Consider the following 57,671-nt stretch of genomic DNA (forward strand, 5'->3'; position numbering starts at 1 on the left):
GGACAACGTGATCTCCCGAGCCTACGTGTGCCCCGGGCCCGGCACAGGCGGAACGGCGCAGGCCGCCCCCGTTCCCGAAGGGCTTGGGCTGATTCCAAGGCTTAGGCTGCGCGGCATGCACGTCTCGTTCGTCTGCACCGGCAACATCTGCCGGTCCCCCGTGGCAGCGCTCGTGTTCCGGGAATGGCTCTCCCGCGAGGGACTGTCCGGCCACGTCCGGGTGTCCAGCGCCGGCACCGGCGGGTGGCACGCCGGCGACCCGGCCGACCCGCGCGCGTTGAAGACACTGGCGGACAACGGATATCCCGTCGACCACGTGGCCGCACAGGTCGGCGCCGACCACCTCGACGCGGACCTGCTGGTGGCGCTCGACTCCGGCCACGCCCGCGCGTTGCGCCGGATGGCCGATCCCGACCGCGTGCGGCTGCTCCGCTCGTTCGACCCGGACGCCGACTCGACCGACGTGCCGGACCCGTACTACGGCGACGCCGCCGGGTTCGACGAGGTGCTGGTCATGACGGAGGCGGCGATGCCGGGGCTGGTCGCGTGGGTGCGCGAGCGGCTCTGAGGACGAAGCACTTCTTCAGGAAGCCGTGACCTTGCGCTCGCGCGTCTCTGTGATCCGGTGAACGACACTGGACGTTTCGCTGCCACCACGCCGGGCCGCGCGTTCCAGAGGTCCCAGGCGATCACGGGCCCGGTTGCTGTTGAGCTGCTCGACGAGGTCGAGCGACCTCGTCGCGACCCGCACTCCCTCGTCGACGTCACCGCTGCGGAGGTGGCACGTCGCCAACTCGGCCAGGTCGAACGACCGTGCCAGCGCGACACCGTCACCTCGATGACGCAGGCTCCGGCGGATCGCCGCGACTGCCCTGGTCCACTCGCCCAGTTCAGCCCACGTCACGCCGACCGCGGCGAGAAGTTCCGCCTCGTCGAAGAACTCCAGCCACACGGGCAGGTCACCCTCCGCGTGGAAGTTCTCCATGGCCGATGAGAGCGCTCGCTCCGCTGACTCGCGATTGCCCATGACCGCGTAACAGCGCGCTTCTCGCACTTCCAGCAATGCGCACAGCCTTGGCGACCGCGACGCCAGCGCCACCGGGTAACCGAACTGGAACAACCGCAAGGCCGCGTCAGGTGGCCCGTGGTACTGCTCCATCCGGCCGGCGCAGTAGAACAGCATGGCTTGCAAGGGCAGGTTCTGCGCGTCCTGCGTCAACTCCAGTGCCGCGAGCAAGTGCTTGCGGGCGCGGTCGAGACGGCCCATGTCGAAAGCCGCGCTGGACGCACGCCGGTGCAGCAACGCCACTGCCTCGAACAAAGCGGGTCTGACGGCGTCACGCACCGCAACCCCGAGCAGACGCCGCGCCCACCTCAGCTGTCCCTCGACTGCGGCCAGGACCACACCTCCGCCGAACTGCGACTCCAAACCTGTCAGGTCCCCCAGGACGCGATGAAGCATCACGACATCGCTCGGCCCCACCTGTGCGGGCACCGGTGTCTCTTCAGCCGTGAGCGCCACCTCCCCGGCCTCGCCGAACACCGGTTGGCCCACAACGGCCTCGGCCGCGCGCGCCAGGAACGAAGCACGCTTCGCGGCTTCGTCCTGCGCCGGCTGCGGACTGACCACTCCGTACTCCAGCCCGACGTGGCCCCTCGGGACGCCGAGGCTGACAGCGATGCGTTCGAGCAGCTCGTAGGACATGACCCGGCGGCCTCCGATGATCTCGGAGATCTCCGACTGGTTCTGCCTCGTGACCTGCGCGATCTCCCGCTGCGAAACACCTTCCTCGACGAGCAGCCGGAAGACCGTCCCGATGTCGCGGTGAGCGAGCGCGTCGCGCATCTCGGGACGGTCCCACCAGGCCTTGAACCTCTCCATCGCTCGAAGGTAATGCCGATCACCGGCACGAGCCCGGTTCATCGGCCAAGGTGATCGGCCGGACCGATGAGGAGCGTCGCCAGACGGTCGTTGTGGCTGGTCGAGCGTGCTTGGATGAGGTCCATGGACGTCACCGGCTGGACCTGGCTCAACGAACCGCGCGAGTGGTCGCCCACCCCGCTGACCGTGCACGCCGACCCCGGCAGCGACTTCTGGCGCCTCACCGGCAACGGCGTCGTCCGCGACAACGGCCACCTCTACGGCCTGAGCGTCACCGGTGACTTCACCATCACCGCGACCTTCAGCGGCGAGTACGCGGCGCAGTACGACCACGCCGGCGTCGGGCTGCTCGTCGACGGCGAGAACTGGATCAAGGCCGGGGTCGAGGTGTTCGACGGGAAGCTGCAGGCCAGCACGGTCGTGACGCGCGGGTTCTCGGACTGGAACCTGGCGCTGGTCGGTGAGTTCGAGCGGTTCACCGTGAGCGCTGAGCGTAAGGGTGACGCGGTGTGGGTGCGGTACGGCACGGACGGCGCCGAGCCCACGAACCTGCTGCGCAAGGCGTACTTCCCGCCGGACGCGGAGGTCGTCGTCGGGATCATGGCCGCCAGTCCGGAGGGCAAGGGGTTCGTGACCCAGTTCCACGAGGTCGACCTCACCCGATAGCGCGTTGCGTTTGCTTCGAATACTGCGGATACTTCGAACAGGGAGGTGTATGCGTATGAGTGCAGCACTGCAGCCGGTACAGCCCGACAGCGGGGACATCGTCACGGCTGACGCAGCATTGCCCACGGTCAAGGCGTACCTGAACACCCCACGGGAGGATGCGGACCTGGTCCGTGTCCGCGTTGAAGACGACAGCGAAGTGCTGACGCTGCCGCGCGCCGCCGTCGAGGTTTTCACGCAGGTGCTCGCGTACATGGCCGCGGGCCACGGGGTGGTCGTGGTTCCCGTCGACGCGGAGCTGACCACCCAGCAGGCGGCGGATCTGCTGAACGTCTCCCGGCCTTACTTGATCGGGCTGCTCGAAGCCGGTGCGATCGACTACCGGAAGGTCGGCAAGCACCGTCGGATCAAGGCCGCGTCGCTGACGGAGTACCTGCGCGACGACGACCAGCGCAGGCGGCAGGCCGCGGACGAGTTGTCTGCACTCACCCAAGAGATGGGCATGGCCTGAGTGAGCTTCGTCGTCCTCTACGACGCCAACGTCCTCTACCCGAGCACTCTGCGGGATCTGCTCATCCGAATCGCGGCGGCCGGCCTCGTCCAGGCGAAGTGGACTGAGGAGATCCTGGACGAGGTGTTCAGGAACGTCCGGGAGAACCGGCCCGGCCTGGCAGACCACCTGCTCGACCGCACACGGGTCCTGATGGTGAAGGCCGTCCGGGACTGCCTGGTCAACGGGTACCAACCGCTGATCCCCACGCTGACCCCGCCGGATCCCGACGACCGTCACGTGCTCGCCGCCGCGATCAGGACCCGTGCTCAAGTGATCGTGACCGACAACCTCAAGGACTTCCCGGCGGAAGCTCTGCGTCTCTGGGACATCGAGCCCAAGTCCGCGGACGACTTCGTCAGCGACCAGATCGGGCTCGACGCCAAGGTCGTGTGGAGCTGCGTCCAGCAGATCGCGAACTCGTGGCGCAATCCTCCCGGCACGATCGGAGACGTCCTCGCCTCCCTGGAACGCTGCGGGTTGGTGCAGTCAGTGGCCGCGCTCAGGGCGCTCTGAACGGTCATCTACCGTGAGGACGTGCGGTTCAAGTTCCTCCTCAAGCCGGGCTGGCTGGCGCTGACCCTGGCCGTCTGGGTGTTCGCGGGTGCCTGCGTCTACCTGCTGTCGCCGTGGCAGTTCGGCCGCAACGACGAGCGCCAGCAGCAGAACTCCGCCATCACCAAGTCGCTGAAGAGCGAGGCCGCCCAGTTCGGCGCGAAGCACGACGAGTGGCAGAAGGTCGAGATCAAGGGCCGGTACCTGCCTGAACTGGAAGCGCTGGCACGACTCCGCACCGTCCAGGGCGAGGCGGCGTTCGAGGTCATCACGCCGTTCGAGACCACCACGGGCCACCGGATCCTGATCGACCGCGGGTACGTGCGGCCGGTCAACGGCATCAAGCCGCCCGACTTCGCGAAACCGCCCACGAACGAGGTCACGCTCGTCGGGCTCGCACGGCCCAACGAGTCGAACGACCAGCCCGCGTTCGAGCAGGACGGCCGCAAGCAGATCTACTCGATCAACAACAACGCGGTCGGTGAAAACATCGAGCCCGGTTACTACCAGCTGATCGAGGACCAGCCGGGGGCGCTCGACACGTTGCCGCTGCCGCGGCTCGAGTCGGGGCCGTTCTTCTCCTACGCGCTGCAGTGGATCGCGTTCGGCGTGATGGCGGTCGGGGGGTGGCTGTACTTCACGATCCGCGAGGCGCGGCCGGGTGGTGTGCTCTACGAGGGCAGGGCCAAGAAGAAGTCGATCGCCGAGCTACTTGCGGAAGAGGGCGATGAAGGCGCCGGCGAGGGCCGCGCCGAAGCCGACGACGCGGGACAGCTCCACGGCACGCGTCACGTGCCCTGAGTCCGGGTTGCGGCCGTGGCCGAGCACCGGGCGCTCTTCGACGCCGTGCGAGTAGACGGTGCGGCCGCCCAGCCTGATCTCCAGGGCTCCGGCGAACGCCGCTTCCACCTGGCCCGCGTTGGGCGACGGGTGTGCCGCCGCGTCACGGCGCCAGGTCTCCAGGGCCTGGGAGGCCGAGCCGCCGACGACCGGGGCGCCGCCGACCGTGAGCAGCGCGGCCAGCCTCGACGGGACCAGGTTCAGCAGGTCGTCCAGGCGGGCCGAGGCCCAGCCGAAGCGCAGGTAGCGCGGTGACTTGTGGCCGACCATGGCGTCCAGCGTGTTGGCCGCTCGGTACGCCAGCAGGCCGGGGACGCCGGAGACCGCGCCCCAGAACAGCGGTGCCACTACGGCGTCCGAGGTGTTCTCGGCCACTGATTCCACGGTCGCGCGCGCCAGGCCCGTCGTGTCGAGGCGGGAGGCGTCGCGGCCGCACAGGCTGGGCAGGCGTGAGCGGGCCGCGTCGAGGTCGCCGTCGGCGAGTTCGCGGCCCATGGACGTGCCCTCGGTGGCCAGCGAGTTGCCGCCGAGCACCACCCAGGTCGCCGCACCCGTCGCCAGCGCCTGCGCCAGCCAGTTCCCGCGCGTCAGGCGTTCCACGGCGACACCGGCCGCCACGGTCCCGCCGACGAGCGCGGCCGTGTACGCCGCACCGGCGGCCTCGGAGTCGGCGTACAGGCGCTTCTCGAGGGCCGCCGCGGTCGATCCGAATGCCGCTACCGGGTGAAATCGGCGTGGATCTCCGAACACCGCGTCCGCCGCCACGCCCAGCAACAACCCCAACGCGCGGCCCGCACCCACGGCATCCTCCCCAGTTCGTCGAAGGCACGGTAGCGCCGCGTCGCCCCGGCGCGCGCATTAGGGTGGCCGGTCGTGGAGCACAAGCGGCTGAAGCTGTACGCCTATCTGGACGCGCGCGATCACCAGCGCACGTACCTGGCGATCATGCGGCTGTTCACCTCCACGCTGCTCGCCGACCTGTCCGCGGGCGAGGTCGCCGGGGCGCTGGCGGGCCAGGAGCGCGAGGGCCGCGTCGAGCAGGGCGAGAGCCGCATCGAGAACGTCATCAACCGCCTCAAGCAGCTGGTCGAGTGGGGCAACCTCGTCCAGGGCCGGCGCGAGGTCGTCGCGGCCAGCATCGCCGAGTTCCAGCACGGCAGCGTCCGCTACCAGGTCTCCAAGCTCGCCGTCCGCGTGCAGCGGGACGTCGACGAGCTGCTGCGCGTCCCGGAGGGCGCCCGCGAGGTGTCCCGCGAGCTGCTCCCCGCGATCGAACGCGGCCTCAACGAGCTGGGCGGGTCGCTGTCCGTCGCCCTGCTCAACGAGGGCGACAAGACCAAGGAGCTGCTGGCCGAACGCGTCACCACGCTGTTCCTGCAGCACGCCGAGCTTGCGGCGACGGTCCGCGACTTCTACGCCTACCTCGGTCAGGTCGTCACGAGGAACCACCTGGCGCCCGAGGAGATCGCGGGCTTCCGCAACCTGCTGGTCGAGTACATCCAGCGGGTCGTCGAGGACGTCCTGAAGTTCACGCCCCCGATCGCGGCGGCGCTGGCAAGTCTCACGAAGGCCCGCGCCGAGCTCCTCCGCCTCCTCGGCACCGACCTCGGCCAGAACGTCGAACGCGCCCGCGGCCGCACGCCCGAGGACTGGCAGGAGCTGACGGACTGGTTCGTCGACCGCCCAGGCCGCCCGAGCCAGGTCACGGCACTCAGAGAAGCCACGGCCCGCGCGATCGGCAGCCTCCTGGCGAGCGTCAAACGAGCGACCTCCGGCGGCGGCCTGCTCCCCGGACGCCGGGCCGAGCTGCTGAAGCTCGCCGCCTGGTTCGACAACTCGACCAGGGAGCAGGCGCACGAGATCTACGCGTCCGCGTTCGGCCTCTACAGCGCCCGGCACCTCTCCCCCGCGCCCGAGCACGACTCGGACAACGAGCGCACGCCGTGGCGCGACGGCCCGGCCTGCGACGTCACCGTGAGCGTCCGGACCCGGGGTGACCGGGGTGGCCGCGGCAGGCCGTCGCGGATCCTCGACGACCCGATGACCGAGCAGTCGCTGCTGGCGGAGGCCCGGGAGGCCGACGAGATCCGCGCGCGGCACGTCGCCGAGCTGACCAAGGCCGCCGGGAATCTGGAGAACACCACGCTCACGCACGGCGCGTTGGAGGTCTTCTGCGAGCTGCTGACGCTCGCGATGGCCCAGCGGGACTCGCCGAACGACAGCGGGTCGGCCAGCGATCCCGTGCGCGGCCTCGAACTCGAGATCGCCCACGGCACGACGACGCGGATCAAGTCGGCCGCCGGCACCCTCACCCTGCACGACGCGACGGTGGCACTAAAGCGATGAACCACTTCGACAACCTTTCCGACATCGACGCCGCCAACGTGGTGCGGTGCGCGCGAACGTTGCTGCGCAGGCCCTTGCTGCGCTCCGACGGTCCCGACGGCGAGCTGCTCACCCTGGTCTTCCGGCACCGCGCGGTGCTCCAGGACCTGTTCGCGGGCCTGCTCGGCTACCGGCTCGTCGTCGAACGCCGGTTCGCGCGCCTCTACAAGTCCGGTCCCGGCAACGACGACACGCGCGGCGTGCTCAGCATGTCCCCGCGCGGCTACGCGTACCTGGCGCTGACCCTGGCCGTGCTGACCGGCATCGGCCGGCAGACCCTGCTCTCCAGGCTCGTGGCCGACATCCGTTCCGCCGCCGTGGAAGCGGGCATCGACGCACCGGACGACATCTCCGAACGGCGTGCGCTCACCGCGGCCCTGCGCCACCTCGTCTCCCTCGGCGTGCTGCACGAGACCGAAGGCTCGGTCGCGCAGGACGTGCTGCCCCAGGAGGCGCTGATCACGATCGACACCGACCTGCTGGGCCAGCTCGTGACGGGCCCGGTCGGTGAGGCCCAGAGCCCGGCCCACCTGGTCGAACTGGCCGCGCGGCCCGGTCCGCGCGGCGTCGAGCACGCGGTGCGGCGCAGGCTGGTCGAGACGCCGCTGGTGCTCTACGCGGACCTGCCGGACGAGCAGGCGGAGTGGCTGCGGCGCAACCAGCGCAAGGAGACCGCTTTGCTGGAGCAGGCTTTCGGCCTGCACACGGAGTGCCGGGTCGAGGGCGTGCTCGCCGCCGACCCCGAGGAGTTCCTGACCGACCTGTCGTTCCCCGGCGTCTCGACGGTCGCGCGCCTCACCCTGCTCGCCCTACCCGACCTGGTCGACGGTGAGGACGAGGACGCGCCCGCGCGGTACGTCGTCACCGCCGAACGCCTGCGCGAGGTCTGCGCCGGGCTCGTCGAGGACTACCCGGCGGCGTGGTCGAAGCAGTTCACCGACGACCTCGACCGGCTGGTCGCCGAAGTCACGGAACTGTTGCGCCGCATGGGTCTGGCCGTCCCGCACGAGCAGGGGTGGTCCATCAGCGCGGCCGCGCACCGCTGGCTGCCGTCCCCCGACGGCGATCCCGAACGAGAACAACTACCCGAACCCGTTGTGGTGCACGAAGTACCGAGCTGGTCCCTGTTCGACGAGGAGAACGTTTCATGAGCAGGTGGCGGCTGCACCGCGGCGGCGTGGTCAACATCTGGCAGTACACCGAGCAGACGTTCGACTTCTCCGGTGGCCGCGCGATCTTCCAGGGCACCAACGGTTCCGGCAAGTCCCGCACGCTCGAGCTGCTGCTCCCGCTGTGCCTGGACGGCGACCTGCGCCAGCTCGGTTCGAAGGGCTTCGACACGGTCAGCCTCCGGCGTCTCATGCTGGACGACTACGACGGCGGCCCGAACCGCATCGGCTACGCGTGGGTCGAGCTGATCCGCGAGGCCGCCGACCACAGCGGCAACGAGTACCTGACGTGCGGTCTGGGCGTGAAGGCGTCCAAGACCTCGCAGGCCATCACGGACTCGTGGCGCTTCGTCACGCCGATGCGCGTCGGCGCGGAACTGCAGCTCGCGGGCCCGGAGCGCGTCCCGCACGGACCGGCGCAGCTGCGCGACCTCATCGGCGCGGACTGCATGTTCGAGGAACCGGCGTTCCGCGCGAAGGTCGCCGAGACCGTCTACGGCGTGCCCGCCGCGCGTTATGGCGACCTGCTGCACCTGCAGCGGACGCTGCGCAACCCGGACGTCGGCCTGAAGGTGCTGGAGGGCCAGCTCGAACAGATCCTGAGCGACGCGCTGCCGCCGCTGGACCAGACGATGGTCGAGCAGCTCGCGACGTCGTTCGACGACCTGGAGTCGATCCGCGAGAACATCGTGCGACTGTCCTCCGCGGACAGTGCGCTGGGCACGTTCCTCAAGACCTACCGCGACTACGCGTTCGGTGGTCTCCGCAATGCTTCCGAACGGCTGGAGGGCGCCGAGAAGTCGGTGGCGAAGCTGCGGCGCGAGCAGTCGAAGCTCACGCAGGAGCTGGACCTCACGCGGATGGAGCGCTCGGCGTCCGAGCAGGCGCTGACCGACATGGAGACCGGCGAGCAGCAGGCCGAGGAGACCATCGCGGCGCTGAAGGAGCTGCCGGCGTTCCGCGACCTGCAGGACCTCAAGACGCGCGAGAACCTGGTGGCGGAGAAGCGTTCCTCCGCCGTCGCCGCCCTCGAGACGGCCCACCGCCAGCGCGCCCAGGAGGAGGCCGCCGTCGACAACGTGCTGCGGCTGCTCCAGCGCCTCGCGGAGGACCTGCAGGCCGCCGACGCGCTGAGCGACCCGTTGCGCGAGCACCTGCGCCTCGCGGGCATGGACTCGGACCTCGCGCCGCAGGTGCCGCAGGTCCCGGCCGCCGAGGCCGCGGTGACGACGGACTCCGTGCGCGCCAAGCCGGATCCCGAGGCGGGGCCGCTGCCGATCGAACGGCGCGTGCCGCCGGCCGCCGCGACCGAGGACGTGCTGACCGCGCTGACGACGGTGGTCGACCAAACGGCGGGCATCGCTTCCCTTGCCCGCCAACGCGGTGCGCTGGCGATGGCGCTGCACGAGCAGGCCCTGGCGCTCGACGCGCAGCAGCGCGAGGTGGAGTCGTTGCGGCAGAAGGCCCGCGACGCCCAGCTCGGCGCGACCGAGTCGACGTCGATGCGCAACCAGGAGATGCAGGAGCTGGCTGAGGTCGTGCAGGCCTGGCTGCGGCAGGTCGAGGTGTGGACGTCGAGCGGCCCTCTGCTCGACGAACGCCCGGCGCAGGCGCTGAAGCTGCCGCGGACCGCGGACCCGGCCGCCGCCAGGACGTTGAGCACCACCGCCCGCGAGTGGGCGGGACCGCTCGTGCAGACGGCTCGCGACGCCGCGCACGCGTTCACGCAGCAGCGGGCCGACCTGCGCGCCCGCCTGGACGCGCTGGACGAGGAGCTCATCGGCCTGCGGTCCGGCAACGAGCGCGTGCCGGTGCCCGGCCAGTACGTGTCGGCGAACCGCGACGCCTCGCAGGGCGCGCCGTTCTACCGGCTCGTGGACTTCGCCCCGTCGCTGACCGACGCCGAACGGGCGGGGCTGGAGGCCGCGTTGCAGGCCAGCGGCCTGCTCGACGCCTGGGTGACGCTGGCCGACACCGAGCTGAACGACGTGCTGGCCGTCGCGAGCTCACCGGTCGGCGGCCGCACCCTGGCCGACGTGCTGGTGCCCGCGGTCGAGGGGTCGCCGGTGCCGGAGGGGTTCGTCGTGGACCTCCTGCGCGCGGTGTCGCTGGACGACCAGGACACGCTGAGCCTCACCACGGACGGCGTGTGGCGTTCCGGCGTGCTGACCGGCCGCTTCACCAAGCCCGAGGCCGAGTTCATCGGCGCGGGCGCGCGGCAGGCCGCCCGGGGTCGCCGCATCGCCGCCCTGGAGGAGGAACTCGCCGGCCTGCGCGGTCAGCTCGGCACCGCCGAGGACGAGCTGGCGCGCGCCCACGAGCACGTCGCCACGTGGGAGGCGCACCTCGCGGCGTTCCCCGGTGACAGCGAGCTGATCGCGAAGCACAGCCGCGTCCAGGCAGCCGAGGAGTCCGCGGCACGCTCGCAGCAGCGCACGTTCGAGCTGCGGGAGGCGCTGGAGAACGCCCAGTCGCGGCTCGAGGCGGCGCGGGCGGAGCTGACCCGGCAGGCCGGGGACGCCGGGCTGCCTGCGGACACCGAGGCGCTGCGGCAGGCCCGTGCGGCCGCCGGTGAGGCCCAGCGGACCGCCGACCTGCTCGGTGACGCGGTGAAGAGGCGTTGTCAGGGCACCATTTCCGACCTCACGGACGCCTCGCACCGCTACCACGAGGCCGTCGCCGACCGGCAGACCGCGGAAGCCGACGCCGACAGCCGGTGCGTCGACCACGCCGCCCAGGCCGGGACGCTGGCCGAGCTGACGGACGCGGTCGGCGGCGAGGCCAAGGAGATCAGCGAGCAGCTCACGTCGCTGGAGAAGTCACGCAAGCGGATGCGCGAGGACCTCAAGGGCGTGCGGGAGAGCATCACGACCGCGCGCGAGCAGGCGGCGAAGCTGGAAGCGTTGCTGGAGAGCAACTCCACGCAGGTCGTCGAGTCCGAGGAGGCGCTGGCGCGGGCGTCCGCGAACTTCCAGGCGACCGTGCGCGCCCCGGGACTCCTGGCGGCGGCGTTCCCGGAGCCCCCCGAGGAGGCCCTGGTGCGCCAGGCCGTCGCGGAGACCCCGGACCGCCGCGGCGGCACCGAGGCGACCGTGATCGCGAAGCTGCAGGCCCTGCAGACCTCGCTCGCCGGCAGCCACGACATCGCCGCCGAACAGCACGCGGGCCTGCTCACCGTCACCGTGACCGGTGAGGAGGGCGCGAAGCCCGTCGCCGTCGCCGCCCGCCAGGTCACCACGAAGCTGGCCGAGCAGCGCGGGTTCCTCGACGAGCAGTACCAGGGCATCTTCGCCGACTACCTGATCCGCGACCTGGCCGAGTGGCTGCGCGGTCAGATCACCGTCGCCGAGGACCTGACCAAGCGCATGAACGAGGTGCTCGGCCAGGCCCGGTCCAGCCAGGGCGTGCACGTCAAGCTGGCGTGGAAGTCGTCGAGCGCGCTGGACGACTCGACGCGGCAAGCGCTTGCGCTGGTGCGGTTGCCGTTCGGCGAGCGCACGCCCGAGCAGGACACCACGCTGCGCCGCGTCTTCACCGAGCGGATCGAGAACGAGCGCGACACGCACTCCGGCGGCTACGCCGAGATCCTCTCGCGCGCCCTCGACTACCGCACGTGGCACCAGTTCACCGTGACCGTGGCGGACACGGGCCCGGACGGCGGCCCGCGCGAACGGCGGCTCAAGCAGCTGTCGTCCGGCGAGACCCGGCTGATCTCGTACGTGACGCTGTTCGCGGCCGCTGCGAGCTTCTACGACGCCGTCAGCGACGAGTTCGACCCGCTGCGCCTGGTGCTGCTCGACGAGGCCTTCGAACGCCTCGACGACCCGACCATCGCGCGCATGCTGGGCCTGCTGGTCGACCTCGACATGGACTGGGTGATCACCTGGCCGTCGGGCTGGGGCGTGTCGGACAAGATCCCGCGCATGCACATCTTCGACGTGCTGCGGCCCAAGAACGGCCGGGGCGTCGCGTGCACGCAGACCACGTGGGACGGCGCGGCACTGGACCGGATCGATCCCTAGAACGGCACCTCGGTGCTGAGAGGGGCGGTCCCACGCCCGGAGAGCGCGCGGCAGAACTCGACCGCGTCGAACTCCAGTTCCGGACCGCCCTCACCCCACGTGCCGCCCGCGGGCCCGGTCAGGCGCACCGCGACGGGCCTGCCGAGCCGTTCGAACCACTCGCGCACGACGTCGTCGACCAGCACGCCGTCGTGCTCGGCGGTGAGCACCATCGGGACCCCGAGGGCGCGCGCCAGGTCGGAGCGGTGCATCCACGGGTCGCGGGTCATGATCACGTCGGAGAGGAACCCGAGCGTCCACGTCTCCTCGCGGCCGTTGACGACCTGCGCGGGGCTCATCTTCTGCCGCCGCAGGAACCACGGCATGCGCCGCCGCGCCTTGGCCGCGCGCGGGGTCACCTCGGCGTAGCGGGCGAGGATCCCGGCCGGGGACATCCCGGCGCGCTCGTCCACCTGCAGCGCGGTCAGCTCGTCGATGAACACCCCCGGACGGCCCTGGGCGGCCTTCACCTGGCGCAGGCTCTCCCGCACCGAGGCGGACATCTCCGCCATGCCGAGCAGGTGCGCTGCGGTCGCCCGCACGTCCCACGCCGGGCAGTCCGTGGGAGTGGCCCAGTCCTGCGGCGCCAGGCCTTCGAGCAGCGTGACGACCCGTTCGTACTCGGTCCTCGCGAGTCTCATCGCGGTGTCGCGGTCCAATGTGGACGTTCTGGGTCTGCTGGCGAGTGCGGAAGTCATCGGGATCTCCTCAGGGACGGTCCGGGCAGGCCGACTTCGTCGGCGAACATGTCGATCACGCGCGGGAGCTGGCCCACCCAGCGGTCGCCGCCGGGCTCGTTGGCGAGCTGCCGGTCGAGCAGGCCGCCGCACAGGGCCAGGAACAGGTCGACGTCGGCGCCGTCGGTGACGCCGAGGCCCCGCAGGGTGTCCTGCAGCAGGCCGACGACCTCGACGGACGGCGCGTAGGCGGCCTCCGACGGCGTGAAGCCGGGGATGGCGTGCTGGTTGAGCAGCTGGTAGCGGGGGACGTCGGCGAGCGAGAACGCGAAGAAGTGCTCGGCGATCGCCAGCACCGCCTCCCGCGGCGCCGCCGGCAGCGGGCGCTCCCGCATCTCGGCGAGGTAGAGCGTCCAGGCCTGGCCGAACATCGCGTCGTAGATCGCGTTCTTCGAGTCGAAGTGCGAGTACAGCGACGGCGACCGCATGCCGATCATGGCCGCGACCTCGCGCAACGTGACGGCGGCCAGCCCGTCGCGGCGCGCGATCCCCCACGCGGCGTCGATGATCTCCCGGCGAGTTGCCTCACGGCGTTCGGCTTGCCTATCACGATTAGGCGCGGCGCTCATGGTTAGGTACGGTCCGCTCGCGACCGCGTTCTGTCAAGGCCTAGGTTGGAGGCGTGACCGAGTACGACCGCCCTGAACTCGAGGACTTCTGGCGCCTCGCCCGCGAGACGATGGAGGGCGGCGGCCGCTCGGCGTTCAGCTTCCGCGTCGAGGACGCTCCCACCGCCACCGCCCTGGGCGAGCTGCTGCGCAAGCCGATCGCCCACCCGGCCCGCCGTCAGATCTCGCTGGCGCGGCTGGACGAACACCTCCGCGCCCATGGCAGCACGTTGCCCGAGGTCCTGGAGTCGATGCACGGCACGCCGGTCGCGATGTCGACGTCCGCGGAGGCCTCGACGGCGGACGCGGTGCTGAAGTTCGCGTTGCGGGAGCACGGGTTGCTGCACGCGGACTGGGCCGCCGAGTGGGTCGAGCACGTCCGCAGGTACGGCAAGATCCCGCAGCCCGCGCTGCCGATGATCGCGAACCAGGCCGCGTCGATCCTCGCCCGGCTGCACGCCGAGCCACGGCGCTGGACGACCCGGTTCGCGTTGGCGGGCAACGACCTCGACGACGGCCGCCCGCTCGCCCGCATCGTCCACAAGGCACTGACCCTGGCGGGCCTCGACTGGGAACGCGCCGGAGTCCTCCCCGACGCCTACGGCAACCCCGTCCTCACCTCACAGGGTTACCTGACGCTCGACGACGCGCTGGAGGCGCAGGAGATCACCGTCGTGCGCAGCCCGCGCCTGCTCGAATCCGGTGTGCCCGGCCCGTTGATGGTGCTCCCGCACGGTCTGACACCGCAGGCGAAGCACCACCTCGACGGCAAGACCGTTCTGTGCCACAACGACTTCACGCCCGACGGCATCCGCGTGACGAACGAGGTCCTCGCCTGGACCGGCGGCACGGCGTGGCGCATGTCGGCCGCCGACTACCGCGAGGCCGTGGCCACGCTGATCGCGCGCGGTGTGGAGCTGCCGACGCTGAACAGCCGGCCGGAGGAGGCGAGCTGGGACGCGGCGCTCGCCGGGACCATGGCCACGACCGGGCTCATGGTCACCGAGGAGCACGTGCTGCCGTCACTCCTCTGAGGGCGCGTACCGCTTCACGTCCCACCGGTCGTGCCCCTCCATCAGCTTGCGCCCGATCCGCCGCAGGTCGGCGAGGTCGCGTTCGCTCAGCAACCCCGTGAACTCCTCGGCCAGCGACGCGCGGTACACCCGCGCCGTCGTCCCCACGCAGACCTCCTCGCCCTCGGGCGTCAGCACGGCGATGACCAGCCGCCGGTTGCCGGCGGGTTGCTCGCGGGCCACCCAGCCGCGCTGGACCAGCCGTTCGACCAGCCGCGTGACCCCGGACGGGCTGACGTCCAGGAGCTCGACGAGCTCGGACATCTGCAGCCGCCCACCGTTGTGGTGCAACTGGTAGAGCGCCACGTGCTCCAGCAGCGAGCACCCGGCCTCGGCCTCCATGCGCCGCCCGATCGCGGCCTTCACGGCGTCCACGCCCTGCTGCACGTACAGCCACGAGTAGATCGGCTCCGTCACCGGCTCATCCTAAAACAGGTTTGACGACGCGATGTTTTCACGCTCAAATGTTGAGCATGAAAGCTTTGACCATCACCGTCACCGGTGCCTCCGGAACCCAGGGCGGTGCCGTGGCCCGTCTGCTGACCGAACGCGGCCACACCGTCCGCCGCATGACCCGCACCCCCAGCCGGCCCGGCGACGTGCACGGCGACTTCGACGACCCGGACTCGCTGCACGCGGCGTTCGCCGATGCCGACGGCGTGTTCCTGATGACCCCGTTGAGCGGCCCGCTCGAAACGGTGCAGGGCAAGGCGGCGGTGGACGCGGCCCGGCACGTGCCGCACGTGGTCTTCTCCTCGGCCACCAACGCCGACCGCGGCACCGGCATCCCGCACTTCGACACCAAGGCGGAGGTCGAACGCCACCTGGCCGCACACCATCCACATTGGACGGTACTCGGCCCGGCCGCGTTCATGAGCGCGGAAGGTCCGGTCGTCCTGCCGATCCCACCGGGCCTCGCACTGCACGTCGTCGCACCGGAGGACATCGCCGCGACGGCAGCGCTGGCGTTCGAGCAACCCGTGCGCTTCCGCAACCGCCGCATCGACCTGGCGAGCGATCTCCTGACCGGACCGGACATGGCCGCGTTGCGCGGCACCGAGTTCACCGAGGTCCCGATGGACCGGGCGGAGCGGTACTCCACCGATCTGGCGGCGATGTTCCGCTACTTCACCGAGGTCGGCCTGGACCTGGACGTGCCCGCGCTGCACGCCGAGTTCCCCGAGATCCGCTGGCACTCGTACGCGGCCTGGCTCACCGCGCAGGCCGCGCAGACCACCTAGACCGCGCCGGACCAGCTCTGCAGCATGCGGAACGCGATCGACGCGCCACCGGCGAGCCCGAGGCCGGGAACGCTGCCCGGTTCCTCGATCGCCTTGCGGACGTCGGCCCGCGAGACCCACTTGGCCTCCGCGATCTCGCCCTCGGCGAGCACCAGCGGCTCGGAGGGATCGGCCACGGCCTCGAAGCCGATCATCAGCGAACGCGGGAACGGCCAGGGCTGCGACCCGAGATAGCGGATGTCGCGCACGGCGACCCCGACCTCCTCGCCGACCTCCCGGGCCACGCAGGCCTCGAGCGACTCCCCGGCCTCGACGAACCCGGCGAGCACGGAGAACCGGCCCTCCGGCCACTCCGGGCCGCGGGCGACGAGCACCTGGTCCGCGCCGTCGTGCACGAGGCAGATCACCGCCGCGTCGGTGCGCGGGTACTCCTCCCGCCCGCACCCGGAGCAGACCGACGTCCAGCCCGACTTCTCCAGCACGGTCCTGGCGCCGCACTTGGCGCAGTACTTGCCGAGCCGGTGCCACTGGAACAGCGCGGCGGCCGTCGTGAACAGCCCGGCCGCCCTGTCGTCCAGGGTCGCGCCCGCCTGCCGCAGGTCGAGCCACTGCGGCTCGTCCGTGAGCTCGGGCGGGCCCCAGGCACGGCTCGCCGGCACCGCCTCGCCGTCCTCGGCGGGCATCAGGACGGCGAACCAGGCCACGCCGTCCTGCTCACCCAGCAGGACGGCGTTCACGGGCGGCAGGTCGCCGAACTCGAGCGCCGGCCTGTCTGCCAGCCGCGTGCCGCGATCGGCGACCAGGGTGCGGCCGCGCGTGTCCACGACGATCATCCGGGCCTTGGGCCAGAGCGCGGCGAGCTTCTCGTCGTCGCCGCGCAACGGCTCGCTCCGGTCGATCGCCGACCGCGACAGCGCGGGCAGCCCGATCAGGTCGAAGCTCACTGGAACGAGACTCCACCCAACGCGGACAGCTTCGGCTTGAGCAGCTCGGCGTCACCGACGAGCACGCCGGTGAAGTTGCCCGGCGCGAAGAACTCCAGCGCGGTTGCGGCCACCTGCTCCGGCGTGACGGCCGCGAGGCGCTGCGGGTGCGCCACCAGCCAGTCGAGGCCGAGGCCCAGCGCGACGAGGTTCACGAGGAACGACGCCAGGCCGCCCTGCGACGACGTGCTGGTGAGCAGCGTGCCGACGGCGTAGCTGCGCGCGGTGTCCACTTCGGACTCCGACGGCGGCACGAGGCCCAGGCGCGCCAGTTCGTACCGGGTCTCCAGCAGCGCCGCGGCCGTCACGTCCGAGGCCGTGTCGGCGTCGATCAGCAACGTCGCCCCGTGCACGGTGAACTCGGGGTGCGAGCGGGCGCTGTAGGTGTAGCCCTTGTCCTCGCGGATGTTCTCGACCAGGCGCGACGAGAAGAACCCGCCGTAGACCAGGTTCGCGAGCTGCAGCGCCGGGTAGCGCTCGTCGGTGCGCGGGATCGCCTGCGCGGCAAGGCGGATCTGCGACTGCACGGCACCGGCGCGGTGCACGAGCGCCACGTCGCCACCGGACACCTTCGGCAGCGGCGGGAGCTGGACGGCCTCGCCCTCGCCCTGCCACGCGCCGAGTGCGTCGCCGATCTGGGACACGGCCTCGGCGGGCTCGACGTCACCGACGACGACCAGCACCGAACCGCGCGGCAGCAGGGCCCTGCCGTGCAACGCGGCCACGTCGTCGCGGGTGACGGCGGCGACCTCGTCGGCCTCCGGCATCTCCTTCGCGTACGGGTGGTCGCCGTACAGCAGCTTCTGCAGCGCCTCACGCGCGATGACGCTCGGCTGCGACCGGGCGAGCGAGATGCGCTCGACCAGGCGGCCGCGCTCGCGCTCGACCTCGTCGGCCGGGTAGGACGCGCCGGTCAGGACGTCGGCCAGCACCTCCAGCACGGTGCCGAGGCCGCTCGCCAGTGCGTTGCCGGTGAAGCTCAGGCGCTCCGGGTCGACCACGGCGTCGAGCTCGCCGCCGACCAGGGCCAGCTCGGTGTCGATCTCCACGCGCGAGCGCGTGGCGGTGCCCGTCAGCACGGTGTTCGCGAGGATCTCGGCGATCGCGGAGTGCTGGGAGCCGGCGCTGGTGCCCGCCGGGTCCGCGAACGGGACCCGCAGGCGCAGCTCGACCATCGGCACGGTGGCGCGGCGGACGGCGATGACGCGCAGGCCGTTCGGCAGCGTCGTGTCCACAGTGGACAGCTCGGCGGCCGCCTTCTGCGAACCCAGCTCGGGCAGCGGGCGCGGGCCGGTCTCGGTGCGCCCGATCTCCTCGGCGGTGCGGTGGGTCTTTGCCGAGGTCACTGGGCTCCTCCGGTGGGCTTGACGAGCAGAAGGGCGCGGGAGTCGGGACGCAGCGCCTTGGCCGCGGCGGACACCTCGTCGACGGTCACCGAGGCGATGCGCTCCGGCAGTTCGTAGATCAGCTCGGCGCGGCCGAACAGCAGCTCCGCGGAGCCGAGGCCCAGCGTGCGGTTCGTGAGCCGGTCGTGCTCCTTGTGCATGGTCGACGCCCAGCGGGCGGTGACCTTCGCGAGTTCCTCGGCCGAGGGCGGCTCCTGCGCGAGCTTCTGCAGTTCCTCGTCGATGGCGGCGATGACCTGGGAGGCCTCGACGTCGGCCGCGTGGATCGCGGTGATGCTGAACGTGTCCGGGTCGCGGGCCTCGAGCGGCCCGAACAGGCCGCAGCCCGCGTTCAGGTCGATCACGATGCCCTCGCGGTGCACGAGGCGCTGCTGCAGGCGCGAGCCGTCGCCGTCCGCGAGCACGCCGGCGAGCACCAGGTAGGCGAGGTAGCCGTCGATGTCGGTGGTCGGGTCCGGCACGCGGTAGCCGATCGCGATCGCGGGCAGCGGGGCCAGCGCGTCGCCGTGCTCGTGGCGCACCTCACCCTGCGGGGCGGGCTCGGCGAACGAGGGGCGCTCCGGGCGCGGCCGTGCGGGCACGTCGCCGAAGTGCTTGTCCACCAACGTCTTCGTGGTCTCGACGTCGAGGTCGCCCGCCACCGTCAGCACGGCGTTCGCCGGGCTGTAGTAGGTGTCGAAGAACTCCGCGCAGTCGTCGACCGTCGCGCTCTCCAGGTCGACGAAGTCGCCGTAGCCGTTGTGCGCGTTGGCGAACGTCTTGAACAGCACCGCGGGCAGGAGGATCCAGGGGAACCCGCCGTACGGGCGGTTCAGCACGTTGAGCCGGATCTCCTCCTTCACCACGTCGATCTGGTTGCGGAGGTTCTCCTCGGTGAGCTTCGGCGCGCGCATGCGGTCGGCCTCGAGGAACAGCGCCCGCTCCAGGGCCGCGCTCGGCAGCACCTGGTAGTAGTCGGTGTAGTCGGGGTGAGTGGACCCGTTGAACGTGCCGCCCGACGACTGCACGTGCCGGAAGTGGGCCAGCTTCTCCAGGCTCTCGCTGCCCTGGAACATCAGGTGCTCGAAGAGGTGCGCGAACCCGGTGCGCCCCTCCGGCTCGGAACGGAAGCCGACGTCGTAGTGCACGCTGACGCCAACGACCGGTGCGCTGGCGTCGGGGGCGAGCACCACCCGCAGGCCGTTGGGCAACGTGAACCTGTGCAGTTCGGGTGAGGCCATGCGGCAAGCCTACGGGTTCGGCGCCCGGAGCGATCGCAGGTGGCCCGCCTGGGCGAGCACGCCGTCGAGCGCCCCGAGGAACGCGGGGAAGCTGCGGCGGAAGTCGGATGCGTTGCCGTACCAGTAAAGGTCCTGCTGACCGAACGTGGTGAGCCAGCGCTCGGTCGCGCCGAGCACCACCGCGTAGGGCAGCGACCGGGAGAACACCAGCTCGCGGTCGGCCTCGGGAACGTCCTCGGGTGTCACCCCGTGGAGGTACCCGCGCAGGCCGCGGACGTGCTCGAGCAGCTCGCTGCCGCGCTTGGTGCGGGCGGGCATCGACCGCGCGCCGAACGCCAGCGCCACCCCGCCGACCGCGACCACGAGGCCGAACAGCGCGTTGCCGACCGTCAGCGCCAGCACGACCGTGGCGGCCACGCCGAGGACCGCGATCACGATTCCAGCCCACCAGAACAGGTTCCGCTCGGCGTCGGGGCGGCGCGCGAACCAGCGCTTCTCCACGACGTCGGCGTAGAGCCGGTCGCGGACGTGTGCCAGGTCGATCTGCCGGCCGCGCAGCTCGGACACGCTCACCGCTTCGGTCCCGTGCGGGAGCAGCGCCTCGCAGACGGCCTTCTCGTAGCCCGACAGCGAGTCGTCCACCGGGTTGCGGCGCACGATCTGCCAGTCGTGGCCGTCGGTCTCGGTGATCCACAGGTAGTTGCGCACGGCGAGGTCGATGACCGTCGCCGTCACGTCCACCACGTCCACGTGCTCGTCGACGACCGTGCCGACCTGACCGGGCAGCACCCCGTCGGGCGAGGCGAACGCGACCCTGCCGCTCGCGTCGCGGACCAGCACGGACACCGCGCCGACCTCGCTCGCGAGCGCCGCCGCGTCCCGGCCGCGCAGGTACCAGAGCAGGGCGACACCGCCGAGCAGCAGCACCAGCAGCCCGCCGAGCGCGGCACCGCTCACCGGCGTCAGCGCGAACGCGGCCGCGAGACCCGACTGCTCGACCACCACGGCGTTGGGCGGCACGACCCCGGCGGACAGTCCGATCGCGACGTCGACGCGTTCACCGGCGCCGAGCTTGATCTCCTGCGCCCGCACGCCCTTGCCGTCCGCCAGGTCCGCGCTCGTGCACGGCTGCGACGACCCGACGGGCCCGGCGAGGCAGTTGACCGACGTCGGCGAGTCCGGCGCGGAGAACGAGACGGCGACCTTGTCCAGTTCGCTGTCCCACCCGCCCGCGACCTGCCAGCGGACCTCCAGCGCGTCCCCGATCGGGGCGACCGCGCCGACGACCGTGTACGTGAGCGTGGAGTTGCCCTCGAGGGTGACGGTGAAGCTGTCGTCGCTCGTCGAGGTGCTGCCCTTGCCCTCGACCTTGGCGTCGGTGACCTGGTACTGGCGCTCCAGCTCGTTGCCGACCGCGAGTCGCAAGGGGACGGTCCGCCTGACGGTCTTGCCGTCGGGCACCTGGACGGTCTCGGTCACGGACAGCCGGGCGTCGCGCTCCAGCTTCATCCGCACCTCGGTGCTGACGGTGCCGGGAAGCGGCTGCGCGAGCGCGCCGCCGGCCGCCCCGAGAGACGTGACAGACGTCAGCGCGACGGCGACGAAGATCGCCGCACCCCAGTTCTTCAACACGGCTGCGGACAATAGCGGAGTCCTCATATGCTCCGGCGGACTTTCGAACAGACGCCATCTGGGGGATCTTCGGCGATGACGCAACCACCGCCGCCGGGTTATCGGCCGCCGCCACGCCCGGTGGGGCCGCCGCCCGTGCCCGCAGGTCCTCCGGTGGCTCCGCGTCCGCCGCAGCCGGGTCCGCCGATGCCTCCCCCTCCGGTCCAGGGACAGCCCCAGCCGGTCCAGGGACAGCCGCGTCCGCCGATGGGACCGCCGCTCGCGGGTCAGGCGCCGATGGGACCGCCCGCGAGCGCACCGCCTGCGGCCTCGCCTCCTCCGTACGGTCCGCCACCTGGCCGTGCGCCGCTCCCGCCGCCCTTGCCCATGCGCCCGCCTCCTCCTCACGGCCAGCCATCTCCCGTAGGCGCACCCCCGCCGTACGGCCCGCCACAGCCCGTAGGCGCGCCTCCTCCTTACAACGCCCCATCCGCCGTAGGCGCGCCTCCCACTTACAACGCCCCACCCGCCGTAGGCGCGCCTCCGCACTACGGCCCACCCCCAGGCCGTGCCCCGCTCCCACCACCACTCCCGGTCATGCCGCCGCCCCGCCCGGTCATGCCCCCTCCACAACCGATGTGGGGCCACGGCCACCCAGGCGCGTACGCGCCCCCGCCCTACCCGATGGCCCCGCCGCGCCGGAGCAGCAGCGGCCCGATCATCGCCCTCGTCCTGGGCGGAGTGGTGGTCCTCGGCCTGGGCGCGATCGGCGTCTTCGCGGCGACCCTGAACAACAAGGTCCGCGACACGGGCTACTCGAACTACACGACCTACAGCCCGACCTACACGTCCCCGGCGACGACAACGACCACCACCACGACCACGCGCCCCACCACCACGAAGCCGAGCACGCAGCAGACCCCGGTGGGCCCCAAGGCGGTCTACAAGCTCGCCGACCACCCGATCTTCGCGACGAACGTCGGTGCGAACGACTTCGACTCGTGCCCGTTGCCGCAGATGGAATACAGCCCGGCGGGCGAGAAGCGGTTCCTCGAGGCGGCGCTGCCGTGCATCGAGAAGGCGTGGCAGCCGGCGCTCAAGGCCGCCAACCTGCCGTACCAGCCGGCCGAACTGCAGGTGTTCACCGGCACCGTGCAGACGCCGTGCGGGTCGCGGCAGAACAACACGACGGCGATGTTCTGCCGGGGCGTCATCTACTGGCCCGGCACGTTCTACGCGAACGAGGGCGGCTCCACGGTCCGCCACCCCGGTGTCTACCTGGGACAGCTCAGCCACGAGTACGGGCACCACCTGCAGTGGCTGACGGGCATGCTGCGCGCCGCCGACCAGGCCCAGTACGACGTGGGCGGTTTTGACACCCCGAAGGGCCTGGAGCTCAACCGCAGGCTCGAACTGCAGGCCACCTGCCTCGGCGGCATGACGCTCGCGCCGTTCTCGCACAAGAACGTCGTGCCGATGGAGGTCGTGAACACCGGCCTGAGCGATTCGGGCAAGCGCGGTGACTACAACCGCAGGCCCGACCACGGCAGTGCGCCCAACAACGAGCGCTGGGTGATGCACGGCCACAAGCAGAACAAGATCAACGCGTGCAACACCTGGGCGGCGAGTGCCGGCGACGTCTCGTGAACCGATCCCCCGGCCCACGCGTCTCAAGTAGGTGGGTGGGACGCGTTAGCCCGGTCGGGGGACGCGCGATCACGGTCCGCCTATGCTCGTACCCGACCCAGGACGACCTATGGGGGGACCTCAGGCGATGACGCAACCACCGCCGCCGGGAGCTTGGCCGCCACCGCGCCCGGTCGGCCCGCCGCCGATGCCCGCACCGCTCGGCCAGCGTCCGCCCCAGGGCCCGCCCCCGCCGTACGGCCCGCCTCCGCAGGGCCCGCCGCCGGGGTACTACGGCCCGCCACCGCCTCCCGGCCAGGTCATGCCCCCGCCGCACCCTGCGTGGGGCCCGCCCGGCTACGGCCCGTACCCCGGCCCGCCGCGCCGCAGGAGCAACGGCCCGGTGATCGCCCTGATCCTGGGCGGTGTCGTGGTCCTCGGACTGGGCGCGATCGGCGTGTTCGCGGCGACGCTGAACAACAAGGTGCGCGACACGGGCTACTCGGGTTACACGACGCAGAGCCCCACGTTCACCGCGCCCACCACGACGGAGGGCCCCGCGACGACGACCAGCGGGCCGCGCACCCCGGCGTCGCGCACCCCGTCGGCCCCGGCGACGCCCGCGGGACCGAAGGCCGTCTACGCGCTGGCGGACCACCCGTTCCTCAAGCCGGGCTTCGGCGCGAACACGGTCCAGGGCTGCGCCCTGCCGGCGATGGACTACTCGCCCGCGGGCCAGGACCGCTTCCTGCGCGCCGCGCTGCCGTGCATCGAGAGCATGTGGAAGCCGGCGATGAACGCGGCGAACCTGCCGTACCAGCCCGTTGAGCTGCACATCATCACCGAGCAGTCGCAGTACCCGTGCGGCACGGTCCGCCCGGACCAGACGGCGCGGTACTGCCAGGGCGGCATCTACTGGACGGCGAACGCCTACGCCGCCGAGCGCAACCCGAACAACCCGAACCACCCCGGCAAGTACCTGGGCCAGCTCGCCCACGAGTACGGCCACCACATCCAGTGGCTCACCGGGATGCTCAAGGCCTCGGACCGCGCGCAGTACGACGCGGGGGGATGGGATACTCCGAAGGGCCTCGACCTGAACCGCCGGATGGAGCTGCAGGCGACGTGCTTCGGAGGCATGTCGCTGGCCCCGTTGTCGCACGGTGCCATCCCGATCGACGTGATCAGGGTGGCCCTGACCGACGCGGGCAACCGGGGCGACTACGACATCTATCCGACGAAGGACCACGGCACACCGCAGAACAACGCGACCTGGGTAGACCGCGGCTACAAGTCGAACAAGGCGTCCGAGTGCAACACCTGGGCCGCCGACCCAGGTTCCGTCTCCTAGGAAGGGGAGAACGTGACCCAACCAGCCAAGAACAACCCTGTCCTGCTCGCAGGGGTATTCGTGCTGGTGGTCGCGTTCGTCCTCGGAATCGGTCAACTGGGTCGCCCGAGAGTGGTCCCGGGTCACGCCATGGCGGGGTCCCGCCCTGCCTCGACGCCGTCCACGGAGCCGTCGGCGCCGATCCGCCCGCGCGCGGTGTACCGGCTGGCCGACCACCCGTTCCTGGTGAAGCCGGTGTCGCTGCCCCAGGTCACCTGCTCGCTGCCCGCGTTCGGCGTGTCGGACGCGCAGCTGGCCGCCTACTACGCGGCGGGCGTCGAGTGCCTGGACGCCGCCTGGGGCCCGTTGCTGGGCGGCGCGAACCTGCCGTTCGACAAGCCGCTGCTGGACGCCTCGCCGACGTTGAAGGACGGTCCGTGCGGCGCCGCGCCGGAGTCCGACCACGCGGTGGCCTACTACTGCGGCCGCAACCGCACGATCTACATGCCCACGTCCCGCATGCGCGACAACGGCGGCGGTGAGGCCCCGGCGACCCACCTGGCCACGCTGTCGCACGAGTACGGCCACCACGTCCAGGCCCTGACGGGTCTGCTGCGGGCGGCGGACCTGAAGATCACCGACGCGGGCGAGAGGTCGCCGGCGGGCCTCGAGATGTCCCGCCGGATCGAGCTGCAGGCGAACTGCTTCGCGGGCATGTTCCTGAACTCGGCCTCGGGGCGGGGCTCCGTGACGTCGAACCTCGCGCGTCAGGCCCAGGAGGACTTCCAGTTCGCCATCGAGGAGAAGCCGGAGGACAACGCGCACGGTTCCGCCAAGAACCAGGCGCAGTGGGCGTCCGCGGGCTTCAGGGCGAACTCGACCGACGCCTGCAACACGTTCGCGGCCCCGGCACCCGCGGTCTCCTAACGCAGGTCGGCCCGCTCGTCCACGTACCGCGTGGGCGTCCCGAGGAACACCTTCGCGTCGCCTACGGGCCCGTAGGCGAGGTTCAGGGTGACCAGCAGGTAGTTCCAGCCGCCGTCGCGCGGCCGCGCCCACCGGTGGTTGAGCTGCCAGCGCAGCCACTCCCCGCGGGCGAGCCGCACCGGCGACGGCCTGGTCTGCCTGCGCGGCGAGGCGAACATGGTGTCCTGCAGCTGCACGGCCAGCACACCGTCGTCCTCGCGCAGGACCAGGGCCATGCGGTCGACCTCGCCGCTCTCCCGCGCCCAGACCGGCGCGAAGCCCTCCCGCTCCAGCATCCGCACCTCGTGCACGGCCGGCCTCAGGTGGGGCAGCGGGAACGCCTCCGGCACGGCGTCGCGCCGGGACGCGTCGGGCTCACCCCGGGACTTCTTGGTCCACTCGGTCCGAACCCACTGCACCACGACGTCCACGCCTTGATGGAATCAAACGCCGCTCGGCTGGGCGACCGGATTAACGGCGGGCAGCACCACCCGGAACACGGCTCCCTGTGCGGACGGCTCACAGGTCAGGTCACCGCCGTGCGCGCGGATCACGCCCCGGGCGATGGCCAGCCCGAGCCCGGACCCGCCCGAACGCCGGTCGCGGGCGTCGTCGAGCCGCACCAGCCGGTCGAAGATCCGTTCTCGCTCGGTCTCGGGCACGCCCGGCCCGTTGTCGGACACGGTGAACCCGGTCAGGTCGACCCGGATCCGCACGGCTCCCGACGGACCGGTGGCCTGCCGGGCGTTGTCCACGAGGTTCGCCAGCACCTGCGCGAGCCGCTGCCCGTCACCGACGACGGCGACCGGGACGCCTTCCGCGGTGATGTCGAAGTCGGGCGCCACGAACCGGGTCCGCGACACCTCGGCCTCCGCCAGCGCGAGCAGGTCCACCGACTCGCGCTGCATCTCGTAGCCGGCGTCGAGCTGGGCCAGCGCGAGCAGGTCGTCGACGAGCCGCCCGGCCCGCCGCGCCTCCCGCACGAGCAGGAACGACATCTGGTCGCGGTCGGGCGAGTCGACGGGTGCCTGCACGAGGGCCTCGGCCACGGCCTGCACGCCGGTGATCGGAGTTCTCAGCTCGTGGGCCGCGTCGGCCACGAACCGGCGGGTGCGTTGCTCGGACCCCTCCAGCGAGTCCAGCATCCCGTCGAACGCGGCCGCGGTGCGCCCGAGTTCGGTGTCGGTGCGCGACGGGTTGAGCCGCCCGCCGCGATGCCCTGCTGCGATGGCCTGGGCCAACGAGGTCATGGCGTCCAACGGCGCCAACGCGCGTCGCACCACCACCACGATCAGCACGCCCGTGATGACGATCGCGCCGAGCCCCAGGATGAGCAGCAGCTTGCGCAACCGGTGCTGGGCCTGCGAGATCGCCTCGGTGTCGGCGTACAGGGCGACCTTGTTGCCGCCGACGTTGCGGTTCTTGCGTTCGAACTGCCCCTCGTCCGGCGCGCTGCCGACCACGGTGCCGTTCGGCAGCTCGATGGTGACGTGGACGTTCCGCTTGCTCAGCAGGCGCACGACGTCACGCGGTGGCACGCCGGCCCTCAACTGCGCCACGGCGCGTGTCTCGGTGTTGCTCAGCACCCCGTCGACGTCCCTGGAGGACTGGCCCGCGAACGTCCGGTCGACCGAGATCACCAGCGCCACGAGCACGATGAACAGCACCAGCAGCACGGACACCGCGACCCGCCGGCGCAACGAGACCGTGCGGAGGTTCATTCCTCGGCCCGCAGCACGTACCCGAGGCCGCGCACGGTGTGCACGAGCCGGGTGCCGTGCTCCTCGATCTTGCGGCGCACGGCGCTGACGTGGACCTCGACCAGGTTCGGGTCGTAGTCCTCGTAGCCCCACACGGCGGTGAGGATCTGCGTCTTGGACACCACGCGCCCGCGTTGCGCGGCCAGGTACACCAGCAGGCGCAGTTCGGTGGCGGTCAGTTCGATCGGCCGGTCCGCGCGCATGACGACACCGGCGTCGGCGTCCACGACCAGGTCGCCGACCTGCACGGTCGACGGGGTGCGGCCGAGGCGGCGCAGGACCGCGGACACCCGTGCCACGAGCTCCGCCAGCACGAACGGCTTGCCCACGTAGTCGTCGGCGCCGCCGGAGAGCCCGCGCAGCCGGTCGGGGACGCCGTCGCGCGCGGTCAGCATGACGACCCCGGCGCCGGACGAGCGGCGGATGACCTCGAGCAGCTGGAAGCCGTCGCGTCCGGGCAGCATCACGTCGAGCACGACCAGGTCGGGGCGGAAGCGGCCGAGGTCGGCCTCCAGCTGGCGCCCGTCCAGGCGGTGCTGCACCTCGTACCCGGACTCGCGCAACGCGGACGACACCGCGGCGCCGATCGCCTCGGCGTCCTCGATCACCAACACCCTGGCGGACACCTCACCATTCTGCTGATCATCGGCGGTTCGGGCGACTCGCCTTCAGCTGGCGCTCAGATTGCGCGCGCACCCTGTGGCACATGTCGAAGAAATCAGCGTGGGCCGGCGCCATCGTCGCGGCCGTCGGGCTCACCGTCGGCGGCATCGCGGTCGCGACAGCGGCCGAAGGTCCCGACGGCCCTCCGAACGCGGCGTTCGCGGAGCGCCACCCCGGTCCCGGCGGTCCCGGCAAGCCCGGTCGCGCGGACAAGGCCAAGCTCAAGGACAGCACTCTCGTCGTCGGACGCGTCAAGGCGGTCGAGTCCGGCAAGCTCACGATCACCAAGGACGACGGCAGCGAGGTGTCGTTGACCACTGACGGCTCCACGAAGCTGCGCGGCGGCGACCTCGCGGGCCTCAAGGCCGACCAGCGCGTGACCGTGCGCGTGAAGGACGGCAAGGCGCTGAACGTGGCGCTGGCCAAGGCGCAGGAGCGCGGCACGGTCAAGGACGTCAACGGGAACAACGCCACGCTCGTGCAGGTGGACGGCCTCCAGACGCCGCTCGACCTGTCGTCGGTGAGCGAGAAGCCGAAGAACGGCGACCTCGTCGCCGTGACCGGTTCCGTGTCCGACGGCAAGACCATCAAGGTCGAGAAGCTGCGCCAGCTGCCCAAGTAAAACCTGGGCTCCACGCGGGCCGCCGCGTCTGCGAACATCGCAGTGTGGCGGTTCCGCGAAGCCCGGACAGATGGGTGTTCATCCTGCTGGTCGTCGGACTGGTCGGGATCGGGGTCGCGGTCGCGCTTCTGGTGCCCGCCAGGGTTCTCGGCGACGAGGAACCCCCCAAGCCCGTGATGGCGACGGTCGTCGACAGCGGCGCGTGCGGCCAGGGCACGGACACCGTCGAGTGGGACGCGGGCGGCGAGAAGAAGCAGGCCAAGCTCGACGGCTGCGGTCACTCCAAGGGCGAGACCGTCGAGATCGTCAACACCGGCGGCGAGATGGTGTCGTCCGCCGCGTCCGTCCCGGTCGGACTCCCCGTAGGGCGGCGCCTCACCGCGCTGCTGCTGTGCATGGCGGCGCTGGCGGGCGGTTTCTACGCGTTCCTCTTCCGCTACGCGCCTCTGCGCGCGCCGGCCGTGCTGCCCGCTCCCCGCAGGCCGGAGCCGGCGGCCTGACGATTGTGGCGCTCCGGCCCGTCCCGTCATACTGTCCTCCGTGGACCTGACCTGGGGGTAGCGGGGTCCGCCGTCGAACAACGCCGCAACGCGGCCGCTCCCCCACCTTGCGACCCTGGGGGACTTCTTGAAGCGTGCGGGAAACAGATTCGCGGTCATCTTCTTCGGCGTGGTGCTCGCCCTGACCGGCGTCGCCCAGCCCGCCGGCGCGGCCACCGGCTACCGGCTGAAGAACCTGAACAGCGGCAAGTGCGCCCTGGTGCAGGGCGAGGCCGACAACACGACGGCCGCCCAGTACCAGTGCCTGGACTTCATCGACCAGAAGTGGAACTTCGTCGACAAGGGCTGGCAGCAGTTCCAGATCCGCAACGAGAACAGCGGCAAGTGCCTGCTCGTCCGCGGCAACGACAACAACTCACCGGCCGTCCAGCACACCTGCCTGGACTTCCCCGACCAGTACTTCAGGGCCGTGAGCTACCCGCACCACACCTCGGGGCTCTACCTGCAGAACGTCAACAGCAACAAGTGCCTGCTGGTCCAGGGGGACGCCGACGGCGCTCAGATCGTGCAGTACGAGTGCGCGCCCTTCCCGGACCAGGCCTGGACCCGGCCGAACTTCTGACGTGTCCCGGTGCCCGCTTCACGGCGGGCACCGGCCCGGTTCTTCCGTCCCCGAGGCGTGCGCGGGTCGTCACGGAACCAGGACCAGCTTGCCTTCGACCTCGCGGTTCTCCAGGCGGCGGTGGGCTTCGGCGGCCTGCTCCAGCGGTAGGGTGACGACCTCGGGCCTGATGGCGCCGGCTTCCAGTTGCCCGACCAGTGCGGCGATGTCGGCCCGGAACCCGGCGGGATCCTTGTCGACCGCGCGCGCCACGGTGTGCACGACCACACGGGGCCCCGGCGTGAGCTTCGCGCGCAGGAGGGCTCCGATGGTGCGCGCCATCGCGCCAGCTTTGGAGTAGCCGGCTCCGGTGGCGAAGCTGAATCCGTACGACACCACCACACCCGACGGTGCCGTGGCACGCCGGGAGCGCGCCAGCGAAGGGCCGCCCACCGGGTCGAACACGGCCGCGACGGGCACGGGCACCGCGGCCTGGTCCGCGACCCAGGTGGCGCCGCCCGCCTCGACCCGGCCGCGCCTGCCCGGACTGGAGGTGCCGTAGACCTCGACTCCCGCCGCCCTGGCGATCTGCGACAACGCGGATCCCACTCCGCCGGCCGCACCGAGCACCAGCACGGCCTCGCCGGGCGCCGGCCTGGCCACCCGGTGGAACATCTGCCAGGCCGTGAGGTAGTTGAGCATCAGCGCGTCGAGGTGCTCGGCGGGAGGTTCCGCGGGCAGCGGGGCGGTCCGCGAGGCCGGTGCCAGCACGTGCGTCGCGTACCCGCCGGCGCCGATCAGAGCGCCGACGCGCTGGCCGACGATGAACTCCGCGACTCCGGCGCCCACCCGCGCGACGCGCCCGACGACGTCGAACCCCTGGACCTCCGGGAGGGCGCCGGGGGTGAGACCACGGCGGGTCGAGATGTCGTGGAACGCCACTCCCGCGGCCTCCGTGGTGATCAGGACCTGTCCGGGGCCCGGTTCCGGCACCGGCACGGTCTCCACCCGGAGCACCTCGGGACCTCCCGTGGAGGTCAGTCGTACCCGTCTCGCGCCTGTCTCAGTGGTCATGCCACGGACTTTACATGAGAATCTCAAGGAACTGCTCAACGAGTTGTCGTCGCTACAGGTCGGTGAGCGCCTTGGCGAGCAGGGAATGGAGGAGCAGCTGGTCGTCGTGGCCGAGTTGGGCGAAGGGCGAGTGCCGGGCGACGACGGCGAGAAGGCGCTCGCGCACGTCTCGGCCTTCGGCGGTCAGCACCAGCGTCCGGACCCGCCCGTCCTTGGGGTGCGGGCGCCGCTCGGCGAGCCCGCGTTCCTCCAGCTGCGCGCTGAGCAGACTGATGTTGGAGGGGTCGCACCGCATGAGGGCGGCCAGTTTGCGCAGCGGTTGCGGCTCGGCGTCCGGGTCGAGGATCCACAGCAGGTTCGCCGTCGGGCCGGTGAGCTCCAGCCGTTCCAGGCCGTCGTTCATCCGGCCGGCGACCTCTCCGGCCAGCGCCGTCACCTGGTACAGCAACGACGCCGCGAGCTCATCGACCACCATGCGCCGAGCCTAACTTGAGATACTCCTGGACTTGCTCCACGACCTTGGGTTACTCCTCGCCGGGCGGGGTGACCTTCTTGACGTAGATTGGCGCGCACACCGTTCCACCGGGTGCAAGCTAGTGTGTTTGCCCAGGTCAGTGCTATGTACGCGACTACAGCAACGGCTTGAACGGTGCCGTACTGAGACCCTGTTTGAGACCCTGCGGCCTGGGGCCTAGAACGCCGCTAGGTCTAGCCCCTGCTGCCTCTAGGCCTAGCGGCACCTCTAGGGGCAGGCACTAGGGGCAACCTGCGGTCTAGCGCTCTAGGGACCTATGCGAGACCCCTCCTGTAGGTCGTGAAACAGGTGTTTCCGTGGGTCTTGCTGGCAGCCGCTAGGCAGGGAGAGCGTCAGGGAGTCGGCCACCTGGCAGGGAGAACTCCCTGTACGCCTCCCTGCCCCTGCCTCCCTGCCCTGAGCAGCGCTGACGGCTTGTCAGGGAGTCAGGGAGGCACATTGCCTCCAGTCCGCGAATACCCCGCGAGAACGAGGTTGCGGGCAGCGTGTGTCTGCCTCCCTGAGGTCCACAGACAGAGTGCGGCGACGGCGGGGAGGGAGGTGCACCGCTGCCCGAAGATGGACTCTTGAGGCCGTTTCAGGCCGCGCGGAGCTACTGCCTCCCCGCCTCCCCCTCCGGCTTCAGCGCTGGTCAAGCAGGGGAGGCGGAGCGGGGAGGCACCTGGGGAGAACTCCCCGCCGCCGCCGCGCCTCCCCGGCTGACTCCCCCGCAGATGCGCTGAAGCCGAGACAGGGATTGGCACAGCTCGGAGAGGTCCCCGCGGGCAACGCCGGCGTTGACATCATCGCTGCTCAAGGCGTTGCAGCCGAGTTCGAGCATCGAAGAGCCGTCAGCCATTGGTCCACGAGCGGCGTGCTCGATCCCTGCGAAAGTGGCGAATTGGCGAAATAAGTCCCTGACCTGCGGTTTCGCGTTGGACTTATTTCGCACGTGGCGAATTAAGTCCCTCTCAGTCCGGGGCACGTATCGCCTGACCTGCGCAAACGTGCCCCAGACTTAATTCGCCAACGTCTCCGTTACCGACCTAGCAGGTCATCCCTGAACTCCCAGCTGCGCGCGAGGATGCACGCGCCAGGTGATGCCATCGGTTCCGAGGTCAGCATCCGTCGCACTGTCTCCTCAGTAAATGGCACCCCCTCAGATACTGCCGTTGACTCCATGGCAGTGACCAACGCACCCTCAGCATTGATCTGCACGGCTTCACCGAACACGTCATCGAATACGTCATCATCAATGACAACAACCGTAAGCAATGTCGCCGTGAGAGTCAGCGTATCCAGCCCAATTCCGAGGCAATAAGCCGTAACGCGTTCTTCATCCCGAGCTTTTTTAAGCGCTCGATAGAAAGACCATTCATCGTAGTTGATTGGCTCTCCTGAACTTCCATCGCGCTCAGGCTCTCCCAGAACTTCCTCAGAGTACTCGCGCACCATATTGCGCCATAGATCAAAATCGTTCTTTGTGTCCCAGGCCGCAACACTTGAGGGCTGAAATTCGCCTGCCGGGATAAGGCCGTAAATCCCAGCAGCAGTGGCAACCTTCGCTGGATCACGCCAATGAAGCAAGAATGTCGCTTTACCCGTGTCACGCTGACGCCGAAGAGTGAGCGTTTCAATAGCGGGCATTACACCCCGCCGATTCAGATCGAAAGGATCGCCGATCAGCGCTCGCAGCGGCAACGCAGACCATTCCGGCACCTCATCTGCCGGACCTTGGCGTACCACTCCCGCTAGCTCATGCGCTGCCGCTTCTGAAGCATCCAGCTTGTCGAAGTAGGTACCCAAGCCGAAAGTCAGCCGAGCGTCACCGGCTTTCAGGTTCGCTTCCAGCAGGCGATAGCTTGAACGGTTCTCAAACAGCGACGGGCGATCGAGATACCGAATGGCGGACGTGTAGCGCTCGAATCGTCGACCAGGTACCCGCAATGGCAAGACACCTGCCGCCTCAGGCTCACCCCCGGTAACCTCGATCGGAACCCGGTCCTCTACCCAACGCAGCTCGATATCTTCAAGCGGAATCGGCCTTTCAGCCATCCATTCAGGTTTGGCCATGAACGTGACGTTGTCACCGACATGGAAATCTGGGCTATAAAGCTGCTTTGCCAATTGCGCCAGTTCACCGCGATGACGATTCAAGAAACGCCGTTCGCGCTTCCAGTCACTTTGGCTGACCTCAACTGGATCTACGGCGTCGACAAGTGCGCCGGAGGACGGAGGCGCAACGGGCTGCAAAAGCTCCTGCGAGACGCCAACGTGACTGGGCGGGATGTTCAAGCGGTTGGCGATCCGCAACAGCGTCTCAAGGTCTCGCACCTGGCGTTGCCCTGTCTCGATCTTCGAGACGTAAGACTGGTCAAGGTTCAGCAGCTTGGCGAGGTCACCTTGGTTCAGGCCGTTGGCCTGCCGGTACTCCTTCAACACTTCCGCCAGAAGGCCCGTGTTGAGGCCTGCCTCGGACGTCGGCCGAGACAGCCACTGGCCATCGGTTTCCATCTTCTCCCCTGCCTCTAAGTCGTCTGACCTGCGCTTATGCCAGTCAGTCATTCCAGCAACGCTCATAGGACAACCAGTCTTTGGACACCAGGTACCCGCTGATCGGATGCTGATCTCATGAAGGCAGCAACCACAGCGAAACCGGCTACTTACTGCACGGGCAAGCGACGTTGGATGTCCGCAAGCTGATCGCTGATCTCGCGCAACAACCGCAGAACCTCGCCGTTGTCCCCCGACTGGTTATGAGACAAGGGAACCGCAAGATCATCGACGTTCAGATCACTGTGGACAAACGTCCCGCGTCCGTGCCGAATGACAAGAACTTCGTTGTCCTGCAACAGGTTTACCGCACTTCGCACCGTGCCCACGGCCACGTCAAACTGCGTCGCAAGCGCTCCAAGCGCTGGCAGCTGATCGCCTGGCGCGTACTCGCCGTCCCTGATCGCTTTCTTGATCAGATCAGCAACCTGCAAGTACGACGGCCGTCCGTCGTTCGGATCGGGTTTTGCCATGTCAGACACCCTACAGGCACAGTTTCAACTGATCTAGACATACAGAGTGTTGACTCTCTAGAACTCTTTCGCTAGCGTTGCACCTGTCGCACTGATCGCTAGAGCGGCAGACAGCAAAAAGCCCCGGCGGTGCTGGAACACCGGCCGGGGCGGTCAGATCACATCGAGCCTCAGGAGCTTGCGATGCAGCACGATGGTACCCGGTTCTTCCGGGTCAAGGCAGTCGCCGAACGGTATGACGTCTCGGTTCACACGATCTACCGCGCCATCAAGTCCGGGCAGCTGGACGCCTACAAGATCGGTGGCGCGATCCGCGTCCCGGAGCACTCGCTCATCGCGTTCGACGAGGCGTGCTCGGAGGCCGGTTTCCAGGCGTTCGTGGTGGGCGACGAGTCACCGGAAGCCGCGGACCGCACGGACACGCCGGCCGATTCGGCTCCGGCCGCGACCGTTACGCCGCTGCGTTCGGTGGTGAAGGCATGAGCGCCCCCACGATCACGCGGACCGCGCACGGCCCGCAGCAGCCCGGTTCGGTGTCCACGCGGGCGTTCCAGCACGAGGACGGCAAGTTCGCCCAGGAGTTCAGCAGCCCGGTTCTGACGGCTCCGGTGGAGTTGCGCAACTGCGGTGAGATCGCCGCCGCTCTGCACCTGTCCGGCCGTCCGCTGTCCAACAAGCTCACCGTGGCCGAGCTGGCGGAGCTGGTCGTGTTCGCTCTCGTCACGGTCGGCCTGGACTCCATCCGGCACTTCGACCGCGCCGCCACCGTGGCCATGCTCACGTCGGCTCGGCACCACGACCGCACCGGCGAGGAGCTGATCGAGCTGCTCCCGTGGTCGGTGTCGCGGATGAAGCTGTGCACGGGCCTGGCCTACCGGCTCACGTGCCGGGCGTGGCGCGGCGGACAGCCGCTGCCGTCCCGCGCCGACGCGGTCCCCGCCGACCTGAGCTGACCCACGAACCCGGTCTGTCCGGCGGTGCTCGAACCGCCACGCGCCCGTGTTCCGGGTGCGCTTCCCGCGCCAGCGCCGGACAGACCCGCCGATCCCGTTTCCGCATTACCCGGCCTGTACCGGCTGTTCCCGCCGACCGCGCGGACCGCTGGTCAGCCACCCCGTAGACCCACCCGTTCCCCGTGCTTCCCGAGTCTTCCCGGAGGTTCGCGCCATGCGCGCCCGCAACCACGTTTCCGCTCTTCCCAGCCCTTCCCAGACCCACCTCGTGCTCACCCTGAACGACGTGATCGCGGCCCTGTACGTGGGTGCTCCGGACCCGTCGTACTGGGCTCAGATCGGCGCGGAGCAGATGGCCCGCTACGTCCTGGCGGTGGCCACCGATCCCGTGTGCCGACTGGACGACCTGACCGCCGTGGTGACCGCCGCGCGCGGCACCGACCAGGCGCCGGAGCTGGCCGCGTACATGGCGCAGTGCGTCGCGTTCGCGCCCGCCGTGCTCGACGCCCTGGACCGCCTCTGACCATGCCTCCCACTCCCCCACTCGTCTCGTCTGTCCGTTCGTCGTCAGGAGCCGTCGTGACCCACGCGAGCACCACACCACCCACCAACGGCCACCGGCCCGGCGGGCGGCGGCTGTACCCCGTCACCCCGATCGCACAGCCCGACACCGCCACCGCCAGCGCCACCACGGTGGCGGAGCTGGACGCGGAGGCGGCGGCACAGGTGACCCGCGCGCGGCTGTGGCTGCCGTCGATCGAACCGGCCGCATTCGAGTGCTACCTGGGCAGGCTGGCCGACCGAATCGACCCGCACACCGAAGCCGACCCGGTGGGCGTGCTGGCCTCCCTGGTGAGCGCGGCCGGCGTGTTCATCGGCCACGGCCCGCACCTCCAACTCGGGTTCGAAAAGCACCCGCTGTTGGTGTGGCCGCTGCTGGTCGGCACGACCGGCCTGGGCCGTAAGGGCACGGCGACGAACGCAGCGCTGACGCTAATTGGCATGGCGGACAACGGTTTCCGTGCCAGCAACGTCCACACCGGACTGTCCACCGGTGAGGGCCTGGCGACCGTGTTCGCCGCAGAGGCGGAGGACGGCAAGGCGGGCAGCAAACCGCGACTTCTGCCCGAGGGGGACTGCCGCCTGCTGGCCGTGGAACCGGAGTGGGCGTCGGTCATGGCGCGCATGAAGCGTGAGGGCAACACCCTGTCCGCGACGCTGCGCGCGGCCTGGGAGGGCGGCAACCTGTCCACCCTCAACGTCGACGCCCGCATGGCCCGACAGAGCCACCTCGGCATCGTCGCCCACATCACCCCCGGCGAGTTCACCGCCAAGGTCTCCGCGTCCGACCTGGCAGGCGGCACCTACAACCGGTTTCTCCCCGTCGCCGTCGCCGCGTCCAAGTTCTTCCCGGCCGCGCCGGACATGCAGCTCATGACCGAGCTTGCCGCCTCACTGGGCAAGCGCCTGAGCGAGGCCTCCCAGCTCGGCGCGCTCGGCTGCACCGACGCCGCCGAACTGGAGTGGAAGCGGCTCCAACTGGAGTTCACCGGCCACCTCGGACGCGACCGCCCGCAGGTGGACGAGTTCATCTCCCGCGCGGGCGTGACGTGCCTGCGGATCGCCGCGCTCTATGCCGCGCTTGACCGCACCGACCAGATCACCCCGGCGCACATGACCGCCGCCGCCGCGCTGGTCCGCTACTCGATCGCGTCCGCCCGCGCCGTGCTCGCACCGAACGACGCGGCGGACAAGGTCATGACCTACCTGACCGCCGCCGCACCGGACGGCAAGACCACGACGGAGATCACGAAGGAGGTGTTCCAGGGCCACACCAAGCGTGACGGGATCGACTTGGCGGCGCTGCTCGGACAGCTCTGCGACGCAGGACGCCTCACCAAGACCACTCAACCCGGCAAGGGACGGCCGACCGTGACCTACATCGCCGCCCGGCGGGAGTAGTTGGCGAATTAAGTCCGGGGCACGTTTGCGCAGGTCAAGCGGTACGTGCCCCGGGCTGGGAGGGACTTAATTCGCCACGTGCGAAACAAGTCCGACACGAAAGCGCAGGTCAGGGACTTATTTCGCCAATTCGCCAAGTTCGCCAGACACAGCAGCCCGCGCGGGCTCGGGAAGGACACCGGACATGCCCACCACCAACGCCACGCCCGGACCGGAGCAGCCCCGTATCCTGCTCCGTGTCGAGGAAGCCGCACGGCGGCTCTCCATCAGCCGCACCACCATGTTCGGGCTCCTCAAGTCCGGCGAGATCGACTCTGTCCTAATCGGACGCCTGCGGCGCATTCCCACGACGGCCCTGGACGCCTACACAGCCACGCTGGCAGCCGGACCCAACGCGGCCTAAGAGCAGCCCCACTACCCCGCCCAGGCGGTGACGGAAGCGGCTCGAGTCCCCGTGACGGAAGCATCCAGGACGGAAACGTCACGCACGGTCGAGCCGCAAACGTCACGCACGAGCTCACCGGTTGCGTCACCGCGCGAACACGCCGGCCGATCCAGAGCAGCGCCCGTCTGGGCGGGGTAGTAGGGCCGTCTTTCACCACCCGCCGACCGCAGGGAAGCACCCAGGGAAGCACGAACTCTCAGGGATTTTCCCCTGAAACCTTCCCTGACCAACTTCCCTGACCTGACCAGCACGAACCCTGTCCAGGGAAGATCCACAAGCCCACTGCTCAGACCTCGAAAAACGCGCCCAGAGCACACGTTGCTCCCCCATCCACTCCTTCCCTGAAGCGGCAGATTTGCACACGCACACGAGAGGACCACGGCACATGGCACGCAAGCCCCGCCCTGAAGGAACCCGCGCACCCAACGGTGCCAGCAGCATCTACTACGGCGCAGACGGCAAGTGGCACGGCCGCGTCACGATGGGCGTGCTCGACAACGGCAAGCCCGACCGCCGCCATATCAAGCGCGGCACCGAAGGTGAGGTCATCACTGCCGTTCGCGACCTGGAACGGCAGCGCGACAGCGGAAAGGTCAAGAAGGCTGGCCGCGCTTGGACATTCGAAATGTGGCTAACGCACTGGGTTGAGACGATCGCTGCGCCGTCTCTGCGCTACAAGGCCGCGACGTCGTACCGAACCGCCGTTTACCTGCACCTCATTCCAGGCTTGGGCGCTCACAAGATCGACCGGCTTGCACCTGAGCACTTCGAAAAGCTGTACCAAAAGATGCTCAAGACGGGACGTCACAAGCCAAGCACGATAGGCCAGATTCACCGCACGGCGATCACCGCACTGAACGAGGCCATGCGTCGACGTCACGTAACGGAGAACCCGGCAGAACTAGCACGGCCCCCGAAGGTGGAAGAGAGCGAAATCGAGCCGTTCCACGAGGACGAGATCAAACGACTCGTGAAAACAGCGCTCGACCGCAGAAACGGCGCGCGCTTCGTGTTGGCGCTTGCACTGGGAACGCGCCAGGGCGAAACACTGGGCCTGAAATGGTCGCGGCTGGACAAGAGCACGCGAACGATCCGGATCACGCGGCAGCTTCAACGCCAGAGCTGGCAACACGGGTGTGAGGACGTCGCGGTATGCGCCGCGAAGCACCACAAGGTGAAGCCGTGCGGGAAACGGTGCCGCCACAAGCGAAAGCCCTGCCCACCGCCGTGCCCGATCGAGTGCCAGGGACACGCCAATAAGTGTCCTGAAAGGATCGGTGGCGGCCTAGTCGAAGTTGAGGTGAAGTCGAGTGCTGGAAAACGCGGCATCGTGCTTCCAGACGAGTTGTACGAACTGCTGATCAAGCACGAGGCGCAGCAAGCCGCAGAGCGCGAAACCGCCGGTAACGAGTGGCACGAGGGCGGTTGGATGTTCGCTCAGCCCAACGGATTGCCGATCGACCCGAGTAACGACCGGAAGGACTGGAAAGCGTTCCTGACGCAGGCCGGAGTGCGGGACGCTCGTCTGCACGACGCCCGGCACACGGCCGCCACCGTGCTTCTCATCCTCGGCGTGCCCGAACGCGCGGTGATGGAGTTCATGGGCTGGTCGAACATCGCGATGGCAGCGCGCTACATGCACGTGACCGCGCCAGTCCGGCGAGACGTCGCTAGGCGCATCAACGGGTTCATCTGGGACGGCGACTGAGACCCGAACTGAGACCCCGGCGGGGCCACCTGACACCAGGTGGCCCCGTTTTTGCTGGTAGAAGCCTTTTACTGGTCCCCGTCAGGTGGCGTTACCTTCTTGACGTAGAGCAGCCGGTCCCCCGGCTCGATCGCGTCGGCCTCCGGGGCGTCCACCCGGAACAGCGTCCCGCCGCGCACCACGCCGAGCACGATGTCGGGCAGGTGCCGCGGGGAGCCGCCGATCTCGCTCTTCTCCACGTCCCGTTCGGCGATCGCGAGGCCCTGGTCGGGCGTGAGCAGGTCCTCCACCATGGCCACCACGGACGGCGTCGCCGTGGCCATGCCGAGCAGCCGGCCCGCCGTCTCCGAGGACACGACCACCGAGTCGGCACCGGACTGGCGCAGCAGGTGCTCGTTCTCGCGTTCCCGCACCGACGCCACGATCTGCGCCTTGGGGGCGAGTTCGCGGGCGGTCAACGTCACCAGCACCGCCGTGTCGTCCCGGTTCGGGGCGACGACGATCGCGCGCGCACGGGCGGCACCGGCGACCCTCAGCACGTCGTTGCGGGTACCGGACCCGTGCACGACCACGAGCCCCTTGGCGGTCGCCGCGTCGAGCGACTCCTGCACGGTGTCGACGACGACGATCGAGCCGGGCTCGACACCGTCACCGAGCAGCGCCGCGACCGCGGACCGCCCCTTCGTGCCGTAACCGACGACCACAACGTGGTCCCTCACGACCCGCCTCCACTTTTGAATGCGCAACGCCTGACGGGAGCGCTCGGTGAGAACTTCGAGTGTCGTGCCGACCAGCACGATCAGGAAGAGCACTCGCAACGGCGTGATGACCAGGACGTTGACCAGCCGCGCCGACGACGACGCGGGCGTGATGTCGCCGTAGCCGGTCGTCGAGAGAGACACCGTCGCGTAGTAGAACGCGTCCAGCAGGGAGACGCCGTCCTCGTTCACGTCGCGGTAGCCGTCGCGGTCCAGGTAGACGATCAGCACCGCGAGCAGCAGCGCCGCCATCGCGCCGATGACGCGTTTCAGGATCGCGCGGACCGGGCTCTCGACCTTGTCCGGCATCCTGACCACGCCGACGAGCGAGTGCGACGCTTCATCAGACAGGCTCATCAGGACAACCTCTTCGCGATCGCCGTTTCGGCGAGCATCCGCCACAGGTGAGCGGCCGCCTCCGCGCCTTTGAGGAGCAACGGCACCACTACGCGCTCGTTCGGCGCGTGGACGCGATCATCCGGCAAGGTCGCGCCGAGGTACACGAGGGGCACCCCCAGCCGTTGCTGCAGCACCGCCGCGGGCCCGGACCCACCGGCCCGCGCGAACCGGACGGGCTGGTCGAAGGCGAGTTCCACGGCCTCCTTGACGGCGGCGTTGGCCGGGTCGTCCGGACTGATCGCGTACGGCGGCACCCCCTCGCCCCGGATGGTCGTCGTCGCGGTGATGCCCTCCGGCGTGTGCCGCGCGACGAACCGCTCGAGCTGGTCCTTGACCTTGTCGGGGTGCTGGTGGGGCACCAGCCGGAAGCTGATCTTCGCCGTGGCGGTCGCGGGGATGATCGTCTTGAAGCCGGGCCCGGTGTAGCCGCCGCTGATCCCGTTGACCTCGGCGGTCGGCCGCACCCAGAGCCGTTCGTACGTGGTGTAGCCGGGCTCGCCGTGGGTCTTCTGGGCGCCGCCGCCGTTGCGCTTGAGCCAGTCCTGCTCGTCGAACGGCAACGCGGCGTAGTCCTCGCGCTCCCGTGTGGACGGTTCCGCGACGTCGTCGTAGAAACCGTCGAGCAGGATCCTGCCGTCATCGTCGTGCAACGCGGCGATCAGTTTCGCGAGAGCCGTGGCGGGGTTCGGAATCGCACCGCCCGCGCGTCCGGAATGGACATCATCGGTTCCGCCGTCGAACGTGATCTCCGCGCCGAGAACACCCCGTTGCCCGGTGTTGACCGTGGGCGCGTCACGTTCGTGCAATGCCGTGTCCGTGAACACCACAAGATCGCATTCGAGTTGACTTCCGCGATCTTCGAGCAGCTTTCGCAGATGCGGCGACCCCGATTCCTCCTCACCCTCGATGAAGAGTTTCAACGTGACGCTCGGCGCGTCCTGCCCCGTAGCCGCGAGATGCGCCCTGACCGCGAGCAGGTGCATCGCGACCTGCCCCTTGTCGTCGCTGGCCCCCCGCCCCCGGATCTCGTCACCGCTGATCAGAGGCTCGAACGGCGGGTGCGCCCACTTCTCCAGCGGGTCCACCGGCTGCACGTCGTGGTGCCCGTACACCAGCACGGTCGGCGCCTCCGGATCCCGCGCGGGCCAGCACGCGAACACGGCGGGAAGCGCCGGCCCGTCGTCCCAGACCTCGACCTCGGGCCACCCGTCCGCGGTGAGCCGTTCCGCGAGCCACTCGGCGGATCTCCGCACGTCAGCGAGGTGCGCGGGATCAACCCCGATGCTCGGAATCCGGATCCACTCGCAAAGATCGGACACGAAGGAGTCGCTCAGAGCGGCCACAGCCGCCCGTTCGGGCCGCTCCGCGCCTCCGGCACCTGGGGAATGACGAGAATCACCTGCCACGGCCGTGGAGAATAGGCCAGCCCCGCCTCGCCTACGCGGCGTAGGCATGACAGGGTGACGCCATGGAACCAACCCGTTCCCGAGCGCGGTCGGCGCTGGCGCTCGCCGCACTGCTGGGCCTGGCAGGAGCAACCCACTTCACCAGGCCGAAGTACTACGACGCGATCGTCCCCCGCACCCTGCCCGGCACCCCGAGGCAGTGGACGTACGCCTCCGGCGTGGCAGAACTAGCGGTAGCGGCAGCCGTGGCCACCCCTCGCACGCGCCGCCTCGGCGGCCTCGCCGCAGCAGCCCTGTTCGTGGCCGTCTTCCCAGCGAACGTGAAAATGGCTCTGGATTTCCGGGACAAATCCCCCAAAGCCCGCGCTATCGCCTACGGCCGCCTCCCACTGCAGATCCCCCTTGTCGCATGGGCCTGGAAAGTCGCGAAAGCGACCCCCGACCACCCTGGGTAATCCCTAACCAAGTATCCCGCAAACGCTGTCATTTCCCGCGCGAGAAACCTTAGGATGCGCCCTGTGCAAACGCTTCTTCAGCGCGCCGCAACCGCGCTCGGCTGGGACGGAGTCGTCGTTCCCGACGTCGCCGTCCTGGGCCAGCAGGTGTCCGCGGTGGTGCGTTTGCTGCCCGACGTGCACGAGTGGAGAGCCCAGAACGGCTGGCCCCCTCGGGCCGACCCGTCGTGGTTCCGCTCCTGGTTCGAGCCCGAGGCCCACGACCGCCTGCCCGTCGCCGCGGTCGAGCTGGTGGGGGTACTCGTCAGCGAGTCCACCACGGACCGCGCGCTCCAGTCCTGCGGCACCCTGCTGACTCTGGCGCCGTGTGCGGTGATGCTGCCCCGCACCGAGGAGTCGCAGGCCTGGTCGTACATCGAGCTCGACTACTACGGCATCGGTGTCGTGGTGGGTGACGACGCGACGGTTGATTTGATGGTGCCGCCGGAGGACCGGTCGCCGGAGTTCGGGCCGTCGTTGTTCGGGCGGTGGTTGCTTGAGGTGCTTTATGAGCGGGTGTTGAAGGTTTCGCATGCGGCGGCGGGTAGTCCGCAGGGTTGAGCCTGGGTCTGTGCGGCGAGCCACCGCTGAGCCCTCCAGCCGCCCGAGGATGAGCAGTCTGCTGGGCGCGCGATCCGCAGCGCGGGCGTTTCCTGGCCTGATCCGATCCATCCCGGGTCGGCGCCACTGTCCAGCCGTCCCGCATACCAACGGTCCGCGGGCGGGCAGGGGCAGTCTCGCGTCTGCCTGCCATCTCATGCCCGCCGGCCGTCACGCGCCCGCCGGCCATTTCGCGCGCCAGCCGTCACGCCTCCGAGCAGTCACGCGCCCACCTGTCGTCTCGCCTCCGCCTGTCGTCCCGCGTACCAACGGTTCGCAGAGCGGGCAGGGCAGTCTCGCGTCTGCTAACCATCCCCCGCCCGCCAGCCGTCACGCGTCCGCCAGCCGTTACGCCTCCTAGCAGCCACGCGCCCGCGCGGTCCCACGCCCGCCCTGTCACGTCTGCCCCGGCGCTCAACCCTCTGCCGGCCGCGCTCGAATCACCCCAGATCCGAGCCCTCGCCAACCCCAGCCGGTCTCGCGCCCACACCAGTCCGCAGCCTGAGCCGGCCCTCGAACGAAGGCCGAGTCCCGAGCCGATCCCCACCGCCCAGCCGATCCCCCGAGCCCGGCCTGCCGCTGCCCCCGCGCGCTTCCTTGTCACGCAACGAGCAAATCGCCTCTCAGGTTCCCGGCTATCCACAACCTACCGCGCCACCCGATAACCGCAGGTCAAAACCCTCACACCCTGTGGACAACTCGCGATCATGACTCCACAGACCGGATCAGGTCCTTCAGACCCTGCTCCTCCAACAGGTCCGCCGGACGCACCGTGTGGTCGTGACGTACGTAGTGGAAAGCCGCGCGCACCTGCTCCAGAGGAGCACCCACCAGGGCCGCCCAGGCCAGGCGGTACGCGGCCAACTGCACCGAGAGCGCGGGGAGGGCGTCGGCGTCGGGGACGGCGCCGGTCTTCCAGTCGACGACCGTCCAGCCGTCCGGGTCGCGGTAGACGGCGTCCATGCGGCCGCGGACCGAGATGCCGTCGAACTCCGCCTCGAACGGCACCTCCACGTCGTGCGGGGTGCGGTCTGCCCAGGCGCTGGCCAGGAAGGATTCCTTGAGGCGGTCCAGGTCCGCGTCCGGGGACGCGTCGGCGTCGCCCGCTCCTGGTAGTTCGTCTATGTCCAGGAGGCGGGTGGCGCCGAAGCGGTTCTCGAGCCAGGTGTGGAAGGCGGTGCCTCTGCGGGCGAGCGGGTTGGGTGGGAACGGGAGGGGGCGGCGGAGGCGGCGGGCCAGGAGGTCGGGGTCCTTGGCCAGTTCGACCAGTTGGGAGACGGAGAGGTGGGCCGGGAGTTCCACCTGTTCGCGGCGGTTCTGGGAGGCGGCGCGTTCGGCGAGGAGCACGTCCACGTCGCGGGCCCAGCCCTCCGGGTCGTCGTCTTGAGGCATTTCCGGGTCGTCGGGGACTACGTCGTCCGGGAGTGGTTCTGGTTCCGGGGGGAAGTCGTCGTCCGGGGGTTCGTCGGTGGGGGGCGGGTAGTCGTCGTCCAGCAGTTCGGGTTCTGGCTCGTCGAAGATCAGCGGCAGGGGTTCTGGCGGGGCGTTGCGAAGGGTGTCCAAAGCTGACAAAACCATCGAGGCGCCTTCTACTACGGCGTCTCGGCGTTTGCCGAGGGGGTCTGCGGGCCAGATCGAGGACTTCACGTCCTCAGCCAGGGGGTTCGGGGTGTCCGCGTCGGGTTCGGGGGCCCAGGTGGAGATGTCGCCCGGCGGGTTGTCGCGGTGCAGGACCTCGTGCATCTCCTGCAGGAAGACCGACGGGCCCTTCGGCTTGTCGCCTGCCTCGGCCCACCAGTGGCCCGACATGAGGAGGCTGTGTTCGGCTCGGGTGACGCCCACGTAGAACAGGCGGCGTTCCTCGACGAGGCGGCGGTCCTCGAACTCCTCCGCGTGGATGGTCAGGGCCTCGTCGACCTCCTTGCGGTTGAAGCCGGCGGTCAGCTTCAGCGTGGGGAGGTCGGCCGAGTCGCCGCGCAGGGAGGCGGGGAGGTCGGTGACGTTCTTGAGCCAGCACGAGGACTTCTTGCGGCCCGGGAACACGTCGCGGACGAGGTGCGGCAGCGCGACGATCTTCCACTCCAAGCCCTTCGCCGAGTGGACGGTGAGGATCTGCACGCGGTCCTCGGAGACCTCGACCTCGCCGGGTTCGAGGCCGTCCTCGGCGTGTTCGGCGGTGTAGAGGTAGTCGAGCAGCGACGGGAGCGTCGCGGACGGGGAGGCGGCGGCGAAGTCCATGACGACGTCGGAGAAGGCGTCGAGGTGGGCGCGGCCGACCATGCCGGGGCGCGACATCGACTCGATGTCGAGCAGGAGGGTGCGTTCGACGTCGGCGACCAGTTCGGGCAGCGGTTGGTCGAGCCTGCGCCGCAACGTCGCGAGCTCGCCGCCCAGCCTGCGGATGCGGCGGTAGCCGTCGGTGGAGTACGCGTCGGGGTCGCCGGGGTCGTCCAGTGCGTCGGCGAGGCCTGCCTGTTCGGCGTGTTCGCCGGGCAGCGCGTCCGCGAGCACGAGGAGCGGATCGTCCACAACGGACTGTCGTGGTGCGACACCGGCCAGGTCGCGCGCGCGGGACCACAGTGCGGCCAGGTCGACGGCGGCCAGGCGCCAGCGCGAGCCGGTCAGCAGGCGGGCGGCGGCCGTGCCCGCCAGGGGGTCCACCAGCACCCTCAACGCCGAGACGAGGTCGCGCACCTCGGGTTCGTCGAGCAGGCCGCCGAGGCCGACGACCTCGACCGGCAGGCCTCGTTCGCGCAGGGCGGCGGCGATGGCGGCCATGTCGGAACGGCGGCGCACCAGCACGGCCGCGGTCGGTGGGACGCCCTCGGCGTCGAGGTGCGCTTCCCACTGCGCCGCGACGTTGTCGGCCATCCAGTCGAGCTCGGCGCGGATGTCGGTGTGCAGGGCCAGCCGGACGTCGCCGGGGCCTGCGCCGGGACGGGCTCGCAGTTCGTCGACGTCGAGACCGGCCTCGCGCAACGGCAGCGAGACGGCGTTCGCCAGTTCCAGGACCTCGGGCGGGTTGCGGAAGCTGGTCAGCAGGCCGAACTTCGTGGCCGGTGGGAAGTCGTCGACGAAGCGGGGCAGGTTCGCGGCCGACGCACCGCGCCAGCCGTAGATCGCCTGCGCCGGGTCGCCCACCGACGTCACCGGCATCGGCGTGCCCTCACCGAACAACGACCGCAGCAGCACGCGTTGCGCGTGCCCGGTGTCCTGGTACTCGTCGAGCAGCACCGCGCCGTACCGCTCGCGTTCGCCGGTGGAGACCTCGTCGAACGCGGCGAGCTGCGCGGCCAGCGACATCTGGTCCGCGAAGTCCAGGGCGGCTTCCTTGCGCTTGCGCTGCTGGTACGCGTCCAGCAGCGGCAGCAGTGCGATCCGCAACCGTTGCGCCGCAACGATCTCTTTCAGCTTTTCCGGCAACGCGTCGCGCTGGCGTGGTGCGCGCGGCGCGTTCTCGACCAGCGCGCAGAACTCGAGGGCGTGCGCTTCCAACGCCTCGGGCGTCACCAGGTGCTCGCCCAGCTCACCGGCCAGCGACAGCAGGTACCCGGTGACCGTCGCCGGCACCTTGTCGGTGTCGAGGTCCTTCGCCCACGTCGACACCACCCGGTGCGCGAGCTGCCACGACGCCGTCTGCGTCAGCAGCCGCACGCCGGGCTCGACCGGCAGCCGGAGCCCGTGCTCGGTCACCAGGCGGCCCGCGTAGGCGTGGTAGGTCAGCACCACGGGCTCGCCGGTCAGCACGGCCATCTTGCGTTCGCCGCTGGGGTCGAGGTCGTCGAGCAGGGACGATCCCGCCAGCCTGCGCAGCCGGGCGCGCACGCGGTCCGCGAGCTGGCGCGCGGCCTTGCGCGTGAACGTCAGGCCGAGCACGCGGTCGGGCAGCACGAACCCGTTCGCGACCAGCCAGACGACGCGCGCGGCCATGGTCTCGGTCTTGCCCGCGCCGGCGCCGGCCACGACGAGCGCGGGCCGCGCGGGTGCGGCGATGACCTCGGCCTGCTCGGGGGTCGGCTTGTTCAGCCCGAGCGCCTCAGCGATCTCAAACGGGCTGACGGTCACCGGTACATCTTCCTACCCGGGCCGGACGCGCCCGCACCACCCGGGACGGTGTGTTCGCCGACAGTTCGGAAGCAAGAAACGCGCAGGTCAACGACTCTTACTCACTCACCTGGCGCCCGGAGGGGTGCACGGGGCACGTCGTGCGCGCCGGGCAGCGGTCGCAGTCCGCGTTCTCCCGCGCCGTGTAGCCGGGACCGAGCACGGACTCCGCGGCGCCCTGCACGACCTCCAGCCAGGCCCGCACGCCCTGTTCGTCCAGGGGTGCCTGGGTGCGTTCGACGGCTCCTGTCTTCTTGTCCTCCTTCGCCACGTAGAGCAGGCGGGCACCGCCCGGCTCCGATCCCAGTCCGATGTGGGTGAAGCCGCCCAGGGACGACGCGAGCTGGTAGACGGCCAGCTGCGGGTGCTCCTGGGAGGCCTCGCGCGACACCGGGTTCTTGCCCGTCTTGAGGTCGATCACGACGGGGCGGCCGTCCTCGTCGCGTTCGAGCCGGTCGACGCGGCCCCTGACCTGCAGCCACGGCCCTCCGTCGCGCTTGGGGACCTCGACGACCATCTCCTCCTCGACCGCGACCTGCGTGAGCTGGCTGCGGCTCATGGCCAGCCACGCGAGGAACGTGTCGAGCATCTTCTCCACGCGCAGGCGTTCACGGCGGGAGAACCACGGTGCTCCGGCGTCCACCGCGGCCCACGCCTCGTCGAGCTTCGCCCTCAGCTGGGCCGAGTCGGCCCCGGAGGACGCCGCCTGGGCCAGCGCGTGGACGAGCGTGCCCGTCACCGAGGCGAGCTCCGCCGGGTCCTGCCCGCCGTGCCGTTCGACGACCCACCGCAACGGGCACTTCGTGATCACCTCGATGGTCGACGGTGTCACGCTGACCTTCTGGTCCTCCGTCCACAGCGGAGCGTCGACGGACACCTCCGCCAGGCCGTACCAGGACTCCGGGTGCGCGCCGGGGACCCCGGCGTCGGCCAGCCGGGCCAGTTGCTCGGCGGCGCGCGCACGCCGGGACGGGTCCTCGGAGTCCGAGCACACCACCCGGCGCAGCTCGCCGACGAGCTCGCCGAGCACCAGACCGCGTTGCGGCCGGTGCAGCTTCCGTTCGTCCTCGGCGGACGACTCGATCTCGTCGAGGAACCGCGACGGCTGCTCGTCCTCGCCGCGCACGGCGCTGATCAGCAGCTTCGACCGCGCCCGTGACGCCGCGACGAGCAGCAGCCGGCGTTCCTCGGCCAGGATCGGCGCCACCGCCGACACCGAGGGCTCCAGCCCTGCCAGCACGTCCACCATGCGTTCGACGCCCAGGACGGTGCCGCGCAGCCTCAGGTCGGGCCAGCTGCCCTCCTGGACGCCCGGCACGGCGACGACGTCCCACTCGCGCCCAGCCGCCGAGTGCGCCGTCAGCACGGACACCGCCTCGCCGGTCGGCGCGGACGCGGCGAGCGTGTCGCCCACGATCCGTTGCGACTCCAGGTAGTCCGCGAACCCGGCGACGCCCGAGCCCGGCAGCCGGTCGACGTACTTCGCGGCCGCCTCGAACAACGCGACGATCGCGTCGAGGTCGCGGTCGGCCTGCATGCCCGGCATGCCGCGCCGGGACGACTGCGCCACCCAGCGGTCCTGCAGCCCTGTCGCCGTCCACAGGTCCCACAGCACGACCTCGACGGACTTGCCCGCCTCGATGGCCTTGCGCGCCAACGACAGCAGGTGCCCGATCCGCCGCGCGGGCAGCGACTCCGCGTCCTCCAGCGCCGCCAGCCTGTCCGCGGTTTCCACGACCTCGACCAGCAGCTCGCCGCTGGGCCGGTCACCGCCCGCCGCCATCTCGAGCCGCCGCAGGCCGCGCCGCAACCGCCGCAGCGCCAACGGATCCGCGCCACCGTACGAAGAGGACAGCAGCATCGCCGCCGTGTCCTCGTCCAACGACCCCGGCACGGCGGCCGCGCGGACCAGGGCGAGCAACGGGCGCACGGCGGGCTGCTGCGCCAACGGGAACTCGTCGGACGCGACGGAGACCGGGATGCCCGCGGCGAGCAGAGCCCGTTGCAGCACCGGCAGCGACAACGTCGCCGAGCGCACCACCACGGCCATCCGCGACCACGGCACCTCGTCGGCCAGGTGCGAGCGCCGCAGCTGATCGGCCACCCACGACGCCTCCTGCGCGGACGACGCGAGCAACCGCACCTGCACGGACCCCTCGCCCTCGACCGGATCCACCACGCGGGCGGGCGACGCCCCGGGCAGGCGGGCCGCGAGCCGGGCCACCGCGTCCCGGATCTCCGGCATCATCCGGTGCGACTGCCGCAGCACGACCGTCTGCCCGTCGGCGTCCCGCAGGATCTCCGGATCGGCGCCGCGGAACGTGAAGATCGCCTGGTCCGGATCACCGGCCAGCACGAACCGCGCGGCACCGGACCCGAGCGTGCGGATCAGCGAGTACTGCATCGGATCGAGGTGCTGCGCGTCGTCGACCAGCAGGTACCGGACGCGCCTGCGTTCGCCGTAGAGCAGGTCTTCGTCGTTCACGAACGCCGCGTAGGCCGACGACACCAGCTCCGCCGCGTCGTAGGCGGGGGCGTACGCCGTCGCGGAGTCCATGCCGGACAACAGGTTCACCGCCTCGTACTGCGCGCCGAACAGCCCGGCCGCCACCCACTCGTCGCGCCCGTTCTGCTCGCCGAGCTCGATCAGGTCCTCCGGCCCGAGCCCGCGCTCCGCCGCCCGCAGCAGCAGGTCGCGCAGCTCGTGGGCGAACCCCGGCAGCTCCAGGGCGGGCCGCAGCCGCTCCGGCCACTTCAACGCGCCCAGCTCCACGTCGCCGGCGAGCAGCTCGCGCACCATCGCGTCCTGGTCCGGCCCGGACAGCAGCCGCGGCGGCGGCTCGCCGAGCAGCACCGCCTGGTTGCGCAGCACCGCGAACGCGTACGAGTGCACCGTCCGCACCAGCGGCTCGCGGATCGCCGACAGCCGCCCTGTCAGCAGCTGCGTGATCTGCGCGCGCAACGCCACCGACGCGCGCCTGTTCGCCGTCAGCACGAGCACGTTCTCCGGATCGGCCCCGCGCTCCAGCACGACGTGCGCGGCCAGTTCGGCGAGCAGTGTCGTCTTGCCGGTGCCGGGGCCGCCGAGCACGCGGACGAAGCCCTCGTGCTCGAAGACCCGCTGGGCAGCGGCGTCCCACCGGGGACGCGGGCGCGTCTCCGGCTTCCGGCGGACCAGCTGGGGTGGAAGTGCCACGGAACGATTGCACCACGCGGCACCGACAAGATCGTCCAAGCCCCCGTCAGCGCTGTTCAGAGGCGTGAACGCGGCGGCACCGCCAGAAGACGCCGATTTCGTCTACCTTCTTGACAGAAGGAGGTGGTCCAGTCCATTTTTGAAGACGTTGTGAGCCCCGTCACTGCCAGCTCCGCCGCCCTGGACAGAGCAGTCCTGGAGGACAAGATGAAGCGGTTCCTCGTCGGAGCGGTCGCCGCCACCTGCGCGGCGATCATGCTGCCCACGACCGCACAGGCGGCCGTCAACCCCGTGCTCGCGGCGCCCTACCTCTACCAGTGGGGCGGTCAGCCCAACCCCGCCACGGTCATGCAGCAGACGGGCATCAAGTCGTTCACCCTCGCGTTCGTCCTGAGCGACGGCACCTGCAACCCGAAGTGGGACGGCACCCGCTCGCTGACCGGGTCCGACAAGACGCTGATCAACTCGATCCGCGCGGCCGGCGGTGACGCCGTGCCGTCGATCGGCGGCTGGTCCGGCAACAAGCTCGGCCAGTTCTGCAGCTCATCCGCCGCGCTCGCCGGCGCCTACCAGAAGGTGATCGACGCCTACGCGCTCAAGGCCATCGACATCGACATCGAGGCCGCCGAGTTCGAGAACAACACCACGCAGGACCGCGTGCTCGGCGCGCTGAAGATCATCAAGCAGAACAACCCCGGCGTGAGGACGGTCATCACCATGCCGACCGACCGCACCGGCCCGAACTCGTGGGGCAAGCGCCTGGTCACGCGGGCCAAGGAGCTGAACGCGCCGATCGACACGTGGGCCGTCATGCCGTTCGACTGGGGCAGCAGCGGTGACATGGCCGCGCTCACCAAGAGCGCGGTCGACGGGCTGAAGAACCACGTGAAGTCGACGTTCGGCCTCTCCGACGACGCGGCGTACCGGCGCAGCGGCCTGTCGTCCATGAACGGCAAGACCGACACCGGCGAGACCGTGAGCCCGCAGAACTTCCGCGACATCGTGACCTGGGCGAACTCCAAGCACCTGGCGCGCGTCTCGTTCTGGGCCGTGAACCGGGACCGCGGCAACTGCGGCGCGATGAGCTCCTCGTGCAGCGGCATCAACCAGCAGACCTACGAGTTCACCAAGGCGCTGGCGAAGTTCACCGGCTAGCAGACCCCTCCGGTGGCCGGACGTGACCCCGACCCCGTCCGGTCACCGGAGCTCCAAGCCCTCCACGAACTCCGCCGGTGTGCGCGCCACGCCGAAGTGGTCGCCGGTCGCGAAGTCCGCACCGGCGTCGAGCCACCACCGGGCCTGCTCGGCGCTGTCGATGCCCTCGACGGCGACCCGCACGCCCCGCTCCCGCAGCAACGGCAACAGCGCTGCCACATAAGGAGAGCGTGACGCCACCAGGTCGCGGGACACCCGCACCGCCCGCACCGGCACGTCGGACGCGAGCAGGCCGAAGTCGAGCGGTCCCATCCCGAAGTCGTCGATCGCCGTCAGGACGCCCATGCGGGTCAGCACCGCCAGGTTGTCCACGGCGTCGGGCAGCACCAGCACACCACCGGGCACGCTGATCATCAGCTGTTCGGGCGGCACGCCGATCTCGTCGAGCACCACGACCACCCGCGACACCAGGTCCGCGTCGGACGCCTGGTGCGCGGTGAGCCGCACCGCCAGCGGCAGGTCGAACTGCCCGCTCTGGCGCCACCACGTCGACTGGCCGCCGGCGACCTTCAGCAACCACCCGCCGAGCGGCAGGATGAGCCCGGTCTGCTCGGCGAGCCCCGCGCACCGGTCGTGGTCCAGCGCGCCGGAATCCGGCCTGTCCCAGTACAACTCGGCCTCGGCACCGGTGACCTCGCCGGTCGAGAGCCTGACGACCGGCCGGTACCGCACGGTGATCTCGCCGTCCTCCCACGCGGCCGGCATCCCCACGGCCAGCGCGTCGTCACGGCGTTCCTCGGCGTCCTGACCGGCGTGGAACAGCTCCCACTGCCCGCGCCTGCCCTTCTTGGCGCGCCGCAACGACCGCTCCGCCGAGCGCAGCATGTCGAGAGGTTCGACATCGCTGCCGGGCCGGTGCACGACGCCCGCGCTCATCGACGCCGAAAGCCCGTGGCCGTCCACGAACGTGGGTTCGGACATCAGGTCCTCGTTGATGCTCTTCATGATCGTGTCGATGCCGGGCGTGGTCGCCGTGTTCTCCACGAGGACGCCGAACTCGTCGCCGCCGAAGCGGGCGATCATGACCTTCTCCCCCGCCAGCAACGCCTTCAGCCGCCCGGCCACGTGCTGCAGGTACCGCTCGACGATCCGGCCGCCGAAGCTGTCGCGCAGCATGCCGAACGCGTCGAGGTCGAGGTGGAAGACGGTGATGCCGTGCTCGGGATCGGCCTTGCGCAGCGCGATCTCCAGCTGGGTCGTGAAGAACTGGCGGTTCGGCAGCCCGGTCAGCGGGTCGTGCAGGGCCTGGCGCTGGAGCTCGCTCTGCAGCAACGCCAGTTCGGTGCCGTCCTCGACCACCACGACGAAGTGCATCGGCTTGTCGTCGGCGCCGCGCAGCAGCGACACCGTCAAGGTGACCCGCGCGGACTCGCCGTCGTCGCGCAGCAACCGTTGCGATTGCTGGACACGGGCGGTGGCGCCCGCGGCGAGGTCGGTCAGCGCCTCCCGCAGCACCTCGGTGAACGCCGGTTCGATCAGGTCGAGCAGCGGCGTGCCGGTGAGCTCCTCCGCGGTGCGCCCGAGGATCTGGCCGATGGCCTCGTTCACCTGGAGCAGCCGGCCGTCGAGGTCGACGATCAGCACGCCGTTGGTGGACGACGTGACGACCTCGTTGAAACGGGCCTCGCTCTCCTTGAGGTTCCAGTTCGCGTCGCGCACGGCCTTGAGCAACGACCGCTGCATGCTCTCCTGCTGCGCGAGCACGGACTCGGCGTTGGCCGCGGTGAAGCCGGCGCCGAGGGCGCCCAGGGCGAGCGCGATCCGTTCGGCGTAGTGCTGCACCGGCTGGAACTCCGGCAGCGCGAGGAGGCCCTTGCCGAGCACCTCGGCGGTGCACCGCAGCCCGAACCGGCCGAGGTGACCCAGCGTCGCGAGATCGGCGCCTGCCGCCTCGATCGGGGCGGTGCTGAACGGTTCCGCGTGCAGCATCGAGCACAACGCGTCGAGCCGGAGGCTCAGCTCGTCGTCCAGATCATCTCGCCCCATCGGAATCGCGACTGCTCCGAGCAGGCGATACGACCATTTCCGGGCGAGTGTCTTCCGCTCCCGCGCATTGTCCTGGGGCGAGGGCGTCTCATCAGGTATTCGACTCGGGTTGGACATGTCTGGGCGGCCTCGCATTGGCTCCTGAGGTCCGGCAGTTTACCCACGCACAGTCGATTCCACGTCAACCGGCAGCGTGAATCACGCTCACCCTATCGGTATCACTTATGGCTTACGACCCACCCCGGCGAACGCGATCCGGTTCACCGCCGGGTCGTCCGAGATGTCTCCCGGACCGGTCGGACGCCATTCGGCGAACTTGACGAGTCCGGGTTCGACCAGTTCGAAATCACCGAAGAACGACTCGAGTTCGGCGCGGTCGCGATAGGTGACGTCGCCGCCGCCCGCCTTGCTCATCCTGTCGGTCACGGACCGGGCGTCGTCGTTGACGTGGTCGCCCGCCATGTGCGAGATCGCGAGGAAGCTCCCGCTCGGCAGGGCCTCGCGGTAGCGCTTGAGCAGGCCCTGCGGGTCCGCCTCGTCCGGCACCCAGTGGACCATGAACAGCATCAGCAGCCCGATCGGCTGGTCGAAGTCGAGCAGCCGCTTCACCTCGCCGCTGGAGAGGATGCTCTCCGGATCGCGCATGTCGGCCTGCAGCACGCCGACGCGGTCGTTGCCCGCGACGATCAGCTCACCGTGCGCGACGGCCACGGGATCGCGGTCGACGTACACGACGCGGCAGTCCGGGGCCTCGTCCTGCGCGACCTCGTGCACGTTCGCCACGGTGGGGATGCCCGAGCCGATGTCGAGGAACTGGCGCACGCCCTGATCGGTCATGTAGCGCACCGCGCGACGCAGGAAGGCCCGGTTGAGCCTGGCCGCGTTGCGCGAGTTCGGCATCATCTCCTCGGCCTTCTCGCCCATGAGGCGGTCGACCGCGAAGTTGTGCGCGCCCCCGAGGAGGTAGTCGTAGACTCGCGCCGCGCTCGGGACTGAGACATCGACGCTCTGCGGAACCCAGTTCTGCACGTCGGACACGACGACTCACCCCTTCAGGTTGCGGACGCACTAGCTTAGTCATGCACAAAGCGCACACGGTTACGCCGCAAGTGTGAACGCAAGCCACCCGATCGGGCACTGTCACAGTACCCCGAACGACTCATAGGGTGGCTCGCGTCTCTTTCCAGCTCACGAGGAGCGATGATGCCTGTCCCGGTGGCACCCGGTCGGCTGCCATTTCTCGGGCATTCGTTGCCAATGCTCAGGAAAAGATTCGCTTTCACCGGGAATTTACGAGGCCGGGGCGAACTCGTCGAAGTTCACCTCGGTCCCCTGCGGGCCTTTTTCGTCGCCAGTCCCCGTTTGACCCATCAAGTGCTGGTCACGGACGCGCCGAAGTTCCACAAAGGCCGGATGTACGACAAGTTCCGCGCGTTCGTCGGCAACGGGCTGGCGGTCTCGAGCGGAGCGTTCCACCTGCGCCAGCGCCGGATGATGCAGCCGGCGTTCCACCGCGACCGGATCGCGGGCTACGCGACGATCATGGTGCGCGCGACCGAGGACCTCGTGGCCGGCTGGCGGCCCGGAGAGGTGCGCCGGTTGGAAGCGGACATGCAGGGCCTCGCCGTCACGATCGTCGGCGAGTCGCTGTTCTCCACCGAGATCGGCAAGAAGGCGATCGCCGAGGCCCGCCGCTCGGTCTTCGTGATCATCAAGAACGGGATCCTGCGCGCGCTGTCGCCGGGGTTCGTCGAGAAGCTGCCGATCCCGGCCAACCGCGAGTTCGACGAGGCCATCGCCCGGATGCGCGCGATCGTCCACGAGGTCCTCGAGAGCCGCCGCGACGACGACACCGACCACGGCGACCTGCTCTCGACCTTGTTGCAGGCCAGGGATTCCGAGACCGGCGAACCGATGACCGACGAACAGGTCTTCGACGAGGTCGTCACGCTGCTGACCGCGGGCATCGAGACCACCGCGCTCGCACTCGCCTGGATCTTCCACGAGATCGCCGCCAACCCCGAGGTCGAACGACGGGTGCTGGCGGAGGTCGACGAGGTGCTGGCAGGGCGCCGGATCACGATCGACGACGTGCCGAGGCTGACCTACGTCGGCCAGGTGGCGCAGGAGGTCCTGCGCAAGTACCCGCTCTGGCTCGTCATGCGCCGCACCGCCGAGGAAGTGCGGCTCGGCGACGCCGTCCTGCCTCCGGGCACCGAGGTGATCCTCAGCCCCCACACCATGCACCACGACCCGGCGCACTTCCCGGACCCCGAGCGCTTCGACCCGGACCGCTGGACGCCCGAGCGCGCCAGGCAACTGCCGAAGGGCGCGTTCGTCCCGTTCGGCGGCGGCATCCACCAGTGCATCGGCAACCACTTCGCACTGACCGAGATCGCCATCGTCGTGGCGACGGTCTGCTCGCGCCACCGGCTGGTCCCCGACCGGCCCGTGCGCACCAGGTTCACCAACGCGGCCTACCCCAACGACCTGATGATGAAGGTCGTCCCCCGCTAGCTGGAGGTTGTTCCCCCATGCGTTTCCGTCGGCTCTGCGCCGCCGTGCTGCTCGCCGCCTTCCTACCGGTCCCCACCCCGGCGAGCGCCGCCGCGACCACCTGCGAGGACGTGTACACGCCCGTCCAGTTCGGGCTCATCCGGCAGACGATGTACGGCAGGCTCTGCGTGCCGCAGGGTGCCAAGACCTTGCAGGTGCTCGTGCCCGGTGGCACGTACACGAGCGGTTACTGGGACATCCCCGTCAGCCCGGAGACGCGTTCGGTCACCCGCGCGATGAACGGCGCGGGCATCGCGACCATGGCGGTCGACCGGATCGGCACCGGCAAGAGCACCAAGCCGCTGAGCATCCTCGTGGACGTCCCCAACCAGGCGCAGGCCGTGCACCAGGTCATCCAGAACCTGCGGCCGCGGTTCTCGAAGGTGCTCGTCGGCGGGCACTCCATCGGGTCGGCCATCGCCATGGCCGAAGCCGGTACCTACCGCGATGTCGACGGTGTTCTGGTGACCGGGATGACGCACCAGTGGGACTACGTCCGGGCTGTGCCGGCGCTGACCAACCTGATTCCGGCGTTGATCGACTCGAAGCTCGGGTTGCGGGGGTTGGACGTCGGGTACCTGACCACCGCTCCGGGTAGTCGTTACCGGATGTTCCACTCGCCTGGGCCGGAGGTTGCCGCGGTCACGTCCTGGGATGAGGCCACGAAGGATGTTGTGTCGGCTGGTGAGTTCGTCACCACCGCGTTGATGTCGAACCTCGTGCTGCCGGTCAGTGCGTTGATCAACGTGCCGGTGATGACCGTGCAGACTTCGGACGACTACTTCTGCGGTACGCCGCCGCTCGGGGCCGACTGTTCTTCGGCTGGTGCGCTGGTCCGGTCGGAGAAGCCGTTCTACCCCAAGGCTCCTCGGGTGGACGGGTTCGTGGTTGCCGGGTATGGGCATGTGTTCAACTTCGACACCAAGACTGCTGATCGGTATCACGCGGCTGTTGTTGGGTGGCAGCGCGGGTTCTAAGGCGGGTCGCGGCGGCCGGCGCCGGTTCCAACAGGCGCGCCGGCCCTCTCGGCCTAGGTCAGCCGCCGCAGGAACTCACCCGCGTCGCGCGGGGAGCCGTAGTGGGCGCCGATCGCCAGGTCGGCGCCCCTCTCCTGCCACCACGTGGCCTGCTCGGCGGTCTCGATGCCGTCGACGCAGAGGTTCACGCCCAGTTCGTGCACGGCCGGGATGAGCGCCGCGGAGCGGGGGTCCTGACGGCGCACCAGGTCCGTCGGGACCAGCACGGACGCGATCGGGAGCTCGGAGAGCCAGGCGAGGTCGCGCGGGCCCAGGCCGAAGTCGTCCAGGGCGATGCGGACGCCCATGTCTGCCAGGGTGCCCAGGTTGTCGGCCGCGTCGGCCACGCCCAGCACGCCCACCGGCATGGTCAGGGTCAGCTTGCCGCCCGGCATGCCCGTCTCCTCCAGCACCTGGGCGACGCGGGACACCAGGTCGGCGTCGGTCGACTGGTGGTGGGTCAGGCGGACGCCGAATTGCTGGTCGAGCTCGCCGCGTTGGCGCCACCACTGGGCCTGGCCCGCGGCGATCCTGATCAGCCACTCGCCCATCGGCAGGATCAGGCCGCTCTCGTCGGCGAGTTCGGCGCAGCGGTCGGAGAGGTCCCAGTGCAGCAGGGCTTCCACGCCGGCCAGGGCTCCCGTCGCCAGTTCCCGCACCGGGCGGTAGACGACGCCGATGTCGCCCTGTTCCCAGGCTCCCGGCATCACGACGGCCAGTGCGGCGTCGCGGCGGCCGGAGGCGTCCTCGTTGGTGTGGAACATCTCCCACTGGCCGCGGCGGTCTCGTTTTGCCTGGCGCAGTGCCAGGTCGGCGGTGCGCAGGAGTTCCGCCGGGTCCACGTCGGGTGACGGTTTGTGCACCACGCCCGCGCTGACCGAGACCGCCAGGCCGTGATCGTCCACATAGGTCGGTTCGCCGAGGTCGGCGTTGATGGCCGCCATGGTGGTCGCGACGTCCGGGGTGAGGGCCGTGTTCTCGACGATGATGCCGAACTCGTCGCCGTCGAACCGCGCGACCATGGCCTTCTCGTGCGACATCACGGCGCGCAGCCTGCGGGCGACGTGCTGGAGCAGGTGTTCGCCCACGCGTGCGCCGAGGCTGTTGCACACCAGGCTGAACGCGTCCAGGTCGAGGTGCAGGATCGTCACGCCGTACTCGGGGTCGGCCCTGCGCAGCACGGTCTCGAGGTGCGTGGTGAAGA

The 57,671-nt window shown here is 70.1% G+C and carries 50 protein-coding genes (1 of these 50 only partly in view); 27 read left to right on the top strand and 23 right to left on the bottom strand.

Annotated features, from left to right (window positions below; all coding sequences use genetic code 11):
- Positions 1-115: 115 nt before the first annotated feature.
- On the top strand, positions 116-568 hold the full coding sequence (locus IE307_RS37390) for a low molecular weight protein-tyrosine-phosphatase (RefSeq protein WP_191304189.1): 453 nt from the start codon (positions 116-118) through the stop codon (positions 566-568).
- A 15-nt stretch (positions 569-583) separates the two neighbouring features.
- Here IE307_RS37390 and IE307_RS37395 read toward each other — a convergent pair whose 3' ends face one another.
- On the bottom strand, positions 584-1,882 hold the full coding sequence (locus IE307_RS37395; protein ID WP_191304190.1) for a helix-turn-helix domain-containing protein: 1,299 nt from the start codon (positions 1,880-1,882) through the stop codon (positions 584-586).
- A gap of 114 nt (positions 1,883-1,996) precedes the next feature.
- On the opposite strand from IE307_RS37395, the gene IE307_RS37400 reads away from it, so the two are divergent.
- The 4 genes from IE307_RS37400 to IE307_RS37415 are packed head-to-tail and all read left to right on the top strand — an operon-like array spanning position 1,997 to position 4,454.
- Positions 1,997-2,548, top strand: a complete 552-nt coding sequence (locus tag IE307_RS37400; protein WP_191304191.1) for a DUF1349 domain-containing protein — start codon at positions 1,997-1,999, stop codon at positions 2,546-2,548.
- A 55-nt stretch (positions 2,549-2,603) separates the two neighbouring features.
- Positions 2,604-3,059 carry a helix-turn-helix domain-containing protein gene (locus tag IE307_RS37405; protein WP_191304192.1) on the top strand — a complete coding sequence of 152 codons (456 nt, stop codon included), beginning with the start codon at positions 2,604-2,606 and terminating at the stop codon, positions 3,057-3,059.
- Positions 3,060-3,614 (top strand): PIN domain-containing protein, encoded by a 555-nt coding sequence (locus tag IE307_RS37410; protein ID WP_191304193.1) that lies wholly within the window; start codon positions 3,060-3,062, stop codon positions 3,612-3,614. It abuts the gene before it with no gap.
- 21 nt (positions 3,615-3,635) lie between these two features.
- Positions 3,636-4,454, top strand: coding sequence for an SURF1 family cytochrome oxidase biogenesis protein (locus tag IE307_RS37415; RefSeq protein WP_191304194.1), 819 nt, complete (start codon positions 3,636-3,638; stop codon positions 4,452-4,454).
- Here IE307_RS37415 and IE307_RS37420 read toward each other — a convergent pair.
- Positions 4,362-5,294, bottom strand: a complete 933-nt coding sequence (locus IE307_RS37420) for a cobalamin biosynthesis protein (protein WP_191304195.1) — start codon at positions 5,292-5,294, stop codon at positions 4,362-4,364. The two genes, IE307_RS37415 and IE307_RS37420, sit on opposite strands and share 93 nt — an antisense overlap.
- Before the next feature lie 72 nt (positions 5,295-5,366).
- Here IE307_RS37420 and IE307_RS37425 point away from each other — a divergent pair, with 72 nt between their 5' ends.
- Genes IE307_RS37425 through IE307_RS37435 form a run of 3 tightly spaced genes read left to right on the top strand, consistent with a single transcriptional unit; the run spans position 5,367 to position 12,069 of the window.
- Positions 5,367-6,839 (top strand): DUF2397 domain-containing protein, encoded by a 1,473-nt coding sequence (locus tag IE307_RS37425; protein ID WP_191304196.1) that lies wholly within the window; start codon positions 5,367-5,369, stop codon positions 6,837-6,839.
- Positions 6,836-8,029 carry a TIGR02678 family protein gene (locus IE307_RS37430; RefSeq protein ID WP_191304197.1) on the top strand — a complete coding sequence of 398 codons (1,194 nt, stop codon included), beginning with the start codon at positions 6,836-6,838 and terminating at the stop codon, positions 8,027-8,029. The genes IE307_RS37425 and IE307_RS37430 overlap by 4 nt, the downstream gene beginning before the upstream one ends.
- On the top strand, positions 8,026-12,069 hold the full coding sequence (locus tag IE307_RS37435; RefSeq protein ID WP_191304198.1) for a TIGR02680 family protein: 4,044 nt from the start codon (positions 8,026-8,028) through the stop codon (positions 12,067-12,069). Before IE307_RS37430 ends, IE307_RS37435 begins: the two co-directional genes overlap by 4 nt.
- Here the strand turns inward: IE307_RS37435 and IE307_RS37440 are convergent.
- The gene (locus tag IE307_RS37440; protein WP_229905467.1) at positions 12,066-12,806 is read right to left on the bottom strand and encodes a maleylpyruvate isomerase family mycothiol-dependent enzyme; all 741 of its coding nucleotides are present in this window, start codon (positions 12,804-12,806) and stop codon (positions 12,066-12,068) included. The genes IE307_RS37435 and IE307_RS37440 overlap by 4 nt on opposite strands.
- A complete protein-coding gene (locus IE307_RS37445; protein WP_191304199.1) occupies positions 12,803-13,414 on the bottom strand; it encodes a TetR/AcrR family transcriptional regulator in 612 nt (203 codons plus the stop codon). Before IE307_RS37445 ends, IE307_RS37440 begins: the two co-directional genes overlap by 4 nt.
- A 53-nt stretch (positions 13,415-13,467) precedes the next feature.
- On the opposite strand from IE307_RS37445, the gene IE307_RS37450 reads away from it, so the two are divergent.
- Positions 13,468-14,487, top strand: a complete 1,020-nt coding sequence (locus IE307_RS37450; protein WP_191304200.1) for a DUF2399 domain-containing protein — start codon at positions 13,468-13,470, stop codon at positions 14,485-14,487.
- Here IE307_RS37450 and IE307_RS37455 read toward each other — a convergent pair.
- Positions 14,476-14,943: a MarR family winged helix-turn-helix transcriptional regulator gene (locus IE307_RS37455; RefSeq protein ID WP_191304201.1), complete on the bottom strand. Its 468-nt coding sequence runs from the start codon at positions 14,941-14,943 to the stop codon at positions 14,476-14,478. The genes IE307_RS37450 and IE307_RS37455 overlap by 12 nt on opposite strands.
- Positions 14,944-14,999: 56 nt before the next feature.
- Between IE307_RS37455 and IE307_RS37460 the strand changes: the two genes are divergently transcribed.
- Positions 15,000-15,767: an NmrA family NAD(P)-binding protein gene (locus IE307_RS37460; protein WP_191304202.1), complete on the top strand. Its 768-nt coding sequence runs from the start codon at positions 15,000-15,002 to the stop codon at positions 15,765-15,767.
- On the opposite strand, the gene nudC is transcribed toward IE307_RS37460, so the two are convergent.
- From nudC to IE307_RS37480, 4 genes are read right to left on the bottom strand one after another with little or no spacing between them, the layout of a single operon-like run.
- Complete coding sequence (gene nudC / locus IE307_RS37465) at positions 15,764-16,711, bottom strand: NAD(+) diphosphatase (protein WP_191304203.1); 948 nt, start codon at positions 16,709-16,711, stop codon at positions 15,764-15,766. The two genes, IE307_RS37460 and nudC, sit on opposite strands and share 4 nt — an antisense overlap.
- Entirely contained in the window at positions 16,708-18,096 is a 1,389-nt protein-coding gene (locus IE307_RS37470) for a M16 family metallopeptidase (protein WP_191304204.1), read from the bottom strand. The genes nudC and IE307_RS37470 overlap by 4 nt, the downstream gene beginning before the upstream one ends.
- Complete coding sequence (locus IE307_RS37475) at positions 18,093-19,376, bottom strand: M16 family metallopeptidase (RefSeq protein ID WP_191304205.1); 1,284 nt, start codon at positions 19,374-19,376, stop codon at positions 18,093-18,095. Before IE307_RS37475 ends, IE307_RS37470 begins: the two co-directional genes overlap by 4 nt.
- Before the next feature lie 9 nt (positions 19,377-19,385).
- Complete coding sequence (locus tag IE307_RS37480; RefSeq protein WP_373306070.1) at positions 19,386-21,035, bottom strand: DUF2207 domain-containing protein; 1,650 nt, start codon at positions 21,033-21,035, stop codon at positions 19,386-19,388.
- Between the two features lie 549 nt (positions 21,036-21,584).
- Here IE307_RS37480 and IE307_RS37485 point away from each other — a divergent pair.
- The 3 genes from IE307_RS37485 to IE307_RS37495 all read left to right on the top strand — a co-directional run bounded on the left by IE307_RS37485 (position 21,585) and on the right by IE307_RS37495 (position 24,870).
- On the top strand, positions 21,585-22,634 hold the full coding sequence (locus IE307_RS37485) for a neutral zinc metallopeptidase (RefSeq protein WP_268250454.1): 1,050 nt from the start codon (positions 21,585-21,587) through the stop codon (positions 22,632-22,634).
- Between the two features lie 127 nt (positions 22,635-22,761).
- Positions 22,762-23,964: a neutral zinc metallopeptidase gene (locus tag IE307_RS37490; protein ID WP_229905468.1), complete on the top strand. Its 1,203-nt coding sequence runs from the start codon at positions 22,762-22,764 to the stop codon at positions 23,962-23,964.
- A gap of 129 nt (positions 23,965-24,093) precedes the next feature.
- Positions 24,094-24,870 carry a neutral zinc metallopeptidase gene (locus IE307_RS37495; protein WP_229905469.1) on the top strand — a complete coding sequence of 259 codons (777 nt, stop codon included), beginning with the start codon at positions 24,094-24,096 and terminating at the stop codon, positions 24,868-24,870.
- Here IE307_RS37495 and IE307_RS37500 read toward each other — a convergent pair.
- Genes IE307_RS37500 through IE307_RS37510 form a run of 3 tightly spaced genes read right to left on the bottom strand, consistent with a single transcriptional unit; the run spans position 24,867 to position 27,295 of the window.
- Positions 24,867-25,340 carry a hypothetical protein gene (locus tag IE307_RS37500; protein WP_191304208.1) on the bottom strand — a complete coding sequence of 158 codons (474 nt, stop codon included), beginning with the start codon at positions 25,338-25,340 and terminating at the stop codon, positions 24,867-24,869. The genes IE307_RS37495 and IE307_RS37500 overlap by 4 nt on opposite strands.
- A 12-nt stretch (positions 25,341-25,352) precedes the next feature.
- Positions 25,353-26,630 (bottom strand): sensor histidine kinase, encoded by a 1,278-nt coding sequence (locus tag IE307_RS37505; RefSeq protein ID WP_191304209.1) that lies wholly within the window; start codon positions 26,628-26,630, stop codon positions 25,353-25,355.
- Complete coding sequence (locus IE307_RS37510) at positions 26,627-27,295, bottom strand: response regulator transcription factor (protein WP_191304210.1); 669 nt, start codon at positions 27,293-27,295, stop codon at positions 26,627-26,629. The genes IE307_RS37505 and IE307_RS37510 overlap by 4 nt, the downstream gene beginning before the upstream one ends.
- Before the next feature lie 80 nt (positions 27,296-27,375).
- On the opposite strand from IE307_RS37510, the gene IE307_RS37515 reads away from it, so the two are divergent.
- The 3 genes from IE307_RS37515 (at position 27,376) to IE307_RS37525 (ending at position 29,076) form a co-directional block, all read left to right on the top strand.
- Entirely contained in the window at positions 27,376-27,954 is a 579-nt protein-coding gene (locus IE307_RS37515; protein ID WP_191304211.1) for a single stranded DNA-binding domain-containing protein, read from the top strand.
- 44 nt (positions 27,955-27,998) lie between these two features.
- Positions 27,999-28,454: a hypothetical protein gene (locus tag IE307_RS37520; protein ID WP_191304212.1), complete on the top strand. Its 456-nt coding sequence runs from the start codon at positions 27,999-28,001 to the stop codon at positions 28,452-28,454.
- Between the two features lie 127 nt (positions 28,455-28,581).
- Entirely contained in the window at positions 28,582-29,076 is a 495-nt protein-coding gene (locus IE307_RS37525; protein ID WP_191304213.1) for an RICIN domain-containing protein, read from the top strand.
- 69 nt (positions 29,077-29,145) lie between these two features.
- Here IE307_RS37525 and IE307_RS37530 read toward each other — a convergent pair whose 3' ends face one another.
- The 4 genes from IE307_RS37530 to IE307_RS37545 form a co-directional block, all read right to left on the bottom strand.
- Positions 29,146-30,129, bottom strand: coding sequence for a zinc-binding dehydrogenase (locus IE307_RS37530; protein WP_191304214.1), 984 nt, complete (start codon positions 30,127-30,129; stop codon positions 29,146-29,148).
- 52 nt (positions 30,130-30,181) lie between these two features.
- Positions 30,182-30,604: a MarR family winged helix-turn-helix transcriptional regulator gene (locus tag IE307_RS37535; RefSeq protein ID WP_191304215.1), complete on the bottom strand. Its 423-nt coding sequence runs from the start codon at positions 30,602-30,604 to the stop codon at positions 30,182-30,184.
- 1,077 nt (positions 30,605-31,681) lie between these two features.
- Positions 31,682-33,208 (bottom strand): helix-turn-helix domain-containing protein, encoded by a 1,527-nt coding sequence (locus IE307_RS37540; protein ID WP_229905470.1) that lies wholly within the window; start codon positions 33,206-33,208, stop codon positions 31,682-31,684.
- Positions 33,209-33,306: 98 nt separating this feature from the next.
- The gene (locus IE307_RS37545) at positions 33,307-33,669 is read right to left on the bottom strand and encodes a GntR family transcriptional regulator (protein WP_191304216.1); all 363 of its coding nucleotides are present in this window, start codon (positions 33,667-33,669) and stop codon (positions 33,307-33,309) included.
- A 183-nt stretch (positions 33,670-33,852) separates the two neighbouring features.
- Here IE307_RS37545 and IE307_RS37550 point away from each other — a divergent pair, with 183 nt between their 5' ends.
- The 6 genes from IE307_RS37550 to IE307_RS37575 all read left to right on the top strand — a co-directional run bounded on the left by IE307_RS37550 (position 33,853) and on the right by IE307_RS37575 (position 38,737).
- Positions 33,853-34,152: a helix-turn-helix domain-containing protein gene (locus IE307_RS37550; RefSeq protein WP_191304217.1), complete on the top strand. Its 300-nt coding sequence runs from the start codon at positions 33,853-33,855 to the stop codon at positions 34,150-34,152.
- Positions 34,149-34,622: a hypothetical protein gene (locus tag IE307_RS37555; protein ID WP_191304218.1), complete on the top strand. Its 474-nt coding sequence runs from the start codon at positions 34,149-34,151 to the stop codon at positions 34,620-34,622. The genes IE307_RS37550 and IE307_RS37555 overlap by 4 nt, the downstream gene beginning before the upstream one ends.
- Positions 34,623-34,836: 214 nt before the next feature.
- A complete protein-coding gene (locus IE307_RS37560; RefSeq protein WP_191304219.1) occupies positions 34,837-35,145 on the top strand; it encodes a hypothetical protein in 309 nt (102 codons plus the stop codon).
- Positions 35,146-35,201: 56 nt separating this feature from the next.
- Positions 35,202-36,584 carry a DUF3987 domain-containing protein gene (locus IE307_RS37565; protein ID WP_229905471.1) on the top strand — a complete coding sequence of 461 codons (1,383 nt, stop codon included), beginning with the start codon at positions 35,202-35,204 and terminating at the stop codon, positions 36,582-36,584.
- Positions 36,585-36,768: 184 nt separating this feature from the next.
- Positions 36,769-36,987 (top strand): excisionase family DNA-binding protein, encoded by a 219-nt coding sequence (locus IE307_RS37570; protein WP_191304221.1) that lies wholly within the window; start codon positions 36,769-36,771, stop codon positions 36,985-36,987.
- A gap of 427 nt (positions 36,988-37,414) precedes the next feature.
- Positions 37,415-38,737 (top strand): tyrosine-type recombinase/integrase, encoded by a 1,323-nt coding sequence (locus IE307_RS37575; protein ID WP_191304222.1) that lies wholly within the window; start codon positions 37,415-37,417, stop codon positions 38,735-38,737.
- Between the two features lie 68 nt (positions 38,738-38,805).
- Here IE307_RS37575 and IE307_RS37580 read toward each other — a convergent pair whose 3' ends face one another.
- Both IE307_RS37580 and IE307_RS37585 read right to left on the bottom strand, forming a co-directional pair.
- Positions 38,806-39,852 (bottom strand): potassium channel family protein, encoded by a 1,047-nt coding sequence (locus tag IE307_RS37580; RefSeq protein WP_191304223.1) that lies wholly within the window; start codon positions 39,850-39,852, stop codon positions 38,806-38,808.
- Positions 39,852-41,237 (bottom strand): M20/M25/M40 family metallo-hydrolase, encoded by a 1,386-nt coding sequence (locus tag IE307_RS37585; protein ID WP_229905472.1) that lies wholly within the window; start codon positions 41,235-41,237, stop codon positions 39,852-39,854. Before IE307_RS37585 ends, IE307_RS37580 begins: the two co-directional genes overlap by 1 nt.
- Before the next feature lie 125 nt (positions 41,238-41,362).
- On the opposite strand from IE307_RS37585, the gene IE307_RS47115 reads away from it, so the two are divergent.
- A complete protein-coding gene (locus IE307_RS47115) occupies positions 41,363-41,755 on the top strand; it encodes a DoxX family protein (RefSeq protein WP_229905473.1) in 393 nt (130 codons plus the stop codon).
- 63 nt (positions 41,756-41,818) lie between these two features.
- A complete protein-coding gene (locus tag IE307_RS37590; RefSeq protein WP_191304225.1) occupies positions 41,819-42,355 on the top strand; it encodes a hypothetical protein in 537 nt (178 codons plus the stop codon).
- Between the two features lie 744 nt (positions 42,356-43,099).
- On the opposite strand, the gene IE307_RS37595 is transcribed toward IE307_RS37590, so the two are convergent.
- Positions 43,100-46,459 carry an ATP-dependent helicase gene (locus IE307_RS37595; protein ID WP_191304226.1) on the bottom strand — a complete coding sequence of 1,120 codons (3,360 nt, stop codon included), beginning with the start codon at positions 46,457-46,459 and terminating at the stop codon, positions 43,100-43,102.
- Positions 46,460-46,556: 97 nt separating this feature from the next.
- A complete protein-coding gene (locus IE307_RS37600) occupies positions 46,557-49,694 on the bottom strand; it encodes an ATP-dependent helicase (RefSeq protein ID WP_191304227.1) in 3,138 nt (1,045 codons plus the stop codon).
- Positions 49,695-49,901: 207 nt separating this feature from the next.
- Between IE307_RS37600 and IE307_RS37605 the strand changes: the two genes are divergently transcribed.
- Positions 49,902-50,849 carry a chitinase gene (locus IE307_RS37605; protein ID WP_191304286.1) on the top strand — a complete coding sequence of 316 codons (948 nt, stop codon included), beginning with the start codon at positions 49,902-49,904 and terminating at the stop codon, positions 50,847-50,849.
- A gap of 42 nt (positions 50,850-50,891) precedes the next feature.
- Here the strand turns inward: IE307_RS37605 and IE307_RS37610 are convergent, their stop codons facing one another.
- Positions 50,892-52,895 (bottom strand): putative bifunctional diguanylate cyclase/phosphodiesterase, encoded by a 2,004-nt coding sequence (locus tag IE307_RS37610; protein WP_229905474.1) that lies wholly within the window; start codon positions 52,893-52,895, stop codon positions 50,892-50,894.
- 222 nt (positions 52,896-53,117) lie between these two features.
- A complete protein-coding gene (locus tag IE307_RS37615; protein WP_191304229.1) occupies positions 53,118-53,933 on the bottom strand; it encodes an SAM-dependent methyltransferase in 816 nt (271 codons plus the stop codon).
- A 165-nt stretch (positions 53,934-54,098) separates the two neighbouring features.
- Here IE307_RS37615 and IE307_RS37620 point away from each other — a divergent pair, with 165 nt between their 5' ends.
- Positions 54,099-55,412, top strand: coding sequence for a cytochrome P450 (locus IE307_RS37620; RefSeq protein ID WP_191304230.1), 1,314 nt, complete (start codon positions 54,099-54,101; stop codon positions 55,410-55,412).
- Positions 55,413-55,429: 17 nt separating this feature from the next.
- Positions 55,430-56,428, top strand: a complete 999-nt coding sequence (locus IE307_RS37625) for an alpha/beta hydrolase (protein WP_229905475.1) — start codon at positions 55,430-55,432, stop codon at positions 56,426-56,428.
- Positions 56,429-56,481: 53 nt separating this feature from the next.
- Here IE307_RS37625 and IE307_RS37630 read toward each other — a convergent pair whose 3' ends face one another.
- Positions 56,482-57,671 carry the 3' portion of a putative bifunctional diguanylate cyclase/phosphodiesterase gene (locus tag IE307_RS37630; RefSeq protein WP_229905476.1) on the bottom strand. Its footprint extends 823 nt past the window's final position, so 1,190 of the gene's 2,013 nt are visible here — the last part of the coding sequence; its start codon lies beyond the right edge, outside the window; its stop codon occupies positions 56,482-56,484.

Origin of the sequence: Lentzea cavernae (assembly GCF_014653695.1) — a bacterium.
Lineage (GTDB): Bacteria > Actinomycetota > Actinomycetes > Mycobacteriales > Pseudonocardiaceae > Lentzea > Lentzea cavernae.

Bases quoted from the DNA above. Each gene is read 5' to 3' on its own strand.
- IE307_RS37390 (WP_191304189.1), top strand. From the start codon at position 116: ATGCACGTCTCGTTCGTCTGCACCGGCAACATCTGCCGGTCCCCCGTG.
- IE307_RS37395 (WP_191304190.1), bottom strand. From the start codon at position 1,882: ATGGAGAGGTTCAAGGCCTGGTGGGACCGTCCCGAGATGCGCGACGCG.
- IE307_RS37400 (WP_191304191.1), top strand. From the start codon at position 1,997: ATGAGGTCCATGGACGTCACCGGCTGGACCTGGCTCAACGAACCGCGC.
- IE307_RS37405 (WP_191304192.1), top strand. From the start codon at position 2,604: ATGAGTGCAGCACTGCAGCCGGTACAGCCCGACAGCGGGGACATCGTC.
- IE307_RS37430 (WP_191304197.1), top strand. From the start codon at position 6,836: ATGAACCACTTCGACAACCTTTCCGACATCGACGCCGCCAACGTGGTG.
- IE307_RS37435 (WP_191304198.1), top strand. From the start codon at position 8,026: ATGAGCAGGTGGCGGCTGCACCGCGGCGGCGTGGTCAACATCTGGCAG.
- IE307_RS37440 (WP_229905467.1), bottom strand. From the start codon at position 12,806: ATGACTTCCGCACTCGCCAGCAGACCCAGAACGTCCACATTGGACCGC.
- IE307_RS37445 (WP_191304199.1), bottom strand. From the start codon at position 13,414: ATGAGCGCCGCGCCTAATCGTGATAGGCAAGCCGAACGCCGTGAGGCA.
- IE307_RS37460 (WP_191304202.1), top strand. From the start codon at position 15,000: ATGAAAGCTTTGACCATCACCGTCACCGGTGCCTCCGGAACCCAGGGC.
- IE307_RS37475 (WP_191304205.1), bottom strand. From the start codon at position 19,376: ATGGCCTCACCCGAACTGCACAGGTTCACGTTGCCCAACGGCCTGCGG.
- IE307_RS37480 (WP_373306070.1), bottom strand. From the start codon at position 21,035: ATGAGGACTCCGCTATTGTCCGCAGCCGTGTTGAAGAACTGGGGTGCG.
- IE307_RS37485 (WP_268250454.1), top strand. From the start codon at position 21,585: ATGCCGCCGCCCCGCCCGGTCATGCCCCCTCCACAACCGATGTGGGGC.
- IE307_RS37490 (WP_229905468.1), top strand. From the start codon at position 22,762: ATGACGCAACCACCGCCGCCGGGAGCTTGGCCGCCACCGCGCCCGGTC.
- IE307_RS37495 (WP_229905469.1), top strand. From the start codon at position 24,094: ATGGCGGGGTCCCGCCCTGCCTCGACGCCGTCCACGGAGCCGTCGGCG.
- IE307_RS37505 (WP_191304209.1), bottom strand. From the start codon at position 26,630: ATGAACCTCCGCACGGTCTCGTTGCGCCGGCGGGTCGCGGTGTCCGTG.
- IE307_RS37515 (WP_191304211.1), top strand. From the start codon at position 27,376: ATGTCGAAGAAATCAGCGTGGGCCGGCGCCATCGTCGCGGCCGTCGGG.
- IE307_RS37530 (WP_191304214.1), bottom strand. From the start codon at position 30,129: ATGACCACTGAGACAGGCGCGAGACGGGTACGACTGACCTCCACGGGA.
- IE307_RS37535 (WP_191304215.1), bottom strand. From the start codon at position 30,604: ATGGTGGTCGATGAGCTCGCGGCGTCGTTGCTGTACCAGGTGACGGCG.
- IE307_RS37540 (WP_229905470.1), bottom strand. From the start codon at position 33,208: ATGACTGACTGGCATAAGCGCAGGTCAGACGACTTAGAGGCAGGGGAG.
- IE307_RS37545 (WP_191304216.1), bottom strand. From the start codon at position 33,669: ATGGCAAAACCCGATCCGAACGACGGACGGCCGTCGTACTTGCAGGTT.
- IE307_RS37550 (WP_191304217.1), top strand. From the start codon at position 33,853: ATGCAGCACGATGGTACCCGGTTCTTCCGGGTCAAGGCAGTCGCCGAA.
- IE307_RS37555 (WP_191304218.1), top strand. From the start codon at position 34,149: ATGAGCGCCCCCACGATCACGCGGACCGCGCACGGCCCGCAGCAGCCC.
- IE307_RS37560 (WP_191304219.1), top strand. From the start codon at position 34,837: ATGCGCGCCCGCAACCACGTTTCCGCTCTTCCCAGCCCTTCCCAGACC.
- IE307_RS37570 (WP_191304221.1), top strand. From the start codon at position 36,769: ATGCCCACCACCAACGCCACGCCCGGACCGGAGCAGCCCCGTATCCTG.
- IE307_RS37575 (WP_191304222.1), top strand. From the start codon at position 37,415: ATGGCACGCAAGCCCCGCCCTGAAGGAACCCGCGCACCCAACGGTGCC.
- IE307_RS37580 (WP_191304223.1), bottom strand. From the start codon at position 39,852: ATGAGCCTGTCTGATGAAGCGTCGCACTCGCTCGTCGGCGTGGTCAGG.
- IE307_RS47115 (WP_229905473.1), top strand. From the start codon at position 41,363: ATGGAACCAACCCGTTCCCGAGCGCGGTCGGCGCTGGCGCTCGCCGCA.
- IE307_RS37605 (WP_191304286.1), top strand. From the start codon at position 49,902: ATGAAGCGGTTCCTCGTCGGAGCGGTCGCCGCCACCTGCGCGGCGATC.
- IE307_RS37610 (WP_229905474.1), bottom strand. From the start codon at position 52,895: ATGGGGCGAGATGATCTGGACGACGAGCTGAGCCTCCGGCTCGACGCG.
- IE307_RS37620 (WP_191304230.1), top strand. From the start codon at position 54,099: ATGCCTGTCCCGGTGGCACCCGGTCGGCTGCCATTTCTCGGGCATTCG.
- IE307_RS37625 (WP_229905475.1), top strand. From the start codon at position 55,430: ATGCGTTTCCGTCGGCTCTGCGCCGCCGTGCTGCTCGCCGCCTTCCTA.